Source organism: uncultured Oscillibacter sp. (genome assembly GCF_910587525.1).
Lineage (GTDB): Bacteria > Bacillota > Clostridia > Oscillospirales > Oscillospiraceae > Oscillibacter.
Genome location: NZ_CAJULS010000004.1, coordinates 1 through 52,869 on the forward strand (window position 1 = coordinate 1; position 52,869 = coordinate 52,869).

The window sequence follows — 52,869 nt, forward strand, 5'->3', positions numbered from 1 at the left end:
ACCGGCTATATCTACTGCTCCGATACCCCGGAGAACGGCGGCTACGGCGAGGACCATGTCACCGCCTTTGACACCGGCGCCCTGGCCGTCATGGCCTTGGTCAACGGCCAGGTGGACGCCGTGGTCATCGACAACGAACCCGCCAAGAGCTTTGTGGCCGAGAACGAGGGATTGAAGATTCTGGACACTGAGTTCGCTGTGGAAGACTACGCCATCGGCCTTGCCAAGGGCAACACCGCCCTGCTGGAGGCTGTCAACGCCGCCATGGCGGAGCTGAAGGCCGATGGTACCTTCCAGGGCATTGTGGATAAGTATATCACCGCCGAGTAAAGAGACTGAAAAGGGCGGCCGGAGGGCCGCCCTTTTTCATCATGGAGAAAGAGAAAGGAGGCCCCCATGTTCCAATCGCTGACCGACTGGCTGATCCGCATCGGTCCCCGCCTGCAAAGGGCTTTCATTGAGGGCGACCGCTGGAAGCTCTACCTCCAGGGCCTGGGTACGACCTTGGAGCTGACCGTCATCGCCCTGATCTTCGGCGTACTGCTGGGGCTGGTGGTGGCCGTTATCCGCTCCGCCCACGACCAGCAGCGCCTGGGCCGGAAGAGGAATCCTCCGCTGGAGATTTTGAACGTGCTCTGCCAGATCTACACCACCGTCATTCGGGGCACCCCTATGCTGGTGCAGCTGTTCATCTGGACCTTTGTCATCTTCCCCGCCCAGCGCAACAAGGTGCTGGTGGCCTTTATCGGCCTGGGTGTCAACTCCGGGGCCTATGTGGCGGAGATCATCCGGGGCGGATTGATGAGCGTGGACGCGGGCCAGTCCGAGGCGGGACGTTCCCTGGGCTTGGGGTATTTTGACACCATGCGTTTCATTGTCATCCCCCAGGCGTTTAAGAACATCCTGCCGTCCCTTGGCAACGAGTTCATTACGCTGTTCAAGGACACCTCGCTGGCGCAGGCCATCGGCGGCGCGGAGATGCTGTACTATGCCAGCACCATCGGCGGCAGAACCTTCGACTATATGCCGCCGCTGATCGGCATCGCCGTGATGTACTTAAGCGTCGTCATTATTTTCACTTGGCTCCAGGGGAAGCTGGAAAGGAGGCTGCGGGAAAGTGATCGACGTTAAAAATCTATCCAAATCCTTTGGGGATCATCTGGTGCTCAACGACATCTCCCAGCACATCGATCCGGGGGAGAAGGTGGTCATTATCGGGCCCTCCGGCTCCGGTAAGTCCACGTTCCTCCGGTGCCTGAACCTGCTGGAGATCCCCACCCAGGGGACCATTACCTTTCAGGGTACGGTGATTACCGATCCCAAGGTGAAGATCGATCAGGTGCGCCAGCAGATGGGCATGGTGTTCCAGCACTTCAACCTGTTTCCCAACATGACCATCCGGAAAAACATCACTCTGGCTCCGGTGCGCACAGGCCTGATGAAGCAGGAGGAGGCCGACGCGCAGGCGGACACCCTGCTCCAGCGGGTGGGCCTGACGGACAAGGCGGACGCCTACCCCAGCCAGCTCTCCGGCGGACAGAAGCAGAGGGTGGCCATTGTCCGGGCTTTGGCCATGAAGCCCCAGCTGATGCTGTTTGATGAGCCCACCTCCGCCCTGGACCCAGAGATGGTGGGCGAAGTGCTGGACGTGATGAAGGAGCTGGCCCGGGACGGTATGACCATGGTGGTGGTGACCCACGAGATGGGCTTCGCCCGGGAGGTGGGCAGCCGTGTGCTGTTCATGGCCGACGGACTGGTGCTGGAGGAGGGGGCCCCGGAGGCGGTCTTCGGCAGTCCCAAGCATCCGAGATTGCAGGATTTCCTCAGCAAGGTTTTGTAAGAAGCAAAGCGGAGACCGCCTGCGCGGCGGTCTCCGCTTTTTCAGTGCAGGGGCTGAAAGGGCGTTCCCGTCAGCAGGTCGTGCCAGGTAAAAACGCCGTTCGCCAGTGTCATATAGCTGTGGGGCGTACCCTCCTTGGGCAGAGAAAGGGAGCCGGGATTCAGATAGGTGAAGCCATCGAGGTCCCGGCGCACAGGCAGGTGGGTGTGGCCGCAGAGGAGGAAATCCCCTGTTCTCAGAGGCGGCGGGTTGTCCGGACCATAGTTGTGGCCGTGGGTGGCGAAGATATTGAGGCCGTCCGCCGCCAGAAAGGCGTACTCCGCCAGCATGGGGAACTCCAGCACCATCTGGTCCACCTCGCTGTCGCAGTTGCCCCGGACGCACAGCAGCCGGTTTTTCACGCTGTTGAGCAGGGCGGTGACGGCCCGGGTGTCGTACTCCTCCGGAAAGTCGTTCCGGGGGCCGTGGTACAGCAGGTCTCCCAGCAGCACCAGCCGGTCCGCTCCCTCACGGTCAAGGGCCTCCAGCAGGGCGCGGCAGCACCGGGCGGAGCCGTGGAGGTCAGACGCGATCATCCATTTCATCAGATTCACTCCTTCGTGTATTTTGTGCCCGCATCCGGGAAGGAGGCCCTCACAGGCGGCGGACCATGATCCACTCCTCCTCCGTGCCGCGGAAAATCTCAAATCCCATCCGCCGGTACAGATTGGCGGCAGGGTTCGCCTTTTGGACGGAGAGGGAGACCTGTTTGTATCCGCCCTGCCGGAGCCGTGTGAGCATATGCTCCAGCAGGTTCGTCCCGATCCCCCTTCCCCGGTACGCCGGATACAGGGATATGGCGAGAGAGGGGGTCTCATCGTCCACATGGCCGTAATCATCCATGATCCGCGCCCAGACGGCGCCAACGGCCTGACCGCCGGCCTCCGCCATCAGGCACACATCACCGGGCCGGCTGCCGAACTCCCGGATATAGACCCGCAGCGCCTCCTCGTTGAGAATAGACCTGGGCGGAGGCGCCGTTCCCTCCGGAAGAAAGATGGCCTCGTATAAAAAATCCTCCAGAAGGGGCGATTCCGCCGGCCGCATATCCCGTATGGTATAACGCATCGCTGTCTTCCTCCCATGAGAATCCCCGGCGGAGTGTGCCCCGCCGGGGATTACTGCGCGTTACCGCCGCCTGCGTCCGCCCCGCTTGCCGTCCATGCTGCGGTTCAGGTCCGCCATCTTCCCCTCGGAGGAGGAGAGAAAGCGCTTGAGCTTGTCCTCAAAGGCCTGGTCGCCGGAGGGGGGCAGGGGCTTTTGTGCCGCCTGAACAGGATGGGGATGGTCCGGCTGCTGCGGAGCCGCCGGGCGGGGCGCCTGAAAGGGCCGGGGGCCCCGGGGCGCAGGACGCTCCTGAGGCGGCAGGGCCTTTTTGATAGAGAGGTTGATGCGCCCCTTCTCTGCGGAGAGGACCAGGACTTTTACCTCCTGTCCCTCCTGCAAAAAGTCGTGTACGTCGTTGACGAAGGTGTTGGCGATCTCCGAGATATGTACCAATCCGGATTTTCCGCCCCCCAGGGCGACAAACGCGCCGAATTTCGTGATGCTGGCTACCTTGCCTTCCAAAATACTCCCAACCTGAGGATCCATACTGCTGCTTCTTTCTCCTTCCAAAGATTTTTTCACACACATATTATGAAAAGAACAGGCCGGCTCCCGGCGTGGGGAAATCAAGAATTCCCGTCCGCCCGGTGCCGGTCAGTCTATTCCATCGCAAAGCACATACTCGCCGGGAAAGACCATGCCCAACTCGTTCCGGGCAATCTCCTCCATCTTTTCCTGATTGCCTCCGGCCGCAATATCGGAGGCCAGGGTACTATTTTCCTGGCGCATTACCTCTACCTGAGCGGCGAGAAGATCTTTTTCTGCCTGGGCGGCTTCCACCTGGCCCTGGAGACGGTACAGCTGCCAGCTGATGCCCAGCAGCAGAATCAGCAGCAGCGCCTTGGTCAGAGGACCGGCGCGGAGAATGCGGCGTTTTCTTTTTGCCGCCCGCTCTTTTTTGGACATTTCTGCTGCCTCCTCCCCGGGATGGACGCCTCCATCCGTTTTTTCTTATTGTATAGCATTTCCTCGTAAAATAAAAGAGCTTTTTTCCGTGAAGGGCAATTTTTTTGCAAAAATTTTTTGTCCACAGCACAGGCAGGGACAAAAGCCAAGCCAAATACGCCAGTGTATCGGCCCAAAAGGTCCAAACAGGACGCAGCAGCTCCGAGAATACGCCGAAAAACAACACCGTCCCGCCCAGTGCCCCCAGCACCACGAAACCCCGTAGCTGCCCGTCCGCCCCCCGCAGGAGGAAGAGGAATACGGCGATTCCGGCCAGGAGACAGTACAGGCTGTCCAGCAGCCCCGTCAGGCGGGGAAGACGGAGGCGGAAGGGCCGCAGCAGATCGTACAGCAGTCCGGTGCACAGGCCCAGGAGAATGGACTGCCCAAACACCAGCAGCTGGTGGGAGACCTGGTTTCCCATAGCCTATCCGAACAGGCGGCTGAAAAAGCCGCCCCGGCCGGCTCCGTCGTCCTCATAGGTCACGGAGTCCACCCGTCCCTCCACATGGAGTTCTCCGCCATCCAAAGACAGCTTCCCGATATGCAGATCCTCCCCGGTGACCACCAACGTTCCGGCAGAGGTGGACATGACGATGCCCGTCTCATCAAAGCGCTCCACATCCTCCACGCCGGAGACCGTCAGCCGCTCCCGGCCCACTAGCTCCAGCCGGTGGGCGGTTTGGGGCATAGAATTGTAATCATTCATACGGCGTCCCTCCCTGTCCCCACTATATGGGACGAGGCAGGGAACTATGACAAGATTTCAGCGCCCGATCTCCCGGTACAGCGTACTGGCGTCCGCCTGCCGCACGGTCTCCTGAACGGAGAGCACCTCCACTGTAATTGTCCGCACGCCGAACCGCAAAGAGATCTGATCCCCGGTCTTGACATCGTAGGAGGCCCGTGCGGGCTTGCCGTTGACGGTGACCAGCCCGTTGTCGCAGGCTTCATTGGCCAGGGTCCGCCGTTTGATGAGCCGTGAGACTTTCAGATATTTATCCAATCGCATAAGCGAAATTCCTCCCTAAAAAAACTGACAGTACTTCTCCCGCATCGTCAGCGCTCCCTCATCCCGCGTCCCGCGGACGACAGGGAAAGAGGCCCGGGGTTCCCCCGGTTCTTTTACCGGGGGCAAAAGAAGAATATGAAAATATTTTCAGCAGGATATGCCGAAAATACTTTGACCCTTTGCCCCTAGGGCAAACACACCAGTGACCGAAGTCACTGGTGTTAGAATCCGCCCCGATAGACGGAGCTGTCTTCTGGCCGCCCCCAGTCTCTCAACAGGGCAGGGGGAATAGCGGAGCCGGGCTTTGCCTGGCGGAGCGTAAAAGGGGGACGCAGTCCCCTCTTTATTTTGCAACGGTATCCTTCAGCAGTTTGCCGGCCTTGAACACAGGCAGTACGGTAGCGGGGATCTCAATTTCCTCCTTGGTCCGGGGATTCCGGCCGATGCGGGCGGCGCGCTTCTTGACCTCAAAAGAGCCGAAGCCGACCAGCTGGACTTTGTCGCCCTCTTTCAGAGCCTCGGTGATGGTGTCCAGCATAGCGGAGATAACCGCCTCGGTGTCCTTCTTGGAGACGTCGGCGGAAGCGGCAACGGCATTGATGAGTTCAGCTTTGTTCATTTGGTTGATCCTCCTAAAAAATCTTTTGTATTTCCATACATATTTATTTCTTAACGCGAATGCGTTTAAGACGGTTCCTTAACGCTGTTCCACAGCGCCACCAGCTCCGCCTCGGTGTGCTCCGGCAGGGGCTTGTCCGCCGCCGTTTCCACCCGGCGGAAGCGCCGGTCAAATTTGTCGCAGGCCAGATGCAGGGCCTCCTCCGGGTCCACGCCGGACATCTGGCCGATCTTGGCGGCGATGAAGAGCAGGTCTCCCAGCTCCTCCTGTACGCCGTGAGGCGCGTCTAATCCGCCGTCAGCCTCCAGGGCCTGGCGCAGTTCCCGGACCTCCTCCTCCAGCTTGCCAAGGGCGCTGAGGGCGCTGGCCCAGTCAAAGCCGGCTTTGGCGGTCTTGGAGGAGATCTTCTCCGCCCGCCACAATGCGGGCAGGGTGTGGGGCACGGATTCAATGGCGTCGGCTGTGGACCGCTGGCCCTTCTCTGTCCGCTTCAGCGACTCCCAATTGACCAGGACCTCTTCGGTGGTGTCTGCCTGGACGGCGCCGAAGACGTGGGGATGGCGGTACACCAGCTTCTTCGCTACGCCGTCTACCACATCGTCCATGGTGAAGCGGCCCTGTTCCACCTCTATCTGGGTGTGGAGGGCCACCTGCATCAGGATGTCTCCCAGCTCCTCGCACATGTCGTGGGGGTCGTCCCGGTCCAGGGCGTCCAAGACCTCATAAGTCTCCTCCAGAAAGTTCCGGCGGATGGACGCGTGGGTCTGCTCCCTGTCCCAGGGACAGCCGCCTGGAGCGCGGAGGAGCCTGGTGATTTCCAGCAGGTCCTCCCAGCCATAGCGGGCTTTACATTGAAAATCTACCATAGATTGCCTGCCTTTGCAAGTTTTTTTCCGTAAAGCATCAAATATTTCGGTTCTAAAGTGAAAAAAATTTCGGGAAAACGATTACATCTCATTTCAGCCGCAGCAGCCGCACCAGCTTTTCCCCGTAGGGGATGGACCGCACGTCCTCCGCCCGGAGGATGCGCAGGGCGACGACCAGCACGCCGTACACCGCCACGCCGGCCAGAATACCCGCCATAACGGCGATGGCGTTGGCGCCGTAAGCGGAGTGGCCGCCGGAGAGAGCCCGGTTGGCAAAGCCATATACCGCCCAGGCCGCGCCGCCCATCAGTATGGAGGCCGCCGCGGGCTTTGCAAACAGCTGGAGGTAGCGGGGCTTCTTGGCGGAGTATTTCCAGACAAAGAACAGATTCAGTCCCACGATGACCAGATAGCAGCACAGGGTGGAGATGGGGGCGCCGTGGATGTTGATGTCAGGATTCCCCACCAGGACATAATTCATTACGATCTTGGTGAGGCCGCCGGCGATGACGGTGAGGATGGGCAGCTTTTCTTTGCCATAGGTCTGCAAGATGGCGTTGGTCAAAATCATCAGGCAGATAAAAATGGTGGCAAGTCCCAGGATCTGCAGGTGAGGGCCGGCCGCCGTGGCGGCCTCCTGCCGCTTGGGCAGAATCAGGCGCATGATGGGCGTGGACAGCACTGAGAGACCCACGCCCGCCGGAATGGCCAGCACCGCGATGATTCGGAAGGCGGAGGAGATGATGCGGTCTGCCCTGGCGGTGTCCCGCTGGGTAATGGCCGCTGCGGCGAAGGGGATCAGGCTCATGGTGACAGGATAGACAAAGGAGGCCACCATGTTGGGCATATCCATGGCCATGCGGTATTGCCCGTTCAGCGCCGCCGCCTCCACCTCTGTCAGGAAGAGGGCGTTTTGAAGCCGGCCCATGACAATTTTAGTGTCAATGAGGTTGATGATGCCAAGGGCGGAGTTGCCCAGAGTAATGGGGACGCCGATGACCAGGACCTGGCGCAGGATGGCTCCGCTGGAGGAGGGGGCATCCAGGGACTGGGTCCTGCTGCGGTGGGTCAGCAGGTAGAGGACCAGGAAGCATACGGAGAGGATGGTGCCCGCGGTGACGCCGAAGATGGCTCCGGCGGCTACGCCGGCCATGTTGTCCTCCGCCGCGCTCTGGGCCAGGTGCAGGATATACCAAGCCAGGGGCAGGCCGATGCCTACCTTGCACAGCGCCTCCAGCACCTGGCTGATGGCGGTGGGAGTCATGTTTCCCTGGCCCTGGGTGTAGCCCCGCATACAGGCCAGCAGACATACGCAGAACACCGCCGGGGCCAGAGCCCGGATGGCCTGGGCCGCCATGGGATTTGCCTCAAAGGCGGCCAGCTGGTCCGCTCCGAAGAACATCAGGAGAGACCCCGCTACGCCCAGACCGAAGAACAGCCAGATGGCGGTGCGGAAGATCTTCCGCTTCTCGTTTTCCCGCCCCTGGGTGTGGGCCTGGCTGGTGAGCTTGGAGATGGCCAGGGGCAGGCCCGCCGTAGCGACGATGTTCAAAAAGTTGTAGATAAGATAAGCGGTGTCAAAATAGGTCTTGCCCACCTCGCCCAGGATGTTGTTCAGCGGCACTTTGTAGACCGCGCCGATGAGCTTGACGATGACTACGGCGGAGGCCAGAATGGCGGCGCCGCCCATAAAGGACTGTTTTTTTTCTTTGGACATGAAAATAGTACCTCGGATTTCTGAAAAAATGCGGGACCGGACAGAACTATCCTATTGCAGGCCAAAACGGTTTAGAAGCGGCGTCCAATGGCTGTGAATACTGTTATATCCGCTCCAGGCAGGCTTTTACCAGGGCGGAGAATCTGGGCGCGGCAGCCTCCGCCGCCTCCAGCACCTCCAGGCCGGAGAGGGGCTGTTGCAGTACGCCCGCCGCCATATTGGTGCACAGGGTGAAACCCAGGACCTGCATGCCGCAGTGGGCCGCCGCGATGGCCTCCGGCACGGTGGACATGCCCACGGCGTCCGCACCCAGGAGGCGGGCCGTCCGCACCTCGGCGGGGGTTTCAAACTGGGGGCCGGGGAAGTACATGTATACGCCTTGGCGCAGTGTGAGTCCCAGCTCCCCGGCGCTCTGCCGGGCGAGGTCCTGGAGGGCCGGGGTATAGACATGGCTCATATCCGGAAACCGGGGGCCGAACGCCTCAATGTTGGGTCCCGTCAGGGGACTGCCGGCGAAGAGCTTGATGTGGTCCGTGATGAGCATGATGTCCCCGGGGGTGAAAGCGGTGTTTACGGCCCCGGCGGCGTTGGTGACGACCAGCGTCTCCGCCCCCAGCAGCCGCGCGAGACGGACGGGATAGGCGGCCTCCTCCATGGACCAGCCCTCGTAGGTGTGGAGGCGGCCCTGCATCACGGCTGCGTTCTGGCCGCTGAGGCGGCCGAAGACAAACTGCCCCTTGTGATCCGGCGCGGTGGAGCGGCGCATATGGGGGACGTCCGCATAGGGGACCACAACGGGGCTTTCCACCGCATCCCCCAGAAAGCCCAGGCCGGACCCCAGGATCAGCAGCACCCGGGGACGGAAACCTCCCAGGCGAGCCTCCAGGACCCGGGCGCTCTCCTGATACTGGGCATAGCCCAGGGGGGCGCTCACAGCTTCCCTCCGCACTCCCGGCAGAAGACGTCGCTCTCCCGGACAGCCGCACCGCAGGTGGGGCAGACAGGGAACTGGGGCTGGCGGCCCAAGGCGTCGTTGATATCTGCCAGGCGGGCTTTCAGCGCGTCGATCTCCTGGAGCTTGGACAGCAGCTCCTGAGACTCCGTGGGGCTGCCGGTGTGGGTGGCGTAGACCATCTCGCCGATCTCCATCAGCTTGCGGTTGATGTCGCCCTCCACGGTGGCGGCCTGGACCCGCAGCTTGGCCGAGGACAGCAGGTCCTCCGCCATCTGCCCCGCGCCGTAGGCGGCGTCGGCGGCCAGGTCGCCCGCCTGCCAGGCGGTGCGCCGGACCAGTTCCAGCAGGTTTTGCAGCTTTTCGTTCATGGGGGATGTCTCCTTTCGTTTCTCAGTTGGCAGCGGCGGGGTTTGCGAAATAGGCGCTTCCGCCGATGAATTCCCGGGCCAGGGAGTCGGCGGCGATATACTTCTCATCCAGGGGTTCAATTTTCTCCAGGCCCCGGAGAATATCGCCCGCCACCGGGTACTTTCCGGCGGGCAGGTTCTCCAGCAGGGGCACCACGAAGGGTTTCAGGACGGAGACGCTGGTGGCCAGGGAGGAGTCAAACTTGATGTCCGCGCTCTCCTTGTAAGGGGAGATATACAGCCGCTCTCCCCGGCAGACATTGTCCCACAGCCTCATGGTGAACTCCGCGTCGGCACCCCGGAATTTGAAGTCCCGGACGATACGGCGGCAGAGCCGGAACCAGGCGTGCTGAAAGACCACGCTGCCGTCCTCGTCCACAATGTTGCTGCGGGCAGCGATGTAGAGCTTGAAGGCCCTGGGATTTTTGCCCACGATGATGTCGTTCAGGGCGTGGATGCCCTCGAACACGGCGATCTCATCGTCCCCCAGCTGCAGGGGCTGGGAGAGGATGTCGGAGCGCATCTGGCGGGCGAATTCAAACTTGGGCACGTGGATGGTCCGGCCCTGGTCCAGCATGGCGAAGTGGCGGTTCAGAAGATCGATGTCCAGACAGAAGGGAGACTCGTAGTCGATGGCCCCCTCCCGGGTCCGGGGGGCGGTCTCCGGGTCCACGGTGTTGAAGTAATTGTCCATGGAGATGGTGTGAGTCTGGATGCCCAGCTTTTTCAGCTGCTCCTCGATCTTCATGGCGGTGGTGGTCTTGCCGGAGCCGGAGGGGCCGGAGAGCAGCACGATGTGGGACTCTCTCCGGCGGGCGGCGATCTTCAGGGCGGCTTTTCTCACCTTCTCGGTGTAAACGGCGTCGCTCCGCTGGGCAAAGCCCTGGGGGTCGGTACGAATCTGCTGATTGATCTCCCTCAGGGAGTAGGACATGGGGGAGGGCCTCCTTTCGATCTGCTGGAAAATTCCTGAATCAGATGGGGAAGATTTTCTCATAGAAGGCGGCGAAGAACTGCTGGTTGGCAAGGCACTTCTCCGGACGCTCCGTGTATTCCTTGGGATATTTGAGGTTAAAGACCCGCTCGATGTGGTTGGTGCCCGGCTCCACCATCTTAGTGGAGCCGCCGGCGCCGAAGGACAAAATGGAACACAGCTCCGACATGATATAGATGTTATAGAGGCACTCCGCCTTGGGGCGGCACCAGCCGATGTTCTCAAAGCTGCCGGACATATATTTCTGGCGGTAGAGATAGTAGGGGCGGTGTCCCGCGCCGCGCAGCGCGGGAGCGGCGTAGTCCAGCATCTCCGCCACCGCCTCCGGCGCGGGAATGGAGAGCCCCTCCAGCAGGATGCGGCTGCCCTTTTTCAGCGCCAGGGTGTGGACGGTGACATTGTCCGTGCCGAAGGACAGACAGGCGTCCAGAGAGCGGCGGAAGCCCTCCGGGGAGTCCTCCGGGAGACCCGCAATCAGGTCCATGTTCACATGGGGGAAATTATATTTTGCCGTCAGCTCCATGGCCCGGGCAATATCTCCGGCAGTGTGGTTCCGGCCGATGGCCCGGAGGACGTGGTCCTCCATGGTCTGGGGATTGACGGACACCCGGGTGACGCCGTGGGCCTTTAAGACCGCCAGCCGTTCCGCTGTGATAGTGTCCGGCCGGCCGGCCTCCACGGTGATCTCGCCGCAGGGGGTGGTGTCGAAGGATTCCTCAAAGGCCGTGAGTACCTGGTCCAGCTGGCCGGCCGTCAGGGTGGTGGGAGTACCGCCGCCCATGTAGAGGACCCGGACCCGCAGACCCTGCCGCCGGACCATTTCGCCTCCGGCCCGAATTTCCCGGACCAGGGCGTCCACATAGGGGGCCATCAGGGGAAAGCTCTTTTCCACCGACTGGCTCACAAAGGAGCAGTAGGCGCAGCGGGTGGGGCAGAATGGGATGCCGATATAGACGGCGATGTCCCGGGGCTCCAGCCCCCGGGCGGCGTAAGCCGCCATGGCGCCGGTCTCAGACGCCAGCGCTGCCCGGGAGGGGGAGACGAAGTAGGTCTCCTCCAGCAGGGCCTGGGCCTCCTGGGGGGTCTTTCCCGCCTGGATGGCCCAGGCGGCGGGCTTGTCGGGCCGCACCCCTGTCAGCATTCCCCAGGGGGGCGGGGCGTCCAGAAGCTCCAGGGCCGCCAGGTAGAAGCAGGCGCCGATGGCGTGCCGCCGCTGGCCCTCCCGGTCAAAGTCCGGGCCGGAGAGGGATACGGTGAGAAAGGCGCTGTTTTTCCGGCCGCCGCAGGCGAGGTCCGTGGTGACCGTCAGGCGGCCGCCCGCCTCTTCCCGGCAGGCGATGACGGCCCAGCTCTCATCCCCGGGCCCAATGGGCTCATAGACCGGCAGTTCCCCCGGGAACAGATTCATCAGGCTCTGCTCCACAGTATACCGCTCGTCGTGGCCTGTTAGTACCAGCTTCATGGCTTAAATTCCGCTGCCCATGGCCTGGCGGAGGTAGGGATTCACCTGCCGCTCCCGGCTGAGGGTACTGTCCTCCATGTGGCCGGGCAGGACCCGGAGGTCTCCCTCCAGCTCTCCCAGCCGCCGCAGGGAGGCCAGGATCTTTGCTGTGTCCCCGCCGGGAAAATCCGTCCGTCCGCAGGAGCCGGCGAAAAGAGTGTCCCCGCAGAAGAGGAGGTCTCCGCAGCGCAGGGTCACGCTGCCCTCGGAGTGGCCGGGGGTGTGGAGGACCTGGAGCTCCAGGCCGCCCAGGGGCAGCCGGTTTCCCTCGCCGTAGAACTTCACGCCGGAGAGCTCCGTGCGCAGGGGAAACAGGGACGGGTCCGCATCGTGGTAGTCCCGCTCGTGGATATAGACCGTTGCCTGGGGAAAAGCCGCGGCCAGCTCCGCCGCAGCGCCGGTGTGGTCATAGTGGCCGTGGGTCAGCAGGATGTAGCGCACATCCAGCCCCTTCAGCGCCGCCAGAAGGCGGGGGGCGTCCCCGCCGGGGTCGATGACGGCGGCCTGATGAGCGGACTCATCCTCCAAAATGTAGCAGTTGGTGCCGATGGGGCCTACCTGCATCATACTGACTTTCATAATACCCCTCCTGTTCAGCCCAGCATGCCGGACATGTCCTCAAAGCCGGACAGATCCACAGCTTTGCGGTCGTAAGCGGCGCGGAAGAAGGGGATGACCTCCTCCACCGTCCGTATATCCCGGTCCCGGAGTCCCATTCCCTGTTCAGAGCCCCAGCCCACCTCCACCGTGTACCAGCCGGGATGCGGCCCTGCCCGGTTGACGGCGCTTTGGATGAACCAGTAATTTTGAGGGTCCTGAGGGTCCTTTTGCTCCAGGATGAGGAAGCTGTCCGGGTCCTCCAGGTTCAGCTCCCGCAGTTCGGAGACGATCATCTCCCAGGTGTCAAAGCCGGGCCAGAGCTCTCCGCCTGTGTTCAGGGTCCAGGGCCAGTTTTTATGGGGCTGCATGCCCTGCGCCTTTGGCTTGCTCCGGAAAAATAGTCCCATAGCGCATGCTCCTTTCTGCCGTGACGGCCGGTTCAGGGGGCCTCCGTGTCGAAGAGGATGGTCACCGGGCCGTCGTTGCGGGAGTCCACCTGCATGTCGGCGCCGAATTCGCCGTGCTCCACCTGGAAGCCCCGCTCCCGGCAATGGGCCATGAATTTCTCATACAGAGGAATGGCCAGGTCCGGTTTGGCGGCCTTGGAGAAGCCCGGGCGGCGGGAGGAGGTGTCGGCGTACAGGGTGAACTGGGAGACCACCAGGAGGCTCCCGCCCACCTGCTCCAGATTCAGGTTCATTCGTTCGTTCTCATCCTCGAAAATCCGGAGATTGCAGATCTTGTCCGCCAGCTTGACGGCGGTGTCCTCCGTGTCGTTGGGACCCACGCCCAGAAGGACCAGGTATCCCTGGCCGATCTGGCCGCAGGTCTGACGTTCAATGGTGACGGACGCGTGTTTCACGCGGGTGACGACAGCGCGCATAGAAACTCCTCCTAATCGTTAACCAGAGGGCCGGGTGACCTGGAGGACACCGGAGATCTGGTTGAGCTTGTTGATGATGGTATGCATCTGTTCGCCGTCCCGGACGCGGATCTCCATGCGGGCGATGGCGAAGCCGTCGTCCGTGCTGCGGCACTGGATGCCGGAGACGAAAGTCTTGGTGGTGGACAGCGCCGCGGACACATCCAGCAGCAGGTTCAGCCGGTCCTTGGCCACCACCTCCAGAGTGGTGGGGTAGCTCTCGTTGGTGTCGCTGCCCCAGGAGACCTTGATCCACCGGCCGGAGAGAGCCGGGTCCGCCCGGCGCTCCGGTGAGGCGTTGGGGCAGTCGCTGCGGTGGACGGACACGCCGTATCCCCGGGTGATGAACCCCACGATCTCGTCCCCCGGCACAGGGGTGCAGCATTTGGAGAACTTCACCAGACAGTTGTCCAGCCCCTCCACGATAATGCCCTGCTCACTTTTGACCTGTTTGGGTGAGGAGGACCGGGATTCCTCGGCCTTGGGGGCGTTTTCCAGGGTCTCGAGAGCCTGCTTTTCCGCCTGCTGCTTGGCGATGCGCTGGAGCTCTCCCTGCATCCGGCTCACCGCCTTCTGGGCGGTGAAGCCGCCGTAGCCGATGGCGGCGTACATGTCGTCCAAGGTGGGATAGGTGACCTTTTTCAAAAGGCCCGGCAGCCGGTCGGGGCCCAGCAGATCTTTCATGGTGAGGCCGCAGTGCTTGAGCTCCGCCTCGAAGGCGGCCCGGCCGTTGACGATGTTTTCGTCCCGCCGCTCTTTTTTGAACCACTGGCGGATCTTGCTGCGGGCCTCGTTGCTCTTGGCGATTTTTATCCAGTCCCGGCTGGGGCCCTTGGCGCCCTTGGAGGTCAGAATCTCCACGATGTCGCCGCTTTTCAGGGGGTGGTCAAAGGTAACAATGCGTCCGTTGACCTTGGCCCCCACCATGCGGTTGCCCACGGCGGAGTGGATGGCATAGGCAAAGTCGATGGGAGTGGCTCCGGCGGGCAGGTTCTGCACGTCGCCGTTGGGGGTGAAGACGAACACCTCGTCGGCGAACATGTCGATCTTCAGGGAGTGGATAAATTCCTCGGCGTCGGCCCCCTCCTGGTTTTCCAGCAGACGGCGGACCCATTCGTACTTTCCCTCGGCCCCGGCGCCCTGGCCGTTCTGCTTGTACTTCCAGTGGGCGGCCACGCCGTATTCGGAGACCTCGTGCATGTCCCGGGTGCGGATCTGCACCTCAAAGGGGATGCCGTCCGTGCCCATGACGGTGGTGTGAAGGGACTGGTAGCCGTTGGGCTTGGGGGTGCCGATATAGTCCTTGAACCGGCCCAGGAGGGGGGTGAAAATGTCGTGGACCACACCCAGGACGTTGTAGCAGTCCCCCACGTTGTCCACGATCACCCGGAAGGCGAAGAGGTCGAAAATCTCGTCCAGGTTTTTGTTCTGGCTGAACATCTTGCGGTAGATGCTGTAAGGGTGCTTCACCCGGCCGTAGACCAGGTGGGGGATGTCAAGTTCGTCCAGACGGGTTTCCACTTGGGCCCTGGTCTTCTGCATGAATATGTCGTATTCCGTCTTCTTGGCTTCCAGACGGGAGACAATCTCCTGGTATCCCACCGGGTCCAGGTATTTCAGCGACAGGTCCTCCAGCTCCCACTTCATCCGCTGCATGCCCAGCCGGTGGGAGATGGGGGCGTAGATCTCCATGGTCTCCAGGGACTTTTGCTTCTGCTTTTCCGGAGACTGGTACTCCATGGTCCGCATGTTGTGGAGCCGGTCGGAGATCTTGATGAGGATCACCCGGATGTCCTTGCTCATAGCGATGAGCATCTTCCGCAGGTTTTCCATCTGCTCGTCTTCCTTGGTGGCGTACTGAATGCGGGTCAGTTTGCTGACGCCTTCCACCAGGTCGGCGATGGTGGGAGAGAAGAGGCGGGACACGTCCGCGTGCTCAGCAGGGGTGTCCTCGATGACGTCGTGGAGGAGGGCGGCCTCGATGGACTCGCTGTCCAGCTTCAGTTCCTCCGCCACGATCTGGGCAACGGCCAGGGGGTGGATGATATAGGGTTCGCCGCTCTTGCGTTTTTGTCCGTCGTGGCACTTGTCGGCATATTCAAAGGCGGTGCGGATATGGGAGAAGTCCGCCGAGGGGTTGTACCCCCGGATGGTCTTTTCCAGGTGGTTGTACTGCTCCTGGATGGTCACGGCAGATCACCTCGATTCCGGTTGGCCCCGCCTGGGGCCAGGCGGGCGAGATAGGGACAGGCGGTGAGATCCACCTTCCCCTGGGTTGGGTTCAGGCTGGCCAGCAGGGTGTCCTCCTGGCGGGTGAGGGACAGCAGCCCCCGCTCGCGAAACACCGCCAGGGCCAGGGCGGTGCGGAGAAAGCTCTCGCTCCCGCCGGCCTCCGACGCCAGAAGGCGCAGATAGGGCAGCCAGGGCGCCTCGATCTTTCCGCGGCGCAGGCGGCGCTCCAGCACCACCCAGCAGGCGGCAAACTGCTCCCGGGAGGCCCGCAGGCGGCACTTTTCCTGGGCCGTCAGAGCCTTGTCCTCCAGCAGGCGGCCCAGAAGGTCCAGCGCCTCCGTTTCGTGGCGGCTGGGGGTCAGAGAGGGGCGGATGTCGATGAGCTGCAGCTGTAGGGAGGTGGCTCCACGGAAGGTGTTGGCCTGGAGGTAGAAGGCGGCGTCCACCCGGCTGCCCGCCGTCACGCCGCACTCCTCCGCCGTCACGGAGAAGAAAATGGCGTCAAGCCGGCAGGAACCCTTGGAGAGCCGGAATTTCAGATGCTTGCCCTGACCGACGCTCTGCACAGCGTCCACCGTGGCCCCCAGCAGGGCGAAGACGGGCCGAGGGTTGCCGGCGCCATAGGGTTCCAGCAGGCCCAGATGCTCCACCTCCTGGAGCGTTACGGCGGCGGGGCTGGTGATAGGGGCGTCCACCTCCAGAGAGGAGATGGGCAGCTCCCCGCCGGAGGCGGAGCGCACATAACGGTTCATCCGGGTACGGAAGGCGGCGATGTTCTCCTCGGGGATGGTAAACCCAGCGGCCAGCTCGTGGCCGCCGAAGCCGTCCAACAGGTCCGAGCAGGACTCCAGAGCCGCAAAGAGGTTGAATCCGCCGTAAGAGCGGCAGGAGCCCTTGCCCGTGCCCTCCCGCAGGTGGATCATAAAGCTGGGGCAGGAGTACTTTTCGCTCAGGCGGGAGGCCACAATGCCTACCACCCCCTGGTGCCAGCGGTCACTGGCCAGCACCAGGGCGCTGCGCTCCTCGTCCCGGAGGCGATCGATCTGCTCCACGGCATCGGCGCAGATGGCCTGCTCCACTGCCTGGCGCTCCCGGTTCAGCTCACACAGGGCCCGGGCCATCTCCTCTGCCCGGGCAGGGTCGGCGCACTCCAGCAGGTCGGCGGCCAGGTCCGCCGCGCCCATGCGCCCGGCGGCGTTGATCCGGGGGGAGAGGACGAAGCCGATCTGGATGGAGGTGATGGGCCTGCCCAGCAGGCCCGCCTCTTTCAGCAGGGCGTGGACGCCCACAAAGTCCGTGTGGGGCAGGGCCTCCAGCCCGCAGGAGACGATGGTCCGGTTCTCCCCCTCCATCCGCATGACATCGGCGATGGTGCCGATGGCGGCCAGGGTGCAGTACCGGGCGAACAGGGCGTCCTCCCGGCTCTCGCCGCCCAGGGCCAGCACCAGTTTCAGCGCCACCCCCACACCCGCCAGGTGCTTGAAGGGATAGGGGCAGTCGGGCCGGTGGGGGTCCACCACCGCTACGGCCCAGGGCAGGGTCTCCTTGCACTCGTGGTGATCGGTCACCACCACGTCCAGACCGATGGAGTTTGCAAAGTCCACCTCGTCGTTGCCGGTAATACCGCAGTCCACGGTGACCATCAGCGTGGCCCCCTGGTCCCGCAGGCCCTGGATGGCGTCTTTGGACAGCCCGTATCCGTCCTCGATCCGCCGGGGGATATACCGCAGGCACCTGACACCGCAGTTTTTCAGATAATCCATCAGCAGCACTGTGGAGGTAATGCCGTCCACGTCATAGTCGCCGAAGACGGCGACGGTCTCCCCCTCCGCTATGGCCTGCTGAATGCGCCCGACGGCCTTGTCCATGTCCTGCATGAGCATAGGGGAGAGAGTCAGCTTCCGCTCCCGATCCAGAAATTCCGCCGCGGACTCGGCGCCATCAACGCCCCGGGCGGCCAGCACGGTGGAGAGCAGGTAGGGATACCCCGCCTCCCGCAGGCGCTCTGCTGCCTGCGGATCGGGGGTCCCGATGTTCCATTTTTTAAATTTCACGTGTGTTGCGGGTCTCCTTTCCAAACTGGCGGCGGCGCACCAAACCTATTATAACTTTCTTATTATAACAGGAAAGGCGGGCCAGGTAAAGAAAAAATATCACAGAATCCAAGGTTTCCGCCGCTGGAAATCTTCCGCAAATTATAAAAGAAGTGCTTGCGTTTTCTCATGGAGTGTGGTATATTGCATATGTTAGTAATGTGGTAGTGTGGAGAGTGGACCTCAGGTCCGCTCTTTTTATTGGACTTTTTCGCATTCCTAAAAATTTGAAAATCAGCGAGATAATGGAGGCTATCTTCCATGAAAAAGATCACGGAACTCACCGCCGAGCTGGCCGCCCCCGCCATTGCGGAGAGCGGCTGCACCCTCTGGGATGTGGAGTACGTCAAAGAGGCCGGCACCTGGTATCTGCGGGTGCTGCTGGATAAGGAGGGCGGCGTGGACATTCTGGACTGCGAGTCTGTGTCCCGGAAGCTCTCGGACCTTTTGGACGAGGCGGACCCCATCGAGGGCAGCTACACCCTGGAGGTGGGCTCCGCCGGGGCGGAGCGGGCGCTGAAGCGCCCCGCCGACTTTGCCCGTTTTCTGGGCAGCCCCGTGCTGGTAAAGCTGTACCGCGCCCGGGAAGGGCGCAAAGAGTTTGCCGGGGTGCTGGCGGGGTACGACGAGGCCTCCGGGGACGTTGCCGTCACCGTGGGACAGGAGACGCTGTCTTTTTCCAAAAAGGAGACCGCCCTGGTCCGCCTGCGGGTGGAGTTCTGAGTACTGGAACCTCGAATTTTTAATGTTGAGTATATAGAACGAGAAAAAGGAGAGTCACGCCATGAGAGGCAAGAAGCAGAAAGAACCCGCAGGGATGAATCCTGCGGAGATCTTTGCCGCGTTAGAGCTGCTGGAAAAGGAGCGGGGTATTCCCCAGACCTTTATGATGGAGAAGATTATCCAGGCCATCACCACCGCCTACAAGCGGGACCACGAGGGGGTGGAGAACGTCATCGTGGATGTGGACGAGGAGCACCAGGACCTGAAGATGTTCGTCCAGAAGAACGTGGTGGACGAGGAGGACTATGTGGATCCCCCCAACGAGATGACGCTGGAGGAGGCCAAGGCCATCTCCGCCAGGTATGAGATCGGCGACGTGGTGAACATCCCCGTGGACAAGATGGAGTTTGGACGCATTGCCGCCGGAAACGGCAAGCAGGTCATCATCCAGGGCCTGCGGGAGGCCGAGCGGGGCATGGTGTACGACGAGTTCAACTCCAAGCAGCATGAGATCCTCACCGGCGTGGTCACCCGTGTGGACCCCCGGAATGGAAACGTCTCCCTGCGCATCGGCACCGGCACCGAGTCTACGGAGGCCCTGCTGATGAGCGGCGAGCAGGTCCCTGGCGAGGAGATGGCCGAGGGGATGCACGTCAAGGTGTATGTGGTGGATGTCCGCCGTTCCACCCGCGGGCCCCAGGTGCTGATCTCCCGCACCCATCCGGGCCTTGTGAAGCGCCTCTTTGAGCTGGAGGTCCCCGAGATCTTCGACGGCACCGTGGAGGTGAAGTCCATTGCCCGGGAGGCCGGCAGCCGCACCAAGATGGCGGTGTGGTCCAACGAGGAGAACGTGGACCCCATCGGCGCCTGCGTGGGCCCCAGGGGCCAGCGGGTGGCCGCCATTGTCGACGAGCTCCGGGGAGAGAAAATCGACATCATCAAGTACAGCGAGGACCCCGCCGCGTTCATCGCCGCCGCCCTGGCCCCCGCCGACGTGGTGGAGGTGCGCATGGCGGAAGAGGGGGTCAAGGCCTGCCGCTGCGTGGTGCCCGACGACCAGCTGTCCCTGGCCATCGGCAAGGAGGGCCAGAACGCCCGCCTGGCCGCCCGCCTGACGGGGTATAAGATCGACATCAAGCCGGAGAGCTATCAGGAGCCCGAGGAGGAAGAGGAGCCCGCAGAGGCTGAGGAGGCCCCGGAGAGCGTGGAAAATGCGGACTCAGCTGAAGAATAAATTCTCCGCTGGCCGCTGAGGCCATGGGGGGCCCGCACCCCGTGCGGGCCATTCCCCCGGACCTGCAGACCAGCCGGGACCTTACCATTGATTGGAGGCAGCCCTATGTCAAAAGTGAAAAAAATTCCCCAGCGGCAGTGCGTGGGCTGCCGGGAGATGAAGGATAAAAAGTCCCTGCTCCGGGTGGTGAGGTCTCCGGAGGGCCAGGTGAGCCTGGACTTCGGCGGAAAGAAGCCGGGGCGGGGTGCCTATGTGTGCCCGTGTCTCGCCTGCCTCCGGCGGGCCCGGAAATCCCGGGCGCTGGAGCGGGCCTTTGAGACAGCCATTCCACCGGAGGTCTACGACTCCATGGAGGCGGAACTGCGAGGTGCGGATGGACAATAAGAGGATACTCTCCCTGCTGGGACTGGCCCTCCGGGGCGGCAACCTGGCAGTGGGAGAGGAGCCGGTGGAGGCCGCCGCCCGGGCCAGGGACGCCCGGGTCCTGCTGCTGGCCGCCAACGCAGCGGCGGGCACCCGCCGCAGGGCGGAACACTTTGCCCAGGCGGGCCAGTGCCTATGGCTCTGTGTACCATTTACAAAAGAGGAGCTGGGCACGGCTCTTGGCCGCGCCTCCGTGGCTCTGACCGCAGTGACGGACACCGGCCTTGCCAATGCCGTCGTCCACCGTCTGGCGGAGGGCGACCCCGCCCGGTACAGTGAGGCTGCCGCCCGGCTGGAGGTCAAGGCCCGGCGGGCGGAGGAGAGAAGGGCGGAGCGTGTGACCCATGAGAAGAATGCCCGCCAGGGGAAGCGAAAGCCCGGAAAGATACCAGAGAGCCCCCCAAAAAGGACCGTCTCCGCGGAAAGGCGGGCGGCTCCGTCCCAGGGAACCGGCTCCCGTCCTGCCGCCAGGCGCGGCCGTCCCAGACCGGGGGCAAGGGCAAAGCCCTATGCCCACAGCCACCCTGTAAAAAAGGGCAAGGGCTCCTTCCGCAAGCGGGAGGATTGAGAAGCTGTATTCACAGGCGTTGAACGCCGTCCGGACGGGTTTTTGGCATTGTTCTTCATCAAATTTTCTTGAAAGATATTCAGTATTCCCGCAAAAATTTGTTTCGACCGGCGCGGAAACCCCTCACACATCCAGCATTCCTTACCTATGAGTACAGTTTCTGAGTTTCATTAAAATTTCCCAGCCCCCGGGTTGGAGCATAACGAGGTGTTTTGATTGGGTATTGAAAAATACAGGGTCCATGAGGTGGCGAAAGACTTTGGCCTTCCCACCAAGACCATTACCGAAATCCTGACAAAGTATGTGGCCGCGCCAAAAAACCACATGCAGGTCCTGACGGATCACGAACTGTCCGTGATCTTTGACTACCTGACCCAAAAAAATCCGGTCTCCAGCATCCAGGATATCTTTGCCGATGTTCAGAAAAAAAGGGAGGAGAAATCTGCTGAGAAACCGGCCCAGCAGCCAGCTTCTGGCCAGCAGCCAGCTGACCGTCAGCAGGGCAAGGGACAGGCGGCCTCCGGCAGGCCCGGCCAGCCGGGACAGCGGCCCCAGGGCGGCGGTCAAAAGCCGGCTTCCGGCCAGCAGCCGAAGGCCGGGGGACAAAAGCCCGGTCAGCAGTCCGCCGCATCCGGTCAGAAACCGGCCGGCGGCCAGCAGCCCGCTTCGGGTCAGCAGGCCGCTTCAGGGCAGCAGCCAGCTTCCGGTCAGCGGCCCGCCAGCCGCGTGCCCCAGAAGAAGATCGTGGATACCCGCAAGGGCGGCGACGTGAACCTGGCCAAGTACGACGAGCGCCTGGAGACCCTGGGCGGCCAGCGGGGCGAGCGGATGCAGCAGCAGCGGGGCGGCAAGGAGAAATTCCGCAACAACGGCCAGCGCCGGGGCGGTATGACCTTCTCCAACAAGCGCCGCCAGGACGAGGCGGAGAAGATGCGCCGTCTCCAGCTGGAGATTGCCAAAAAGGCCCCCCTAAAGGTCCAGATTCCCGATGAGATCAGCGTGGGCGAACTGGCCTCCCGCATGAAGAAGACCGGCGCGGAGGTGGTCAAGGTGCTGATGAAAAACGGCATCATGGCCTCTCTGCCCCAGATGATCGATTTCGACACCGCCTCCTTCGTGGCGGAGGAGATGGGCTGCAAGGTGGAAAAAGAGGTGGTCGTCACTATTGAGGAAAAGCTCATTGACGCCACTGAGGACCGTCCCGAGGACCTGGTGCCCCGGGCCCCCGTGGTGGTGGTCATGGGCCACGTGGACCACGGCAAGACCTCCCTGCTGGACACCATCCGCAATACCTCCGTTGCCGCCGGAGAGGCCGGCGGCATCACCCAGCACATCGGTGCCTATCAGGTGCAGGTGAACGGCAAGCCCGTCACCTTCCTGGACACGCCGGGCCATGAGGCGTTTACCTCCATGCGCGCCCGGGGCGCCATGATTACGGATATTGCCATTTTGATGGTGGCGGCGGACGACGGCATCATGCCCCAGACCATCGAGTCCATCAACCACGCCAAGGCCGCCGATATCCCTATTATCGTGGCAGTGAACAAGATTGATAAAGAAAATGCCAATCCCGACCGCGTTATGCAGCAGCTGACCGAGCACGGCCTGGTGCCCGAGGACTGGGGCGGCGAGACCATCTGCTGCAAGGTCTCCGCCAAGAAGAATATCGGCATTGAGAACCTGCTGGAGAATCTGGTGCTTCTGGCGGAGATCCAGGAGCTGAAGGCCAACCCCAACCGGGCGGGCCAGGGCACGGTCATCGAGGCCCGCCTGGACAAGGGCCGTGGTCCTGTAGCCACCCTCCTGGTGCAGAACGGCACTTTGAAGCAGGGCGATATCATTATTGCCGGCACCGCTGTGGGCCGTGTCCGCACCATGCTGGACTATAAGGGCAACCGCCTGACAGAGGCCGGTCCCTCCGTCCCCGTGGAGATTGCGGGCCTCAGCGAGGCCCCCACCGCAGGCAGTCCCTTCTTTGCCGTGGCCGATGAGCGCATGGCCCGGACGCTGGTGGAGCAGCGCAAGGCCGAGGAGAAGGCCAAGGCGCTGGCCCCGGTTCAGAAAGTCTCCCTGGAGAACCTCTTTGACCAGATCCAGGCGGGCGAGCGCAAGGAACTGGCCCTCATCGTCAAGGCCGACGTTCAGGGCAGTGTGGAGGCCGTGAAGGCCTCCTTGGAGAAGCTCTCCAACGACGAGGTCAACGTCCGGGTAATCCACGGCGGCGTGGGCGCGGTCAGCGAGTCTGACGTAATGCTGGCCTCCTCCTCCAACGCCATCATCGTGGGCTTCAATGTCCGCCCCGACGCGGCTGCCCGGGACAGCGCCGCCCGGGCCAACGTGGATATGCGGATGTACCGGGTTATTTACGACTGCATTGACGAGATCACCGCCGCCATGAAAGGTATGCTGGCGCCCAAGTTCCGGGAGGTGGTCCTGGGCCACGCGGAGATCCGGCAGACCTACAAGGTCTCCAGCGTGGGCACCGTGGCGGGCTGCTATGTGCAGGACGGCAAGATCGTCCGGTCCTGCTCCGTCCGCGTGGTGCGGGACGGCATTGTCATCCACGAGGGCCAGCTGGCCTCCCTCCAGCGGTTTAAAGATGCCGCCAAGGAGGTTGCCAGCGGGTATGAGTGCGGTATGACCATTGAGAAGTTCAATGACATCAAAGAAGGGGATATTATCGAAGGGTATACCATGGAGGAGATTCCCCAATAAGTGCGCATAATAGGGGCGGCGGCTGTGCCGCCGTCCCTTTTTACACGGTCTGTACGGGGGGAAGAGGGTCCCCTGCCAAGGGGGACCAAAAGGAGGTATTTTTATGTCAAGCAACCGAATTGGCCGCATCAACGAGGAGATCCAGCGGGAACTCAGTGAGCAGTTCCGCCGCCTGAAAGACCCCCGCGTCTCCCAGGTGGGCATGGTCTCCGTCACCCGTGTGGATACCACCGGCGACTTGCGCTATGCCCGCGTCTATGTCAGCGTTTTGGACAAGTCCCAGGAGAAGGATGTTCTCAAGGGCCTGAAGTCCGCCTCCGGCTTCCTCCGCCGGGAGCTGGGCCGCGCCCTCCAGCTGCGCTATACGCCGGAGCTCCAGTTTATCGGCGACGACTCCATCGCCCACGGCGCCCATATCCTGGAGGTCCTGCGCCAGGTGGAGCGGACAGACGAGGCCCGGGGCGGGCCGGAGGCGGAGGAGTGAACCATGCTGACTGTCTCTGAGGCCGCCGCCCTGCTGCGGAGCTTTGATAACGTATTGATCCTCACCCACGTCCGTCCGGACGGGGATACCGTGGGCTGTGCCGCCGCGCTGTGCGCGGGGCTTCGGGGACTGGGCAGGACGGCTTATCTCCTGCCCAATCCCGGCCTGACGGATACCACAGCGCCCTATTTCGCGCCCTATGCCGCCCCGGCTGACTTCCTTCCGGAAAAGGTGGTCTCCACGGACATTGCCGCGCTGTCCCTTCTGCCGGCGAATGCGGAGATGTACCGGGACCGGGTGGATCTGGCCATAGACCACCACCCCTCCTTTGAGGGCTTTGGCCGGGCCAATATTGTCCGGGCGGAGGCCGCCGCCTGCGGGGAGCTGCTGTATGATATTCTGAAGGAGCTGGGGCCCATCACGCCGGAGATCGCCCTGCCGCTGTATGTGGCCGTCTCCACGGATACCGGCTGTTTTGCCTACGCCAACACCACTGCGGAGACCCACCGGGTGGCGGCGGCGCTGATGGAGACGGGCATCGACTGCCGGACCGTGAACAAGGTGTTCTTCCGCACCAAGACCCGGAAGCGGATGCAGCTGGAGGGGGCTATGCTGAGTGCCTGTGAGTTCTACGACCGGGGTCGGGTAGCGGTCCTCTCCGTGCCGCTGGCCCTGATGGAGCAGTTCCAGGCCGCGGAGGGCGACGCCGAGGATCTGTCCGCCCTGGGGGGCCAGATCCAGGGGGTGGACTGCGCCGTCACCATGCGGGAGCTGCGGCCGGACGTGTGGAAGCTGTCCCTGCGTACCGGAGACCGGGTCAACGCAACCCGTGCCTGCGGTCTCCTGGGCGGCGGAGGCCACGCGGCGGCGGCAGGCTGCACTGTGGAGGCCCCCTGGGCGGAGGCCAAGCGGCAGATTCTGGACGCAGTGGCCCAGGTGGCGCCGGACTTTTTGAGATAGGAGTGAGGAGACAGGAGATATCGGGAATTGCAGACAACGCTCTATCTCATATCGCCCATCTCCCATCTGAGTAAAATGCCGAGTGGAATTTTAGTGATTGACAAGCCCGCCGGGTGGACCTCCATGGACGTGTGCGCCAAGATTCGGGGGATTCTCCATGAGAAGCGGGTGGGCCACGGCGGAACCCTGGACCCCATGGCCACCGGCGTATTGCCGGTGTTTGTGGGACAGGCCACCAAGGCTGTGGAGTTCGCGGAGAACAGCCGCAAGGAGTATATTGCCGGGCTGCGGCTGGGCCTCGTCACCGACACCCAGGACACCACCGGCGAGACGCTGGAGAGCCGCCCGGTCGCAGTCTCCCGGCAGGAGCTGGAGGCCGCGCTAGACCGCTTTCGGGGGGAGCTTCAGCAGATACCCCCCATGTACTCCGCCGTAAAGGTACAGGGGAAGAAGCTCTATGAGCTGGCCCGGAAGGGCCGGGAGGTGGAGCGGAAGCCCCGGCCGGTGAATATTTACGCCCTGGAGCTGCTGGAACAGGCGGGGGAGACGGATTACCGCCTCCGCTGTGTCTGCTCCAAGGGCACGTACATCCGCACCCTCTGCCACGACATCGGGCAGGTCCTGGGCTGCGGCGGCGCCATGTATGCGCTCCGCCGCGCCATGGCGGCGGAGTTCACGCTGGAGGAGACCGTGACCATTGAGGATGTCCAGGAGCGGGGCGAGGCGCTGCTGAGGCCTGTGGACAGCCTGTTTGCCCGGTATCCGGCCCTGACCGTCCGCTCCGCGGGGGTGGAGCGGCGGGTCCGCAGCGGCGGCGGCTTCACCGAAAGGGAGCTGGCCGACGGCACCTACCGGGTCTATGGGCGGGAGGGGGAGTTTCTCTGCCTGTCCCGGGCCTGCGGCGGCGAAGTGACCGCCATCAAAAACTTTTTTGGAGCGTAACCATGTCCATGAAGGAACGAGTGATAGCCCTGGGTTTTTTCGACGGAGTCCATCTGGGTCACGGGGCTCTGCTGCGCCGGGCCGCGGAGGCCGCCGCAGAGCGGGGCGCGGTCCCCGCCGTGTTCACCTTTGACCGTCCGCCCAAGGAGGTGGTCACCGGGGTGCCCTGTCCCCTGATCAACTCCCCGGAGGACCGCAGGGAGCTGGTGAGCCGGCTGTACGGCATTCGGGAGGTCATTATGGCCCCCTTTGACCACGAGATGATGACCACCGGCTGGGAGGACTTCATCACGGAGATCCTGGTGGGGCGTTACCACGCCGTCCATCTGGTGGCGGGCCACGACCACCGCTTTGGCCACAAGAATCAGGGGACGCCGGAGCTTTTGAAAGAGAAGTGCGCCCAGCTGGGACTGGGCTGCGACATCATTCCAAAGGTGGAGATTGGGGATATCACCGTCAGCTCCACCTACATTCGCCGCCTTCTGGAGCTGGGGCAGACGGAGCGGGCCGCCCGGTTCCTGGGCCACCCCCACACCCTGGCGGGAACCGTCCGCCACGGGCGGGGCGTTGGCTCGACCCGGCTGTTTCCCACCGCCAATCTGGTGATTCCGTCCCATGTGCTGGTGCCCAGCCACGGGGTGTACGTCACCCGGGTCTATCTGCCGGATGGGAACCATTACGCCGCTGTCACCAACGTGGGTACCCGTCCCACCTTGGACAACGGCACAGATATCACCGTGGAGGCCTGCATTCTGGACTTCCAGGGGGATTTGTACGGGCAGACTTTGCGGGTGGAGTTTTACCGCCACCTGCGGGACGAGATGCGCTTCGACTCTCTGGACGCCCTGCGGACCCGGATCGCCGCCGACGCGGAGACCACGAGACGGTATTTTGAAGAGAATCCCGTGTGAGATAAAAGCAGTGTTTCCGAAAACGGCCCCGCCAGGAAGTGTTTCTTTTTCCGCGGGGACGGTATGACAATGGGTTTGATGGATTTGCCGGAGCATGGGTGATTTGAGCAGGGGAGACGGAGGAATATGATGCAGATTTCAAGCAGGTTTACGGTTGCGGTCCATGTGCTGATCTGTATTGAGATGTTTAAAAACGACCATAAAGTGACCAGTGATTTTCTGGCATCCAGTGTAAACGCAAATCCGGTTGTGATCCGAAGACTGCTGCAGCAGCTGAAAGCGGCCGGGATTGTCCGCGTTGTGCGGGGAACCGGAGGCGCAGACACGGCAAGACCCATAGATCAAATTACGCTGCTTGACATCTATAACGCTGTGGAGTGCGTGGATGATGGTGAGCTGTTCCATTTTCATGAAAATCCAAATCAGCGCTGCCCGGTGGGGAGAAACATTCATGCGGTTTTGGACGTGAGGCTTGAGAAAATTCAGGGAGCAATGGAAAATGAGATGAAGTCAGTAACCATACAGGACATTCTGACGGACACGCAGAAACGGATTCTGTGACCGGACCGCCGTTTGGACACAGGGGGGAATTTTTTTCAAAACTTGATGTAACTATTGACATTACAATATGTCGGTGATATAAATATTGATGTACTGATAATGGTTACAACAAGAGCTGGAGGTAATATTATGACAAATTTTAAGAAGGCAAGCATTGCGCCGGACGCGAGGACAGAACTGCACGATATCCTCTCTCTGACCGGAGCGGAGATCAGCGTCAACAATCTTCCGGCAGGAGCCTGCGTTCCGTTCATTCACTCTCATAAGAGCAATGAGGAGATATATGCGGTTCTCACAGGAAGAGGCAGGGCGGTTATCGACGGAGAGACAGTGGAACTTTCGGCTGGCGATTGGGTCCGCGTCGCTCCGGCGGCAAAGCGCCAGTTCTCTGCGGCAGAGGACTCTGCAATCAGCTTTATCTGTATTCAGGTCAAGGCCGATTCCCTGGAGAGCTATACGGGGGATGACGCAGTTATAGAAAATCCCTGAAAGCGGTTCTCCTGCGTTATCTGCCGGTAATATCAACGTTTGGGAATTACATTGCAGAAAGCGGCCCCACAGACCGAGATGGCCTGTGGGGCCGCTGTTTTTCTGTAGGATCCGGCGTATTTCAGATCAACGCCGCCACCAGCCACACAAGGCCGATGCCCGCCGCCCCCATCAGAGTATACAGCGCCGGGCTCAGATCCCGCCAGGCCCGGCTCAGCCGTCCATGGCCGCTGCCGGTGTAGCTGCGGGCCACCCGCTTGGCCTCCTCCACCAGCTCCCGGGAGGTGACCCCCTCCCCGGCGGCGTCGTTGCGCACGATGAAGATTGCCTGCTCAAAAAACCGCTGGTCCGGGGAATCCACCACCACGACCCGCCTGGAAATACCTTTTACCATGTTCCTCCATGCCTCCAACTAACCATTTGAGATACTTCCATTTTTCCGCAGAGCGGGAAATTTTATACTGCCTCGCGCCGGATTACACCTTTTTTGCCGCCCCCTCCCTGGGCCGGTACAGCACCTGAATGCCGCAGTCGTCCTGGAGGCGCTCACGGCGGATGCTCTCCGAAAGAATCAGTCCCGCCAGGATCTGGGGGTCCTCCCCCTCCCAACCGGCCAGCAGGTCCTGGAGCCACTCGTCCCGGCCCGGGTCCGCCACACCGTCGCTGATCATCACCGTGAAGCCGCCGGGGTCAAGATTCACCTTGGTCACGTCCGGCGCCGCCGGGGCGCCCCGGAGGCCCGCCGGCAGGGTTCTGCCGGTGATCCGCCGGACCACGCCCCCCTTTTTCAGGTAGCTGGGGGCCGCGCCGAATTTGTAAAAGGCCGTTTCCCCGGTGGCAGGGTCGCAGGTACAGAGGTCGATGGTGGTGAAACTGCCGGTCTCCGCCCCCCGGAGGGCCATGGCGGAGTTCAGCGTCTTCAGGGCCGCCTCCGGTTCCACCCCCGCCTCCAGGAACTGGCGCAGCAGCCGGCAGATCAGGGAGGACTCCTTCCGGGCGGCCTCGCCGCTGCCCATGCCGTCCGCCAGCAGGAGGCACCAGACGCCGTCCTCCCGCCGGAAGGACACCACCGTGTCTCCGCAGACGGTTTCCCCCTCCCGGGGGCGTAGGGCCGCCCCCACCCGGCAGGGAGGGGCGGCCCCCGCCGCCGTCACCGGCTCTCCCAACCCTGCGGCGGTGGCGGTCAGCAGTTCGGAGAGCTGGGCGTACTGCCCCTTGGCGCTGCGGCGGGTTTCCTCCAGCTGGCGGCGGTACTGCCGCCGCAGAAGAAAGGCGGACAGCTCCCCGTTAATGGCGGTCAAAAAGTCCGGCAAATGGATGCACCGCCCGGTGAAGTAGGTGGGGAAGTCCTTGGGCAGGGCCCGGCCCCGTTCGAGAAGGTAGGGCGTGGCGTCGTTAAAGGCGTTGAAGGTGCCGGTATACTCCTTCTGCCAGCACAGGTCGCACAGGGCGCAGCCCTGGCAGACCCGTTCAGCCGCCCGGTCAAAGACGATGGCGGGATTCTCGTCGGTGGTGGGAGGCGTGCGGCCCATGCTGTCATACAGGTCCCGCAGGGCCGCCGCCGCCCGGTTCAGCTGCTCTTTCAGCCGCCCGCCGGCAGCGGCGGCAGTTACCGGGCTTTCCGCCTGCTGTACCCGCCTTCCGCCAAATAGGCGGCCCGGCAGAAGCAGAAAGAGGGCTGAGCCGACGGAGGATTCCAGCAGCAGCGGCCCTGCCAGGGGGGTCTGGGCCGGCAGCAGGACTGCCAGGGAGGAGACGAAGAAGGCAAGCCCCGCCGCGGCCCGTCCGCCGGGGAGGCGGCTTCCGGCCAGCAGTCCTCCCAGACCGTAGGCGGCGGCAAACAGGGGGCCCCCGGTGTTTGCGCACAGGTCCGCTGTCAGTCCGGCCCCCAGGCCTGCGGCGGCCCCAGCCGAAGCCCCCTTTTCATAGGCGGTATAGGCCAGCAGCAGGCACAGCAGGGCCCGTCCCACGGAGACGCCGGAGATTGTGAGGTCGCTGACGGCGGCCAGCAATGCTGCCGCCAGAAACAACAGGCTCTCCGGGGCTGGCCGGTCCTCCGCCGGCCGCAGCAGGGGGCGGAAGAACCAGGAGGACACCCCTGTCAGCGTTGCAGCGGCTATGTAGGGCGCCAGATGCTCCGCTGGAGCCAGGGACTGGATGACGTAGATGCCGCCCACGGCGGCAAAGAGTGCGGCGGATACCAGAGGCATGAACAGCGGCCGCCTCCACAGGGCGGTCCCCTGAAAGGTAGCAGAGGCGGTGAGGACCAGGACGCCCGCCGCCAGGAAGGGCAGGGCATCGCCAAAGTCTAGAAACAGCAGCGCACCTGCCCCGGCGCCGGCCAGGGCGGCAATCCCATCGCCCCCGGGGCCCGCCGCCGCGATACAGCCCAGGGCAAAGGGGGCGTGGCCGTCCGGCAGCTGGCTGGCGGTCAGAGCCGCCGCCAGAAAAAAGCGGATTCCCCAGGACAGCAGGTGCGCCGGCGGCTGCCGCCGGAGAATGATTTGACCGTATCTCACAGCTTGTCCCTCCAAAAATCATGGTTTTCCACCAGTTTATCCTGTGGAGGGAGAGAATCCCGTCGGGAAAAGTGAGAGAGCGGATTTCCCGCCGGGGAAATAGGGGGATTTTGTGGGAATCAAATTCCCCGGTTTGGCGCCGGGAGGTCACATCTATTGACGGTTTCCAATATTTCCGGTAAAATAGACCAGAATATAAGAAGCAGATACCAATTTTGAAAGAGAACAGGAGAGGTGCCCTCTATGGCGACTTCATTCATCGATAAAGCCCGCATCACGGTTCAGGCCGGCAATGGCGGCAACGGCGTGGTGGCCTTCCACCGGGAGAAGTACGTGGCGGCCGGCGGCCCCGACGGCGGCGACGGCGGCCGGGGCGGCTCTATCATCCTGGTGGTGGACGACAATATGTCCACGCTGATGGACTTCCGTTACAAGCGCAAATATGTGGCCGGCAGCGGCGGCGACGGCCAGGGCAAGCGGAAATCCGGCAAAGATGGGGAGGATCTGGTGATCCGCGTTCCCCGGGGCACCTTGGTACGGGACGCGGAGACCAATGAGATCATTAAGGACATGTCCGGCAAAGAGCCCTTTACCCTCTGCAAAGGCGGCCGGGGCGGCTGGGGGAACATGCACTTCGCCACACCTACCCGGCAGGTGCCCCGCTTTGCCAAGGCGGGCCTCCCCGGCGAGAGCCACGATGTCATCCTGGAGCTGAAGCTCCTGGCGGACGTGGGCCTTATCGGCTTCCCCAACGTGGGCAAGTCCACGCTGCTGTCCGTGGTCTCCAAGGCCCAGCCCAAGATCGCAAATTACCACTTTACCACCCTGTACCCCAACCTGGGCGTGGTGTGGGTGGACGAGGGCGTCAGCTTCGTCATGGCGGACATCCCCGGCATCATCGAGGGGGCCAGCGGCGGCGCGGGACTGGGCCACGACTTTCTGCGCCACATCGACCGCTGCCGCCTGCTGATCCACGTGGTGGATGTCTCCGGCAGCGAGGGCAGGGACCCGGTGGCGGACTTCGACGCCATCAACGAGGAGCTGCGGCAGTACAGCCCGGAGCTGGCGGAGCGTCCCCAGATCGTGGCCGCCAACAAGGTGGACATCATGGAGGAGCCGGAGAACCTGGAGCGGCTTCGGAACCATGTGAAGCAGAAAGGGTTTACACTGCTTGAGATCTCGGCGGCGGCCCACCAGGGCACAAGGCAGCTGGTGGGCAGGGCGGCGGAGATGCTGTCCGCCCTGCCTCCGGTGACGGTGTACGAGCCGGAATATGTGCCCAAGCCCCCAGTGGTGGACAGCTCAGCCCCCCTGGATATCCGCCGCAGCGAAGACGGCACCTGGCTGGTGGACGGCCCCTGGCTCCAGCGGCTCATGGGCAACGTGAATTTTGCCGACTACGAGAGCCGCATGTGGTTCGACAAGACCCTGCGGGAGTCCGGTCTTTTCCGGCGGCTGGAGGAGATGGGCATCCAGGACGGGGATACGGTTTCCATGTACGACTGGGAGTTTGAGTATCAGCGGTGAGGAGAAATAGATATGCCTGTTTATAAACCGGAGGATTATGGGGAAGTTATTGCCCGTATTCGGAAAAAGTAGTGGAAAACCACGTTCAAATGGAGGCGTGCCTGACGGAAGAGACAATTGCCGCATTTGAGAAAGCCTGCGGCATTCACCTGCCGCAGGCTTACCATATGTTCTTAATGCAGGTCGGAGACGGATGTGAGAGCATGGTTGACGGATTTCAGTTGAACCGGTTGGAGGATCTGGAGCAAAAAGACTTATCCAGGCCGTTCATGCTGGAAAAAGAGTGGATTTGGGAATGTGAGGATGATCGGTATGGAGAGCGGTATGACACCGTTGAACAGGCGATACAGGAAAATGCCGCGGAGAGGTTTGGGATTTTACCGATGTAGGCGTTCAGCCCTGCTGTGAGCGCCAGGACTTTTTGGGATGGTTCGAACTATGGCTGGATCATCCGGACAGCACGGATTATCTGAAAGACTATGTGTATGAGTGAAACATTCTCCGGCTTGGCATTTCTTTGCCCCCCATTTGGCAGACAGACCGTCTGCCAAATGGGGGGCAATTAACATCAGTTCAGCGTATCCGCCGCCTGGGCGAAGAGCTCCGCAATCCGCTCCGCCACGGCGGGGCAGGTTTTGAGCTCCGGGTCGGCGGCCAGCAGCTCCTCCGCCGCGGTCTGGGCCTCTTTCAAAAGACCGGCGTCACAGCCGATGTCGGCGATCCGCAGGCCCGGCAGGCCGTGCTGCCGCTGGCCGAAGAAGTCTCCAGGGCCCCGGAGCCGCAGGTCCTCCTCGGCGATCCTGAATCCGTCGGAGGTTTTTGTCATGACCTTCAGCCGCTGCCGGGTCTCCTCATTTCGGTTGTCGGAGACCAGCACGCAGTAGGACTGGTGCTGCCCCCGGCCCACCCGGCCCCGCAGCTGGTGAAGCTGGCTCAGGCCGAACCGCTCCGCGTTCTCAATAATCATCAGCGAGGCGTTGGGTACGTCCACGCCCACCTCGATGACGGTGGTGGACACCAGCACATCCGATTCATGGGCCGCGAAGGCGGACATCACCGCCTCCTTTTCCTTGGGCTTCATCTTTCCGTGGACGAAAGCAATCCGCAGGTCCGGCAGGGCCTGGGTCTGCAGCATTTGGGCGTACTCCGTCACGGCCTTGCGCTCGTCGGGGACCTCCTCGCTCTCCGACACTATAGGGCAGACCACGTAGGCCTGCCGCCCCTCCGATACCTGCCTGCGGATGAAGCCGTACAGCCGGGGGTGGTAGCTGCCGGGGACGGCGTAGGTCTCCACTGCCCGCCGCCCGGGGGGCAGCTGGTCGATGACCGACACGTCCAGATCCCCGTACAGGATCAGCGCCAGCGTCCGGGGAATGGGCGTGGCGGACATGACCAGAGTATGGGGGTGCCGGCCCTTGGCGATCAGCGCCGCCCGCTGGCCCACGCCGAAGCGGTGCTGCTCGTCCGTCACCACCAGGCCCAGGTCCGCGTACTCCACAGTGCCGGTGATGAGGGCGTGGGTGCCGATGGCAAAGTCGATCTCTCCTGCCGCCAGCTGGGCGGAAATGGATTTTTTCGCCCTGGCCGGGGTGGAGCCGGTGAGCAGGGCGCACCGGATGCCCAGGGAATCCAGCAGGGGGGACAGCCCCTTGTAGTGCTGCTGGGCCAGGATCTCCGTGGGGGCCATCAGGGCCGCCTGACGGCGGTTTTTTACGGCGTAATACACGCAGGCGGCGGCCACCATGGTCTTGCCGGAGCCCACGTCCCCCTGGCACAGGCGGTTCATGGGCGCGCCGGAGGCCATATCCGCCAGGGCTTCATCTATGCACCGGCGCTGGGCGGCAGTCAGTGTAAAGGGAAGAGCCTTGTAAAAAACCTCCATGTCCACGGCGGCGCAGGGGGGGACGGATACCGTCACCCGGCGCTCTCGCAGGCGCTGGAGGCCGATGGCGAAGAGGAACAGCTCCTCAAAGGCCAGCCGCCGCCGGGCGAGGTCCAGGGTTTCCGGAGAGGTTGGAAAGTGGATGTTTTCAAAGGCGAAGCCCGCGTGGCACAGCTGGTGGTTCCGGCGGACGCTGTCCGGCAGGACGTCCGGCAGAATGGCGGCGCAGGCGTCCAGTCCCTGGCGGATGGACCGCCGCAGTACCAGCTGGCTGACCCCGGCGGTGAGGGGGTACACGGGCACGATGCGCCCCGTGACCTCCCGCCGCCCTTCCGGCTCCACCACTGGGGAGATCATCTTCCGCCGGGAGCCCCGGCCCTCGGCCCGGCCGTAAAAAACGTAGGTCTCTCCGGGATGGAGATTGTTTTTGAGCCACGTCTGGTTGAAGAAGGTGACGTCCAGAACTCCGGTCTCGTCCACCGCCCGGAGCTTCACCAGCTCCATGCCCTTCCGGACCCGGGTGACGGTGGGCGCGGCGGCCGCCATGGCCGCGCAGCAGGCGGGCCCGTCCTCCGGCAGCTCCGCGATGGAGCGGAGGACCGTGCGGTCCTCGTACCGCCGGGGGAACCAGGAGATCAGATCCCGCAGGGTGCGGATGTCCAGCTTTGCCAGGGCCTTGGCCCGCTGTTCGCCGATGCCCTTGATGTACCGCACGTCTGTTGCGAGGTCCGCCATCACAATCCCGCCTTCCTGAAAAATTCTGGTTCCATTATAATCAAATTTTGAAAACTTGCAAAGAACTTTGTAACGAATTCCCAAATTCCCCGTCCTATGCACGAAGGAGGTGAGGAGATGCCCGATTTTGAGGAGATCTACCGGCTGTATTTTGCCGACGTATACAAATATATCCTGGCCTTGAGCCGGAACGAGGCCGTGGCGGAGGAGGTGACCCAGGAGACCTTCTTCCGGGCCCTCTCCACCATCGGCACTTTCCGGGGGGACTGCCAGCTGCGGGTCTAGCTGTGCCAGATCGCCCGAAACCGGTACATGGACCTCTGCCGGGAGCGGCGGCGGTTCCGGGATCGTGAGGAGGAGCCGGTGGCCGCTGGCATTGAGGAGGGTTTCGCCGACCGGGACACCGCCAAACGGCTCCACGCGCTTCTCCACGTCCTGCCGGAGCCCTACAAGGAGGTCTTCTCCCTGCGGACCTTCGGGGAGCTGTCCTTTGCCCACATCGGGGAATTGTTCCAGAAGAGCGAGAGCTGGGCCCGGGTGACCTACTTCCGGGCCCGGCAGAAATTGAAGGAGGGATTGGATGAACTGTAGAATCGTACAGGACCTGCTGCCGCTGTACCACGACGGCGTGTGCTCGGACGAAAGCCGGGCGGCGGTGGAGGCGCACCTGGCGGGCTGTGAGGACTGCCGCCGGATGCTGGCGGACATGGACGCGCCCCTGCCGGCGGCGGAGGGAAAAAAGACGGAAAATGCCGCCGCGGCAGTAAAAAAAATCGCCGGAGAGTGGAGACGGAGAAAATGGAGGGCATGGCTGAGGGGGGCCGCCGCCGCCGCGCTGGCCTGCGCCCTGGCGGCAGGACTGTGGGTCCTGGCGACGCAGTGGACGGTCTTCCCGGTGGACCCGGCGAAGATTCAGGTGACAGACCTCCGTCAGCTCTCCGACGGGCGGATTTTGTATCACTTCCGTATTGATGACGACCGGACTCTCCATACAGTCCGCTGGGAGTTTGGCGAGGACGGCGATGTCTGGCTCCTGCCTAAGCGGGCTCTGTATACGGAAAAGCGGGACGAATACTTGTCTATGGCGGACTTTGACCAGGTACTGAGTATTCCGGAGCTGAACGCCTGGGCTCAGGGCAACGGCGTGGATATGGAAACTGTCCGGATCTGGTACGGCCAGGGAGAAGACCGCGTTCTCCTTTGGGAGGAGGGCATGGAGCTGCCCGCCGCCAACCAACGCGACGAGGAGACATACGGCTTCAACGCAGAGAGCGCCGCATACTGGTCCACCCGCCGCAGCTGACAGAAAAAAGACTGAGCCCCAAAAAGCCTCGTCCCGGCAACCGCCCCCCGCAACCTCCAGGAGTGGAGGGGGGTGTGTGCGGGGGGAACGAAGGTTCCCCCTGCGCCATTTCAATCATGGATACATAAAAGAAGCCCCGGGCTTTGGCCCGGGGCTTCTTTTATGTATCCTCGATTATTCCTCGGGGACGATGGCGCCGTTGGGGCAGGTGTCGCAGCAGGAACCGCAGTCCAGGCAAGCGGCAGCGTCGATGACGTAAGCGTCATCGCCCTGGCTTATGGCGCCGGCGGGGCAGGCGTCCGCGCAGGAACCGCAGCTGACACAGGCAGAAGTAATCTTGTAGGCCATGGGAAGCACCTCCATTAGAATTTACGTTCATTGTAGCACAGAATTTCAAAAATGCAAGAGGAATGTTAAAAAGGTAACGTGAAATTTTTGAAAAATTCCCGAAAACAATCCAAAACAGAGTTTGCTAAAGCTAACCGTTCACAATTTGTTTTCAAATTAGTCAAAGAAAGTCAAAAATAACCTCTTGACATTTGCGCGGTCTGTGCTATACTGGCATCAGAACAAAGGTTAAAGAAAGTCAAAGTCAAAATGAACTTACGGAAAGAGATGGTGTCCCATGGGAATTACCGATCTGATCGCCGGCTTCCTCCAGGACAGCCTGGACGAGGCGGAAAACGGTGTGCTGGAAATCCAGCGCAGTGACCTGGCCCAGCGGTTCAACTGCGTGCCCAGCCAGATCAACTACGTGATGAGTACCCGCTTTTCCCCGGAACGGGGCTACATCGTGGAGAGCCGCCGGGGCGGCAACGGGTACATCCGCATCACCCGGGTGCGGGTGGACCGGCAGACGCTTTTGATGCACGTCATCAACACGCTTGGAGAGGCGGTGGACCTGCCTTCCGCCCGGGCGATTCTGGGCAATCTGGCCCAGTCCGGAGCGGTGGAGGAGGACATCTGCCGGGCCCTGGCGGCGGCGGTGAACGACAAAGCACTTTCCGCCGTGCCCCGGGAGCTGCGGGACCAGGTCCGCGCCGCTATTATGAAACAGGTGCTGATTCTCCAGGTATAGCGCCCGTTCTTTGGAATCGTTTGAAAGGTATCAAAAATATATTGTATATAGCAGGAGGTATTTGATTATGAAATGCGAGAATTGCGGTAAGAATGAAGTTACCTTTGTTTACCAGAGCAATATCAACGGCCATGTGGAGGAGAAGCACCTGTGCGCGGAGTGCGCCGAGAAATTGGGCTACACCCAGCGGGTGGCGGCCCAGCATCAGCGGATGATGCAGGGCTTTAACAGCCTCTTTAACGGCGGCATACTGGAGGACTTCTTCTCCCCCATGCCCGGCCTGCTGAACCGGCGGGGCTGGTTGCTGGAGGACCCCTTTGACGACTTCTTTGCCGATATGCCCGCCCTGGGCCCGGCGAAGCAGGAGACGCCGGAGAAGCGGGATGGCCTGGTAGACCGGGAAGAGCAGGGCCGCTTTGCCCGGATGCGGCAGATGAACGCCCTGCGGATGGAGATGAAGAAGGCCGTCCGCCAGGAGGACTTTGAGCGGGCCGCCCAGCTGCGGGACGAGATCCACGCCCTGGAGGCGGAGCACAAGGAGGACGGGGCGGCCCAGTGAGCCGCTCCGAGACGGAGGAAAGGAAGACAAAAGATTATGAATGAGAATAAATTTACCCCCAGGGCAGAGGCGGCCCTGCGGCTGAGCCAGGAGGCGGCGGGAGACCTGGGCCACGGATACGTGGGCACGGAGCACCTGCTGCTGGGTCTCCTCCGGGAGGAGGGCGGCGTGGCTCACGAAGTCCTGACCGAGGCGGGCCTCACCGCCGGTATGGTGGCGGAGATCATCAAAAAGAGCGTGGGCGCGGGCCTGCCCGGCGGCAACCCCGCCCAGGGTCTGACCCCCCGGGCCAAGCGGGTGGTGGAGATCGCCATGGAGGACTCCGTCCGGGGCGGCTGCAATTATATCGGCACGGAGCACCTGCTGGCGGGTATCCTGCGGGAGGGCAACAACATGGCCGTCCGCATTCTGCGCACCGCCGGTGTGGACGCCCGGGGCCTGTACAGCGCCCTCATGCGCAAGCTCAGTGAGCAGCCCCGGGGCAAGGCCGGGGAGGCCAGAGGTTCCGGCGCCTCCCGGGACGAGGGAGGCAAGGGGAAAAACCTCCGGGAGTTCACCCGGGACCTGACCGCCGATGCCCGGGCGGGGAGGCTGGACCCGGTGATCGGCCGGGACGAGGAGATCCAGCGAATGATCCAGATTCTCTCCCGCCGCACCAAGAACAACCCCTGCCTGATTGGAGAGCCCGGCGTGGGCAAAACCGCCCTGGCGGAAGGGCTGGCCCGGAAAATTGTTTTGGGGGACGTGCCCGAGGACCTGCTGGACAAGCGCATCCTCTCCCTGGACCTTTCCGGCATGGTGGCGGGCACCAAGTACCGGGGCGAATTTGAAGAGCGCATTAAAAAGACGCTGGAGGAGGTCCGGCGCTCCGGCGATGTGATTCTCTTCATTGACGAGCTTCACACCATTGTGGGCGCTGGCAGCGCCGAGGGGGCGGTGGATGCCGCCAACATCATCAAACCCGCCCTGGGCCGGGGGGAGATTCGGGTCATTGGCGCCACTACACTGAACGAGTACCGGAAGTATATCGAGAAGGACGCCGCTCTGGAGCGCCGGTTCCAGCCGGTGCAGGTGGGTGAGCCCAGCCGGGAGGCGTCTCTGGAGATTTTGAAGGGTCTGCGGGAGAAGTACGAGCAGCACCACAAGCTCCAGATCACCGACGAGGCTCTGGAGGCCGCCGTGAGCCTCTCTGCCCGGTATATCAACGACCGCTTCCTGCCGGACAAGGCCATCGACCTGATGGACGAGGCGGCCAGCCGGGTGCGGATGGAGACGGAGGAGCCCTCCGAGGAGCTCAAGAGCCTGGAGGAGAAGATTGCCGCCCTGACAAAGGACAAGGAGGCCGCCATCGCACGGCAGGACTATGAGACCGCCGCTCAGCTGCGGGACATTGAGCGGAACTATCAGGAGCAGGTGGACATGGAGCGGGACAAGCGCAAAAAGAGCAGCGCGGAGCACCGCCCTGTCACCGGCGAGGATATCGCCGCGGTGGTCTCCGGCTGGACCGGCATCCCCATCACCCGGATGACCGAGGACGAGGGAGCACGCCTGCTGCGGATGGAGGAGACGCTCCACCAGCGTGTGGTGGGCCAGGATGAGGCTGTCCAGGCCGTGGCCCGGGCCATCCGCCGGGGACGGGTGGGGCTGAAGGACCCCAAGCGCCCCACCGGTTCCTTCCTCTTCCTGGGGCCCACCGGCGTAGGCAAGACGGAGCTGTGCAAGTCCCTGGCGGAAGCCATGTTCGGCGACGAGACCGCCATGATCCGCATCGACATGTCCGAGTATATGGAGCGGCACACGGTCTCCCGCCTCATCGGCTCCCCCCCGGGCTACGTGGGCCACGAGGAGGGCGGCCAGCTCACCGAGAAGGTCCGCCGCAAGCCCTACTCCGTAATTCTCTTTGACGAGATCGAAAAGGCCCATGAGGACGTGTGGAACGTACTGCTCCAGATTCTGGACGACGGCCGCATCACCGACTCCCAGGGCCGCACCGTGGACTTCAAGAACGCGGTGATTGTCATGACCAGCAACATCGGCGCAAAACGCCTCACCGCCGCCGGCGGAAAGCTGGGCTTCTCTGCCGGTAAGGAGGACGAGACCCAGGATGCGGAGCGCCAGTTCCAGCAGGCCCGGGAGGCGGTGCTGGGGGAGCTGCGGCAGACATTCCGCCCGGAGTTTTTGAACCGGATCGACGATATCATCGTCTTCCGCTCTCTCACGGAGGAGGACATTCGGGAGGTGGCCCGCAGAATGCTGCGCACCGTCTCCGCCCGGATGGAGGCCATGGGCGTTCACCTGGACGCCAGCGAGGAGGCCGTGGCGGAGCTGGCCCGGGAGGGCTTCGATCCCAAGTACGGCGCACGCCCCCTGCGGCGGGCCATCCAGAGCCGGGTGGAGGATGCCGTGGCCGAAAAGCTCCTGGACGGCACGTTGAAGGCCGGGGATACGGCAAAGCTCACCGTGGAGGACGAGAAGCTTCTGGTGACGAAATAAGTGAAAGGGCCGGAGGCGTAAGCCTCCGGCCCTCTGTCAATCCTGATACCGGACGAATACCCGGTAGTCCGGCCCCTTCAGCCCGCTCCAGTAGTTGCGCAGCAGCAGGATGTCCGGCTCCGCCGGATTGGCCAGCACCTGTTGTCCTGGGAGGCCGCTGCTGCCAAGCTCCGATGTGGGAACGGCGTCATGGCCGTCGAACACCGTTTTCCCCACCGGCTCAAAGCCCTCCGGCAGTTCCTTGAGAACACTGCTGTAGGGGACGGCGTCGTACCGGGCCTGGTCCTCCGGGGATACCTCCGTCTGATAGGGAAGGTAGTAAGTGTCATTCAGAAAAACGTAAATTGTCTCCTGATATCGAATCAGAGTCAGCCCCCGGAGAACCTCCTCCACATAGCGGACATAGGCCATGTAAAATTCCTGTGTCTGCTGGTTGTAGCACTCCTGATAGATATAAACCCATTCCGGGTGTTCCGGGCTGGTGTAGTAAGGGAGCGGTTCGTCATGATAGCTGACGGCGGTCTCCCCGGCATAGGAGAATCCCTCCGGGCACTCCGCGGAGTGCTCAAACCAGCCGGAGATCACGTAGGTTACACCATCCACTGTCAGACTGGGCGCGCCCATGCCGGAGCCAGCGGGATCGGCGGCTGTTCCGCTGTCCGCTGTGATACCGCCCTCAGCAGGTATCTCGCTGTCCGCCGGAGAACTGTCCCCAAGGGGCTGGGTGTAAGCGGGAGGCGGCAGCAGTCTGAAAGCCAGCAGCGCAAGGCCCAGGCACGCCGCAAGACCTGCCGCCCGCCGCCAGCTCCGCCGCAAAGCGGCAGGCCTGGGCGCGGCCTCCCGGACAAACTCCTCCCGAATCTCTCCCATAGCATATAAAAGCTGTTCCGCGCTCATACGGCGAATCCCTCCTTTTTGAGATGTTCCCGCAGCTGCTTACGCAGGCGGAAGAGGGTGGAGGCTGCGGTGTTCTTCCGCATCCCGTGCATTGCCGCCAGCTCCTCCACAGAGCGGAGATACCAGTACCGCTGGACGAAGAGCACCCGCTTCTCCCGGGGCAGCGCCTCCAGGAAGCGGTTCAGGCTCTCCGCCAGGTCCTGGGCCTCCAGGGCATGTTCCGGCGTAGAGACAGCGGGGAGGCATTCCTCCAGCTCACTGAGAGCCAGCTCTGTTTGACCGCCTCCTCGTTTCTGGGCCCGAAGAGCCCGCCAGCGGTCCAGGGAGAGATTGCGGGTCAGCTTTCCCAGGAAGGCGTCCAGCCGGGCCGGGCGGCGGGGCGGCATGGCCTTCCAGGCCCTGAGCCAGGTGTCGTTGACACACTCCGCCGCGTCTTCCCGGTTCTCCAGAATCCCCAGGGCGATGGCGCGGCAGTAGCCGCCGTATTTCCGCTCGCTCTCCGCCAGCGCCGCCTCGTCCCTGGCCCAGTACAGCGCCACGATCTGCGAGTCCTCCATGTTCCACACCTCCGTTGCCCTTCTTCACGGGAAAAAATTTTACATATTGCATGGATTATAACATATTTTCCGGCGCTGGCAAATTTTCTGTATCATAGGGAAAACTTGATTTGTTCATACTTTTCCTGTATCATAATATTCAATCGTGTGAACAGAGAGAAAAAGGAGCGATGATATGCCATTTTCATTCAACTTTGACCCCAGCGCCTTCGGCGGCGGATTCAACCCCAGCGCTGCCCAGAGCGGCGGTTTCACCCCGCCTCAGCCCAGGTCCCGCAAGCCCCGCAAGGCTATCGGCAACGCCTTTACCCGGACGCTTTTGAACATTGCGGTGACGCTGGTGTTCGGCGCGGTGTACTTCTATCTGGAGCTGCCCGCCCTGAACCCCCACGCCGAGGAGTTCTACGTCTTCATCTTTCTGCTGTGCGCGGTGTACTGCGTGTGCGCCGTGTTCACCTCCGGCTTCCAGGGGGAGGGGGTCAAGGGATACTTCGGCTTTGTGAAAAAGCAGTGCGCCCTGCCCTTCCTGGTGTTTCTGGCTCTGATTGCCGCCATTGCCGTTGGCTCCCTCACCAGCTGGGTGGTGCTGCGGGCGGGGGCGTACAGCAGGCTTTTGCCCCTGGAGACCGGCGACTTCACCGCAGAGGTGGAGGAGATCAGCTACGACCAGATCCCCATGCTGGACGCAGACTCCGCTTCCCGCCTGGGCACGCGGAAGCTGGGTGAGCTGGCGGATATGGTGTCCCAGTTTGAGATTCTGCCCACCTATACCCAGATCAACTACCAGGGACGTCCTGTCCGGGTCACGTCCCTGCGGTACGGCGACCTGGTCAAGTGGTTCACCAACCGCTCCGAGGGACTGCCGGCCTATATCATCGTGGATATGGTGACCCAGGAGGCGGAGGTGGTCCGCCTGGAGGAGGGCATGAAGTACACCGTGGCCGAGCACTTCGGCCGCAACCTCTACCGCCATTTGCGGTTCCACTACCCCACCATGATGTTCGATGAGCCCATGTTCGAGATCGACGAGACGGGCACGCCCTACTGGGTCTGCTCCCGGATCGTGAAGACCATCGGCCTCTTCGGCGGTACGGACGTGAAAGGGGCCGTGCTGGTGAACGCCATTACCGGCGAGTGCCAGTACCACGAGCAGGTGCCCAACTGGGTGGACCGGGTGTACTCCGCGGATATTATCATCCAGCAGTACGACTATTACGGCATGTACCACAACGGCTTCATCAACTCCATGTTCGGCCAGAGAGATGTGACGGTGACCACCGACGGCTATAACTATATCGCCATTGGCGACGACGTGTATATGTACACCGGCGTCACCTCCGTCACCTCCGACGAGTCTAACATCGGCTTCATCCTCTCCAACCAGCGGACCAAGGAGAGCCGTTTTTACTCCATCGCCGGCGCGGAGGAGTACTCCGCCATGGCCTCCGCCCAGAGCCAGGTTCAGCAGATGCGCTATGAGGCCACCTTCCCCCTGCTGCTAAACATTGCCGACCAGCCCACCTACTTCATGACCTTGAAGGGGCAGGACGGCCTGGTGAAGATGTACGCCATGGTCAACGTTCAGCAGTACGACATCGTGTCCACCGGCGGAACAGTGGCGGAGTGCGAGATCAACTACCGCCAGACCCTGGCCAACCGGGGGCTGATTGATGCGGGGGCGGCGGATATCGATGTGCCTAATGCGGAGGATGTCCTTACAGATACGGTCACCGGCGTGATTGCGGATATCCGCTCCGCTGTGATGAACGGCACTACCCAGTATTTCATCCTGCTGGAGGGCGGGGGAGACTACTTCTTGGTCAGCGCCAGCGATGTGCCCCTGGCGGTGCTGCTGAACGTGGGCGACCGAGTGGAGATTTCCTACTATCCGGCAGCCGGAGGCGTGGCCCTGCCTGCCTTTGATGTGAAGATACTGGCGGCATCCAGTGCGCCGCCCGTCATTGTACAGCCGGTAGAGCCGGGCGATGGAGCCAGATTTCTGGATGGCGAAGGCAATCCGTAAAAGGGAAGCGGCTTTGAATGGATACGCGTAAAAAGCAGGGCCCCGGCGGAAGCCGGGGCCCTGCTTTGCTCAAAGAGGAGACGCTTTTATGGGGTTATTTCCAGTCGGTCAGGATGTAGCAGCCCGGCTCCTGATAAGGGGTGCTGCCTTGCATTGAGCAAGCCGACATTTACTTCAAGTACAAGGGGAAAAAGCCGCTGACCGGGGCCGAGCAAATCCTGTTTACGGCGGCGCACGATTATCTCAAAGGCGTGATGAACGGCAAGACCGCCCTGCCGGTAAAGGCATGGAAAGCGGAGTATGCCAAGCTGACCGCCGAGAGGGAAACGCTCAACCGGCGGTATCTTGCGCTGAAAGAGGAAGTGAAAGAAGCCGAGCAAATCCGAAAGAGCGTTTACAGTATCTTGCGGCAGGAACAGCGGGAGCAGCAGCCCCGCAGGGCGCAGGACATGGAGCGGTAACAGACAGGGCGGCGGGGATAATGCCTGCCCCGCTGCCGTTTGTTTCAATTTGAATTTTGCTTTAGGTAGAAAGGTTAATCAACCGTCTATGTTGAAACACTCAAATCCCGCAAAATCACCGGCATATTCAATCTCAATGATATGTGTATCGTCCAGCGTCTGCTCCATATACATGATTTGATATGCGGTCAGATTTATTGTGGGTTTTCCCAACAACTGGGGCAGTTTAGCCTTATTTATGTCCCCATAAACCTGCTGTAATTCGGGCAACATAAATTCGAGCATTTTGGGAGCTTTTCAAAATAGAGCTTTGAAAGTTTTTGCGCCTCCTCCACAAAGCCATCTTCCGGCTCATCGCAGACAAATTCAACTCCGTTTAGTCCTGCCACATATTCGTCCCGTTCCTCCTTTTTGTTTTCCCGATGGCCCGGTGCGCCTGCGGGCATTCCCCGTCCCAGCAGGCGCACCGGACCGTCGAGAGAAACAAAAGCGGCGCAGGATATTATAATCCCACACCGCATATACAGATACAAGCCCCAAAACCGGCCTTGTAAAATGGTACAAAGTCCGGTATAATGAGGCTGGCACAGTGATACTGTTGTGTGGGAGGGTAGTGCTCCCGTATAGGGGCGGGGGTGCTGGTAACACCCTTCGCCCTGCCTTTGTTCATCTCGTGGCCCCATTATAAACCCGCAGAGTATGAATACAAGGTTAATCGGCATATTTTCAAGTCCTGTCCAGGCACAGCGGCGGACTTTTTCGCCCCAATTTCCAATTCCGCATGGGTGCCTTGCGTAAAGAAGGAGTGTGGACTTTATGGAACTGACACTGAACGCCGCCCTCTCCGGCGTGGAGACCTCCGGCATCCGCCGCTTTACCGCCCTGGCCCGGGCCACTCCCGGGGCCTGCACCCTCACCATCGGCGAGCCGGACCTGGACACCCCGGCCCCCATCCGGGAGGCCGCCAGAGCCTCCCTGGCGGAGGGAGACACCCACTACCCGCCCAACAACGGCCAGCCATATCTGCTGGAGGCCCTGTCCCGATATGAGGAGCGGGCCCACGGCCTCCGCTACGCTCCCGATGAGATCATTGTCACTGCCGGGGCCACCGGGGCCATCTTCATTGCCCTGGCCGCCATCCTGAACCCGGGGGACGAGGTTATCATCCCCACCCCGGCTTTCAGCCTGTACGCCTCCACTGCCGCCCTGTGCCGGGGTGTGCCCGTGGCCCTGCCCGCGGAGAACAGCGGGTTTCAAATCGACCCCGCGGCGCTGGCGGCGGCCATCACCCCAAGGACCAAGGCGCTGGTCCTCACCTCCCCCAATAACCCCACTGGCTGCGTCTACACCCGGGAGACCCTGGACGCCGTCCATGACATCCTGCGGGATAATCCCATTTTCGTCCTCTGCGACGACGTGTACCGGGAGCTGGCCTACACAGAAGATTACCACAGCTTTGCCGAGTTCCCGGATATGCGGGACCGGGTCATCGTGGTCAACAGCTTTTCCAAGCCTTGGGCCATGACCGGCTGGCGGGTGGGCTGGTGCATGGCGGACCGGCCTGTCAAGGAGAAAATGCAGGTCTTTCACCAGTACGCCGTGGTGTCCGTTTCGTCCTTTGTCCAGCGGGCCTGCGTCACGGCGCTGGAGACGGATACCGCTCCCATGCGGGCCCTGTTCCAAAAGCGCCGGAACTACGTATGCGTCCGCCTTGCCGCCATGGGTCTGGAGGTCACAGAGCCGGAGGGGGCCTTTTACGTCTTCCCCAGCGTCCAAAAGTATGGCATGGATTCCGAGACCTTCTGCAAGAGGATGCTCAGCGAGGGACTGGTGGGAGTTCTCCCTGGGACGTATTTTGGCGCGGAGGGGTACGTCCGCATCTCCTATTGCTACGGGGACGAGGCGCTGCAAGAGGGCCTGGACCGGATGGAGAGATTTCTGAAAACGCTGTAAAAAAACCCGGGAGGCATGGCCTCCCGGGTTCGTTTATTCCATCATGAGGAGTTTTTTCAAAAAATCCAGCCCTGCGGGGAGCACCGCCTCATCATTAAAGGAGAACTCCGGCGCGTGGAGCTCCGGGGTATCCCCCACACCCAGGAAGAAAAACACTCCCGGGACACGCTTTTGATAGAAGGAAAAGTCCTCCGCCGCTAAAACCGGGACATCCAGCGGTACAGGGGCCTCCGGCCCCAGACAGCGGCGGAGGGTCTCATACAGCCCCTCGTGGTTCCACACCGCCGGATACCCCTGGCTGAGACGAACCTCCAGGGCGCAGCCGGTCTCACGTTCAAGCTCCCGGCCCAGGGACTCCAGGCGTTCCCGGCAGAGGATGTGGGTCTCCTCCCGGTAGGTCCGCAGGCTCCCCTCCAGCACGGTTTTCCCGCTGACGGCGTTGCGCACTGTCCCGGAGACCATCCTGCCGAACCGCAGTACCCGGGGCTCCTCCGGCGGCAAAGCGTCTGCCGCGGCATAGGCCCGGCGGAGGTACTCCGCCCCGGCGGCCAGGGCGTCCAGCCCCTCTGCCGCCCGGCTCAGGTGGACGCTCCTTCCGGTGACGGTGACGGTCACCTCACTGGAGCGGGCCATCAGGGGCCCGGGGCGGGAGAAGACCTGCCCCTGGGCCAGTCCTGGCCAGAGGTGTAATCCAAAAATCCTTGTCACATGGAGCTCGTCAAGAATTCCAGTCGCGCAGAGCCGCTCCGCTCCGCCGGTGGTTTCTTCGGCGGGCTGGAAGAGAAAAAGGACGTTTCTGGGCAGCTGGGAGAGACGGGCGGCGGCGTACTCCGCCAGTCCCAGGGCCAGGGCAGTGTGGCCGTCGTGGCCGCAGGCGTGCATCCGTCCCGGGTGGACGGATGCATAGGGCACTCCGGTGGCCTCCGTCACTGGCAGGGCGTCCATGTCCGCCCGGAAGGCGGTGGTCTCCGGCTTTTCCGCGTCGAAAAAGGCGCAGAGGCTTCCGGGGATGGGAGTAGTGATCCGGCAGCCCAGGGGCTCCAAAACGGCGCGGACATAGGCGCAGGTCTCCGGCAGCCGGTCATCCAGCTCCGGGATCTGGTGCAGCGCACGGCGGTGTGCGGCAACAGGCAGCATAAAGAGTCCCTCCTTGTCCGCTACAGCGTCCAGTCCTGGGCGTGGATGCCCAGGAATTTTTGATCCCGAAAGCCGATGCAGATGCCGTGCTCCGGCTCGCACTTGCACTCGCCCATGAAGGAGATCTCGGGATAGACCAGGGACCCGTCCCCGCTCTGCGTGATCTCGCTGATGTTCACGGCAATGCCGGTGATCTGGATTTCCTGCTCCAGATCCGATTCCATGATGACGGTATCCCCAATCGCTTCATACATTTTGTTGCAGTAGGCGGTGATTTCCCTCCGGTAGTCGGAGAGGTCCACATGCTTCAAAAACCAGTTCAGGCAGTCCAGCTCCTCCCGGTTCAGAGGGAAGCCCTCTTCTTTGTAATCTCCGTTTTCGTCAAAGCAGTTATCCCCCACGGAAAAGATGGAGACCTCCGTCTCTTGTCCGAAGGCCTGTACCGTCAGAGTATCCCCGCTGTTCCACGCCTCCAGCATTGCTTTTCCCTCCGTTCCACAGTCGGTTTCAGGTACCTTGATGATACCATGCCGCTGTCCCTGTGAACAAGCTGCGGGATGGATTTTGTCACTTTCTACAAAATTGGCCTGATGAAAATGCGCATTTTTGCGAAAAGGCCTCTTGTATCCGCCGGGCGGAATCTGGTATCATAGCGAAAAATGAGATAGAGGCGCGGAGACGATGAAGTTGCGGGAGCCGGCAGGCGGGGAACGTGATGGGGGCAACTCCGCCGAACTCTCTGCCCGGGCGCGGGCGGAGGGTGGTCCCGTGGGGAATACCCCCGGGACTGTCCGCGGGCCTTCCCGCGGGAGCGCTATCCGCTTACAGAGGGATCCGCACCTGGATGGGTGGGGAGAGTCTGTTTCAACCCCGGCTGATCAGTGTGCCGGCGCATAATTTTCCGCCAGACGGCGTAGTTTGCATGGAGAGGACGGTTTCTGACCGCCCTTGGGCAAGCAGCTGCCGTTTGGCGAGAGATGATTGTGCCCTCTGTGCGCCTCCGGGATAGGAACGGATGCTGAACTGTCGGCAGAGGCGCACCTCTACCGGCATTTTATTATGCCCATATGAGAGAGCGGAGGAAGGAAACCATGAAATTTGAGAATATTACGGGCTCCATCGTCGCCATGATTACCCCATATCATGCCGGCGGCAGCGTCAACTTTGAGGTGCTGACCCAGCTGCTGGAGCGCCAGATCCAGGCGGGTACCGACGCCATTTTGACCCTGGGGACTACCGGTGAGTACGCCACCATGACCCATGAGGAGGACGCCACCGTTGTGGCCCACACATTGAAGGTGGTGAACGGCCGGGTACCTGTCATCGTGGGCAGCGGCTCCAACAGCACCGCCACCCAGCTGGAAAAGAGCGTGGAGTACCAGGACATGGGCGCGGACGCCCTGCTGCTGATCGCCCCCTATTACAACAAGGCCAACCCGGAGGGGATGTACCGCCACTTTGCCTCCGCGGCGGACGCGGTGCATATTCCGTGCCTGCTCTACAACGTGCCGGGACGCACCGGCTGTTCTATCCCCCTGTCCGTGGTGGAGCGGCTGGCGAAGCATCCCAACATCTGCGGCATCAAGGAGGCCAGCGGCGACATGTCCTACGCCATGAAGATCGCCCGCCTGACGGGGCCGGACTTCGCCCTCTGGTCCGGCAACGACGACATCACCGTTCCCCTGCTGAGCGTGGGGGCCAGCGGTGTCATCTCCGTCTACGCCAACGTGATGCCCGCTATGTGCCATCAGATCGTGGCGGATTACCTGGGCGGGGAGCGGGCCCGGGCGGCGGAGAATCAGCTGAAATATCTGGAGCTGATCAACGATCTCTTCTTGGAGGTGAACCCCATCCCGGTGAAGACCGCCATGAACATGATGGGCCTGAACGTGGGGCCCCTGCGGCTGCCCCTGTGCGAGATGAGCGCCGAGCACGCGGCGAAGCTGAGAAGATCCCTGGAGGAGGCGGGACTGCTGTGAAAATTCTGCTGATCGGCCGGGGCAAAATGGGCCGCCTGATTCAGGAGACCGCCGCGGCCGCCGGGGACGAGGTGGCGGCCGCCCTGGGCCGGAATGATTTGGACCGCCTGGGGCGCATGGGCCGGGTGGCGGACGTGGTGATGGATTTCTCCCGTCCGGAGGCCCTGCCGGAGCTGTGTGCCTACGTCCGCCGCACCGGTACGCCTCTGCTCTCCGGCACCACGGGCTATGCTCCGGCGGACCGGGCACAGCTGGAGGCCCTGGGGGAGGCGGCCCCGGTGCTGTGGGCAGCCAACTTCTCCCTGGGTGTGGCGGTGCTGGTCCGGGCGCTGCGGGAGGTCTCCGGCGTGCTGCGGCCGGACTTTGACATTGAAATCACCGAGGCTCACCACAACCAGAAAGAGGACGCTCCCAGCGGAACGGCGAAACTGTTGTTGGAGGCCATTGATCCTGCCAGGGCGATGACCGTGGTCTGCGGCCGGGAGGGGAACACCGGAAAGCGGGAAAAGGGCGAGATCGGCGTACACGCCCTCCGGGGCGGCACCGTGGCGGGGACCCACACGGTGTACTTCCTGGGACCCGGTGAGGAGCTGGAGTTCACCCACCGGGCCGCCAGCCGGCAGATTTTTGTCAACGGCGCACTGCACATGGCCCGGCTTCTGCCGGGAAAGCCCAAGGGGGCTTACGACCTGCAAAAAATCTTGTTTGGGGAGTGACGGCTATGAACGCCCAGGAGATCATCAATTATATCGCGAACTCTGAGAAAAAGACCCCGGTAAAGCTGTATATCAACACCCTGGGCCCCGTGGACTTCGGTTCTGCCAAGGTCTTCGGACAGGGAAACAGCTTCACCGTCTTCGGCGACTGGCCGGAGCTCTCCGCCGTGCTGGAGGCCAACGCCGGAAACATCGGGGACTATGTGGTGGAGTATGACCGCCGCAACTCCGGCGTGCCCCTGCTGGACCTGCGGGGGGTGAAGGCCCGTATTGAACCCGGCGCCATCATCCGGGAGAAGGTGGAGATCGGCGAGGGGGCCGTCATCATGATGGGGGCCGTCGTCAATATCGGCGCCGTCATCGGCCCGGGCACCATGATTGATATGGGCGCAGTCCTGGGTGGACGGGCCACCGTGGGGGCGAAGTGCCATGTGGGCGCTGGCGCGGTGCTGGCAGGCGTGGTGGAGCCCGCCTCCGCCACACCGGTGGTCGTAGAGGACGGCGTTCTCATCGGGGCCAACGCCGTGGTCATCGAGGGGGTGCACGTGGGCAAAAACGCCGTGGTGGCCGCAGGGGCCGTGGTGGTGGAGGACGTGCCGGAAAACGCCGTCGTCGCCGGCTGTCCTGCCCGGGTTATCAAGATGAAGGATGAAAAGACGGAGGGCAAAACCGCCCTGGTGGATGCCCTGCGGCAGCTGTAAAGCAGACAGAAGGACACTGCCCTCTGCTTTGCCGCTCTGGTGTCCTGCCCGTCCGGCGAATATTCGTCTGGTCCTCCAAAACACAGCATAAAAATTTGGCAGCCCTGTCCCGTTTTTTCGGTTGCCGGAGACAACCATCTGTGCTATCCTGTTAGCAATAAAAATCAGAGGGGGACGGGATATGCTGGTTTTGGACTTTATCAATGTGGGCAACGGCGACTCCACCCTGGTGCGGGAGATGGAGAACGGTGAGCAGAAGTTCGCCATGCTGGTGGACTGCGGGCACGACAGCCTTGTGCGGGATGACCATCCCCAGGAGCTGGACCCCCGCTCCCGGCGGATCTACGCCGGGGATTTTCTGAAAAAGCAGGGCGTCGCCCGCCTGGACAAGGTGCTGCTGACCCACTTCCACCGGGACCACATCGGCGGCCTGGGCCGGGTGCTGGAGAGCGTGGCGGCAGAGGAGCTGCTGGCCACCTACGTCCCGCCCGCCGGCGCAGGGCTGCTGGAGCCGGACGGGGACAACGGTCTTCCCAAGGCGGCCCGGAATGCCGTCCGGTGCCTGGAGCTGTATGCCGGGGCTCTGCGGGAGAACCCCGGGCGTGTGGAGCGGATGACGGAGCTCCCCGGGACCCGGATGGAGCGCTTTCAGCTGACAGACAGCCTGACGATGGATGTCCTCTTTGGCGAGGCGGCCCTGTACCGCCGCCAGCGGGAGGTCTATGACGCCCTTTTCCGGGGAGAGCGGAACAGCTACGACCTGCTGCACTGGGCCAAGTGCATGAATATCTCCAGTCTCCGCCAGCGGCTGTACTACCACGGAAAGGAGATCGTCCTGGGGGGCGATTTCTACGCCCATATGTGGGAGACGGCCTCCGCCACCCCCTGCGATATTCTCAAGGCCCCTCATCACGCCTCGCTGTCCTCTACCACCCGGAAGCTGCTGAAAATGCTCCAGCCCGAGACCGTTGTGGTCAGCGTGGCGGCGGGACGGCCGGATGAGCGGCCCCATCCCTATATTATTTCTCTGATGCGGGAGTTTGCGGAGGATGTCCACTTCACCGACGCAGTGGCTATCCCGGGGCTGGTGAATCCGGTGTTCCATGAGTCGGTACATATTGAGATTGAATAGGAGAAGTTTTCATTCGGCTTCACGTTCCGGCTGGAATCGAATGAGGGAACCTGTTAAGAACCTGTATTCACAACCGGTGAATACAGGTTCTTAACCTTATGCTGATTCATACGGTTTTGAAACGGTTGATTCACGGGAGAAGCGGGATTCCCCGCGGTGCCGCCGGAATCAGTCTTCTGTAAATTCAAACAGTTCCTCTACCGTTACATGAAAAGCCTTTGCAATATCCATTGCCAGCTTCAGCGACGGATTATATTTTCCACTCTCCAGATGTACAATCGTTTCACGTCTTACATGTGCCAATTCTGCCAATTCACTCTGTTTTAATCCCGCTTTTTCCCGATATTCTTTGACCTTCGTATTAAGGGCCATATCAAACTCCCTTACTGTCCGGCACGCAGAATATTGTAAATCGAATGACAGCCTGAGAATTAGACCCCCTTGCTGTCCATCACACAAAATATGATGAATCGTATCACAGCCAATACCAGTATCATCCCAACCAGCGCGTAGCCCGCCAACGGCCCGTCTATGGCCTTGACGGCGCAGGCAAAGGCGATGACAGCAGCGGCAGCTATCATAATTTTCAATCCGATTGCGTCTGTTCTGCGCAGATTTTGAATTGCCAGCTCATCTTTTTCTTCTTTGCTGTACTTATAAATGCGGATTGCCCGTAAAGCGAAAAATATAATGGTGAATACAGCAACCGCATTCTGGATCATCTCATAATAATGATGCCAATCTCTTCGTGCCCACATCCAGTAGTAACAGACAAGAAGTACCGCATAGATAATTTTGGTTCCTACGATTTCCTTTAGGGTGACTTTTGACTTCATGCTCCATTCCTCCGTGTGATATATTTCTAACTCGCAGGGTGTTGTAAATATATCACTTCCCATGTGTCCTGTCAATTATAAAATATTTATAACTTATTGCCCCGCTGTTTTTATACAGATCATAAGGGAGACAAACAATCATATAACAGAAATCCTGGGCTTGGGCATTCAGAACAGGAATTGAGAACACAAAGGCAAATTGGAAGAGGGAAAAGGACCGGCGCAAGCCGGCCCTTTTGTTTTGGCAGAATTACTTGTACAGCTCCGGCTTCTCCATGGTCTCCACCTTCAGGAACTGGGAGGTCCCGCGGGAGGCGTTCAGGGCGTCGCCGGCCACACAGGCCACATACCCGTCCCAGGAGGAGGGGCCGGTGAGCTTGCCGGCGTGGACGGACTCCACCCACTTGCAGAACTCAATGTCATAGGCCTCGATGAAGCGCTCCTTCCAGTCGGTCATGATAGGCATAGACTCGGCGGGATTCAGGCTGTCCCAGCCGGCGGGGCGGGAGCGGCGGACCACGG

57 protein-coding genes, 2 pseudogenes and 1 riboswitch are annotated in these 52,869 nt (G+C 62.0%); of the genes and pseudogenes, 29 read left to right on the forward strand and 30 right to left on the reverse strand.

Features of this window, described 5'->3' with window-relative positions; translation table 11 throughout:
- The 3 genes from QZ326_RS00840 to QZ326_RS00850 form a co-directional block, all read left to right on the forward strand.
- Positions 1-330, forward strand: a 330-nt coding sequence (locus QZ326_RS00840) for a transporter substrate-binding domain-containing protein (RefSeq protein ID WP_295740247.1), incomplete at its 5' end; no start/stop codon positions are given.
- Positions 331-396: 66 nt separating this feature from the next.
- Complete coding sequence (locus tag QZ326_RS00845) at positions 397-1,131, forward strand: amino acid ABC transporter permease (RefSeq protein WP_295740250.1); 735 nt, start codon at positions 397-399, stop codon at positions 1,129-1,131.
- Positions 1,118-1,840 (forward strand): amino acid ABC transporter ATP-binding protein, encoded by a 723-nt coding sequence (locus QZ326_RS00850; RefSeq protein ID WP_295740253.1) that lies wholly within the window; start codon positions 1,118-1,120, stop codon positions 1,838-1,840. The genes QZ326_RS00845 and QZ326_RS00850 overlap by 14 nt, the downstream gene beginning before the upstream one ends.
- 41 nt (positions 1,841-1,881) lie before the next feature.
- Here the strand turns inward: QZ326_RS00850 and yfcE are convergent, their stop codons facing one another.
- From yfcE to recJ, 19 genes and pseudogenes are all read right to left on the reverse strand, one after another.
- Positions 1,882-2,424: a phosphodiesterase gene (yfcE, locus tag QZ326_RS00855; RefSeq protein ID WP_295740255.1), complete on the reverse strand. Its 543-nt coding sequence runs from the start codon at positions 2,422-2,424 to the stop codon at positions 1,882-1,884.
- Positions 2,425-2,473: 49 nt separating this feature from the next.
- Complete coding sequence (locus QZ326_RS00860) at positions 2,474-2,947, reverse strand: GNAT family N-acetyltransferase (RefSeq protein WP_295740257.1); 474 nt, start codon at positions 2,945-2,947, stop codon at positions 2,474-2,476.
- Positions 2,948-3,007: 60 nt separating this feature from the next.
- Positions 3,008-3,472, reverse strand: coding sequence for a S1 RNA-binding domain-containing protein (locus QZ326_RS00865; protein ID WP_295740260.1), 465 nt, complete (start codon positions 3,470-3,472; stop codon positions 3,008-3,010).
- A gap of 108 nt (positions 3,473-3,580) precedes the next feature.
- Positions 3,581-3,892, reverse strand: a complete 312-nt coding sequence (locus tag QZ326_RS00870; protein ID WP_295740263.1) for a septum formation initiator family protein — start codon at positions 3,890-3,892, stop codon at positions 3,581-3,583.
- 211 nt (positions 3,893-4,103) lie between these two features.
- A pseudogene (gene yabQ / locus QZ326_RS13335) lies at positions 4,104-4,355 on the reverse strand (spore cortex biosynthesis protein YabQ); the annotation flags it as partial.
- A 3-nt stretch (positions 4,356-4,358) separates the two neighbouring features.
- Positions 4,359-4,640, reverse strand: a complete 282-nt coding sequence (locus QZ326_RS00875) for a YabP/YqfC family sporulation protein (RefSeq protein WP_295740266.1) — start codon at positions 4,638-4,640, stop codon at positions 4,359-4,361.
- A 57-nt stretch (positions 4,641-4,697) separates the two neighbouring features.
- A complete protein-coding gene (locus tag QZ326_RS00880) occupies positions 4,698-4,943 on the reverse strand; it encodes an RNA-binding S4 domain-containing protein (RefSeq protein ID WP_295740268.1) in 246 nt (81 codons plus the stop codon).
- A 343-nt stretch (positions 4,944-5,286) separates the two neighbouring features.
- Positions 5,287-5,562: an HU family DNA-binding protein gene (locus tag QZ326_RS00885; RefSeq protein WP_295740271.1), complete on the reverse strand. Its 276-nt coding sequence runs from the start codon at positions 5,560-5,562 to the stop codon at positions 5,287-5,289.
- Between the two features lie 65 nt (positions 5,563-5,627).
- Positions 5,628-6,428: a nucleoside triphosphate pyrophosphohydrolase gene (gene mazG / locus QZ326_RS00890; protein WP_295740274.1), complete on the reverse strand. Its 801-nt coding sequence runs from the start codon at positions 6,426-6,428 to the stop codon at positions 5,628-5,630.
- Positions 6,429-6,516: 88 nt separating this feature from the next.
- Positions 6,517-8,145 (reverse strand): polysaccharide biosynthesis protein, encoded by a 1,629-nt coding sequence (locus tag QZ326_RS00895; RefSeq protein WP_295740278.1) that lies wholly within the window; start codon positions 8,143-8,145, stop codon positions 6,517-6,519.
- Between the two features lie 103 nt (positions 8,146-8,248).
- A complete protein-coding gene (locus QZ326_RS00900; RefSeq protein ID WP_295740281.1) occupies positions 8,249-9,079 on the reverse strand; it encodes a purine-nucleoside phosphorylase in 831 nt (276 codons plus the stop codon).
- Positions 9,076-9,468, reverse strand: coding sequence for a zinc ribbon domain-containing protein (locus tag QZ326_RS00905; protein ID WP_295740283.1), 393 nt, complete (start codon positions 9,466-9,468; stop codon positions 9,076-9,078). The genes QZ326_RS00900 and QZ326_RS00905 overlap by 4 nt, the downstream gene beginning before the upstream one ends.
- 22 nt (positions 9,469-9,490) lie before the next feature.
- Positions 9,491-10,441 (reverse strand): uridine kinase, encoded by a 951-nt coding sequence (locus tag QZ326_RS00910; protein ID WP_295740285.1) that lies wholly within the window; start codon positions 10,439-10,441, stop codon positions 9,491-9,493.
- 40 nt (positions 10,442-10,481) lie between these two features.
- On the reverse strand, positions 10,482-11,963 hold the full coding sequence (gene hemZ, locus QZ326_RS00915; RefSeq protein WP_295740288.1) for a coproporphyrinogen dehydrogenase HemZ: 1,482 nt from the start codon (positions 11,961-11,963) through the stop codon (positions 10,482-10,484).
- A gap of 3 nt (positions 11,964-11,966) precedes the next feature.
- Positions 11,967-12,581: an MBL fold metallo-hydrolase gene (locus tag QZ326_RS00920; protein WP_295740291.1), complete on the reverse strand. Its 615-nt coding sequence runs from the start codon at positions 12,579-12,581 to the stop codon at positions 11,967-11,969.
- A 14-nt stretch (positions 12,582-12,595) separates the two neighbouring features.
- Positions 12,596-13,009, reverse strand: a complete 414-nt coding sequence (locus QZ326_RS00925; RefSeq protein WP_295740293.1) for a hypothetical protein — start codon at positions 13,007-13,009, stop codon at positions 12,596-12,598.
- Positions 13,010-13,041: 32 nt separating this feature from the next.
- Positions 13,042-13,485, reverse strand: a complete 444-nt coding sequence (gene dtd / locus QZ326_RS00930) for a D-aminoacyl-tRNA deacylase (protein ID WP_295740295.1) — start codon at positions 13,483-13,485, stop codon at positions 13,042-13,044.
- Positions 13,486-13,503: 18 nt separating this feature from the next.
- Positions 13,504-15,714, reverse strand: coding sequence for a bifunctional (p)ppGpp synthetase/guanosine-3',5'-bis(diphosphate) 3'-pyrophosphohydrolase (locus QZ326_RS00935; RefSeq protein WP_295740298.1), 2,211 nt, complete (start codon positions 15,712-15,714; stop codon positions 13,504-13,506).
- The gene (recJ, locus tag QZ326_RS00940) at positions 15,711-17,810 is read right to left on the reverse strand and encodes a single-stranded-DNA-specific exonuclease RecJ (protein ID WP_295740302.1); all 2,100 of its coding nucleotides are present in this window, start codon (positions 17,808-17,810) and stop codon (positions 15,711-15,713) included. The genes QZ326_RS00935 and recJ overlap by 4 nt, the downstream gene beginning before the upstream one ends.
- 300 nt (positions 17,811-18,110) lie before the next feature.
- Here recJ and rimP point away from each other — a divergent pair, with 300 nt between their 5' ends.
- The 11 genes from rimP to QZ326_RS00995 all read left to right on the forward strand — a co-directional run bounded on the left by rimP (position 18,111) and on the right by QZ326_RS00995 (position 27,859).
- Positions 18,111-18,572, forward strand: coding sequence for a ribosome maturation factor RimP (gene rimP / locus QZ326_RS00945; protein WP_295740305.1), 462 nt, complete (start codon positions 18,111-18,113; stop codon positions 18,570-18,572).
- Between the two features lie 61 nt (positions 18,573-18,633).
- A complete protein-coding gene (gene nusA, locus QZ326_RS00950) occupies positions 18,634-19,806 on the forward strand; it encodes a transcription termination factor NusA (RefSeq protein ID WP_295740308.1) in 1,173 nt (390 codons plus the stop codon).
- A 105-nt stretch (positions 19,807-19,911) separates the two neighbouring features.
- Positions 19,912-20,190, forward strand: coding sequence for an RNase P modulator RnpM (locus QZ326_RS00955; RefSeq protein ID WP_295740311.1), 279 nt, complete (start codon positions 19,912-19,914; stop codon positions 20,188-20,190).
- Positions 20,174-20,797, forward strand: coding sequence for a 50S ribosomal protein L7 (locus tag QZ326_RS00960; protein ID WP_295740314.1), 624 nt, complete (start codon positions 20,174-20,176; stop codon positions 20,795-20,797). The genes QZ326_RS00955 and QZ326_RS00960 overlap by 17 nt, the downstream gene beginning before the upstream one ends.
- A 216-nt stretch (positions 20,798-21,013) precedes the next feature.
- A complete protein-coding gene (gene infB / locus QZ326_RS00965; RefSeq protein WP_295740317.1) occupies positions 21,014-23,512 on the forward strand; it encodes a translation initiation factor IF-2 in 2,499 nt (832 codons plus the stop codon).
- Positions 23,513-23,615: 103 nt separating this feature from the next.
- Positions 23,616-23,996 carry a 30S ribosome-binding factor RbfA gene (gene rbfA / locus QZ326_RS00970; RefSeq protein WP_295740320.1) on the forward strand — a complete coding sequence of 127 codons (381 nt, stop codon included), beginning with the start codon at positions 23,616-23,618 and terminating at the stop codon, positions 23,994-23,996.
- 3 nt (positions 23,997-23,999) lie between these two features.
- On the forward strand, positions 24,000-24,956 hold the full coding sequence (locus QZ326_RS00975; RefSeq protein ID WP_295740322.1) for a bifunctional oligoribonuclease/PAP phosphatase NrnA: 957 nt from the start codon (positions 24,000-24,002) through the stop codon (positions 24,954-24,956).
- 75 nt (positions 24,957-25,031) lie between these two features.
- A complete protein-coding gene (truB, locus tag QZ326_RS00980) occupies positions 25,032-25,898 on the forward strand; it encodes a tRNA pseudouridine(55) synthase TruB (protein ID WP_295740370.1) in 867 nt (288 codons plus the stop codon).
- Positions 25,899-25,906: 8 nt separating this feature from the next.
- Positions 25,907-26,809 carry a riboflavin biosynthesis protein RibF gene (gene ribF, locus QZ326_RS00985; protein WP_295740324.1) on the forward strand — a complete coding sequence of 301 codons (903 nt, stop codon included), beginning with the start codon at positions 25,907-25,909 and terminating at the stop codon, positions 26,807-26,809.
- Between the two features lie 129 nt (positions 26,810-26,938).
- On the forward strand, positions 26,939-27,370 hold the full coding sequence (locus QZ326_RS00990) for an Rrf2 family transcriptional regulator (RefSeq protein WP_295740372.1): 432 nt from the start codon (positions 26,939-26,941) through the stop codon (positions 27,368-27,370).
- 129 nt (positions 27,371-27,499) lie between these two features.
- Positions 27,500-27,859 carry a cupin domain-containing protein gene (locus QZ326_RS00995; RefSeq protein ID WP_295740325.1) on the forward strand — a complete coding sequence of 120 codons (360 nt, stop codon included), beginning with the start codon at positions 27,500-27,502 and terminating at the stop codon, positions 27,857-27,859.
- Positions 27,860-27,980: 121 nt separating this feature from the next.
- Here QZ326_RS00995 and QZ326_RS01000 read toward each other — a convergent pair whose 3' ends face one another.
- Entirely contained in the window at positions 27,981-28,253 is a 273-nt protein-coding gene (locus tag QZ326_RS01000; RefSeq protein ID WP_295740327.1) for a hypothetical protein, read from the reverse strand.
- An 82-nt stretch (positions 28,254-28,335) separates the two neighbouring features.
- Positions 28,336-30,378, reverse strand: coding sequence for a SpoIIE family protein phosphatase (locus QZ326_RS01005; protein WP_295740329.1), 2,043 nt, complete (start codon positions 30,376-30,378; stop codon positions 28,336-28,338).
- Positions 30,379-30,621: 243 nt separating this feature from the next.
- On the opposite strand from QZ326_RS01005, the gene obgE reads away from it, so the two are divergent.
- Positions 30,622-31,905 (forward strand): GTPase ObgE, encoded by a 1,284-nt coding sequence (gene obgE / locus QZ326_RS01010; RefSeq protein WP_295740331.1) that lies wholly within the window; start codon positions 30,622-30,624, stop codon positions 31,903-31,905.
- A gap of 71 nt (positions 31,906-31,976) precedes the next feature.
- Complete coding sequence (locus QZ326_RS01015) at positions 31,977-32,294, forward strand: SMI1/KNR4 family protein (protein WP_295740333.1); 318 nt, start codon at positions 31,977-31,979, stop codon at positions 32,292-32,294.
- Between the two features lie 179 nt (positions 32,295-32,473).
- Here QZ326_RS01015 and recG read toward each other — a convergent pair whose 3' ends face one another.
- The gene (gene recG, locus QZ326_RS01020) at positions 32,474-34,522 is read right to left on the reverse strand and encodes an ATP-dependent DNA helicase RecG (RefSeq protein WP_295740335.1); all 2,049 of its coding nucleotides are present in this window, start codon (positions 34,520-34,522) and stop codon (positions 32,474-32,476) included.
- Between the two features lie 117 nt (positions 34,523-34,639).
- Between recG and QZ326_RS13340 the strand changes: the two genes are divergently transcribed.
- From QZ326_RS13340 to QZ326_RS01030, 3 genes are read left to right on the forward strand one after another with little or no spacing between them, the layout of a single operon-like run.
- Positions 34,640-34,807, forward strand: coding sequence for a sigma factor (locus tag QZ326_RS13340; RefSeq protein ID WP_326171116.1), 168 nt, complete (start codon positions 34,640-34,642; stop codon positions 34,805-34,807).
- A 27-nt stretch (positions 34,808-34,834) separates the two neighbouring features.
- Positions 34,835-35,113 carry a sigma-70 family RNA polymerase sigma factor gene (locus QZ326_RS13345; RefSeq protein ID WP_326171117.1) on the forward strand — a complete coding sequence of 93 codons (279 nt, stop codon included), beginning with the start codon at positions 34,835-34,837 and terminating at the stop codon, positions 35,111-35,113.
- Positions 35,103-35,825: a zf-HC2 domain-containing protein gene (locus QZ326_RS01030; RefSeq protein ID WP_295740337.1), complete on the forward strand. Its 723-nt coding sequence runs from the start codon at positions 35,103-35,105 to the stop codon at positions 35,823-35,825. The genes QZ326_RS13345 and QZ326_RS01030 overlap by 11 nt, the downstream gene beginning before the upstream one ends.
- Before the next feature lie 174 nt (positions 35,826-35,999).
- Here QZ326_RS01030 and QZ326_RS01035 read toward each other — a convergent pair whose 3' ends face one another.
- Positions 36,000-36,173: a DUF362 domain-containing protein gene (locus tag QZ326_RS01035; RefSeq protein WP_016320478.1), complete on the reverse strand. Its 174-nt coding sequence runs from the start codon at positions 36,171-36,173 to the stop codon at positions 36,000-36,002.
- A gap of 277 nt (positions 36,174-36,450) precedes the next feature.
- On the opposite strand from QZ326_RS01035, the gene QZ326_RS01040 reads away from it, so the two are divergent.
- From QZ326_RS01040 to QZ326_RS01050, 3 genes are all read left to right on the forward strand, one after another.
- The gene (locus tag QZ326_RS01040) at positions 36,451-36,903 is read left to right on the forward strand and encodes a CtsR family transcriptional regulator (RefSeq protein ID WP_295740340.1); all 453 of its coding nucleotides are present in this window, start codon (positions 36,451-36,453) and stop codon (positions 36,901-36,903) included.
- Between the two features lie 67 nt (positions 36,904-36,970).
- Positions 36,971-37,462 carry a UvrB/UvrC motif-containing protein gene (locus QZ326_RS01045; RefSeq protein ID WP_295740342.1) on the forward strand — a complete coding sequence of 164 codons (492 nt, stop codon included), beginning with the start codon at positions 36,971-36,973 and terminating at the stop codon, positions 37,460-37,462.
- A gap of 36 nt (positions 37,463-37,498) precedes the next feature.
- Positions 37,499-39,955 carry an ATP-dependent Clp protease ATP-binding subunit gene (locus QZ326_RS01050; RefSeq protein ID WP_295740344.1) on the forward strand — a complete coding sequence of 819 codons (2,457 nt, stop codon included), beginning with the start codon at positions 37,499-37,501 and terminating at the stop codon, positions 39,953-39,955.
- A gap of 36 nt (positions 39,956-39,991) precedes the next feature.
- Here QZ326_RS01050 and QZ326_RS01055 read toward each other — a convergent pair whose 3' ends face one another.
- Positions 39,992-40,852 carry a hypothetical protein gene (locus QZ326_RS01055; protein ID WP_295740346.1) on the reverse strand — a complete coding sequence of 287 codons (861 nt, stop codon included), beginning with the start codon at positions 40,850-40,852 and terminating at the stop codon, positions 39,992-39,994.
- On the reverse strand, positions 40,849-41,409 hold the full coding sequence (locus QZ326_RS01060; protein WP_295740348.1) for an RNA polymerase sigma factor: 561 nt from the start codon (positions 41,407-41,409) through the stop codon (positions 40,849-40,851). The genes QZ326_RS01055 and QZ326_RS01060 overlap by 4 nt, the downstream gene beginning before the upstream one ends.
- Positions 41,410-41,584: 175 nt before the next feature.
- Between QZ326_RS01060 and QZ326_RS01065 the strand changes: the two genes are divergently transcribed.
- The 3 genes from QZ326_RS01065 (at position 41,585) to QZ326_RS01075 (ending at position 45,846) form a co-directional block, all read left to right on the forward strand.
- Positions 41,585-43,432: a CvpA family protein gene (locus tag QZ326_RS01065; RefSeq protein ID WP_295740350.1), complete on the forward strand. Its 1,848-nt coding sequence runs from the start codon at positions 41,585-41,587 to the stop codon at positions 43,430-43,432.
- Positions 43,433-43,572: 140 nt separating this feature from the next.
- Entirely contained in the window at positions 43,573-43,893 is a 321-nt protein-coding gene (locus tag QZ326_RS01070) for a hypothetical protein (protein WP_295740352.1), read from the forward strand.
- A gap of 816 nt (positions 43,894-44,709) precedes the next feature.
- Complete coding sequence (locus QZ326_RS01075; protein WP_295740354.1) at positions 44,710-45,846, forward strand: pyridoxal phosphate-dependent aminotransferase; 1,137 nt, start codon at positions 44,710-44,712, stop codon at positions 45,844-45,846.
- 33 nt (positions 45,847-45,879) lie between these two features.
- On the opposite strand, the gene QZ326_RS01080 is transcribed toward QZ326_RS01075, so the two are convergent.
- Complete coding sequence (locus QZ326_RS01080; protein WP_295740356.1) at positions 45,880-46,983, reverse strand: M20 family metallopeptidase; 1,104 nt, start codon at positions 46,981-46,983, stop codon at positions 45,880-45,882.
- 20 nt (positions 46,984-47,003) lie between these two features.
- A complete protein-coding gene (locus QZ326_RS01085; protein ID WP_295740358.1) occupies positions 47,004-47,462 on the reverse strand; it encodes a DUF6985 domain-containing protein in 459 nt (152 codons plus the stop codon).
- Positions 47,463-47,640: 178 nt separating this feature from the next.
- Positions 47,641-47,808, forward strand: a riboswitch (Lysine riboswitch).
- Positions 47,809-48,074: 266 nt separating this feature from the next.
- On the opposite strand from QZ326_RS01085, the gene dapA reads away from it, so the two are divergent.
- The 4 genes from dapA (at position 48,075) to QZ326_RS01105 (ending at position 51,511) form a co-directional block, all read left to right on the forward strand.
- On the forward strand, positions 48,075-48,962 hold the full coding sequence (gene dapA, locus QZ326_RS01090; protein ID WP_295740359.1) for a 4-hydroxy-tetrahydrodipicolinate synthase: 888 nt from the start codon (positions 48,075-48,077) through the stop codon (positions 48,960-48,962).
- On the forward strand, positions 48,959-49,678 hold the full coding sequence (gene dapB / locus QZ326_RS01095; protein WP_295740361.1) for a 4-hydroxy-tetrahydrodipicolinate reductase: 720 nt from the start codon (positions 48,959-48,961) through the stop codon (positions 49,676-49,678). The genes dapA and dapB overlap by 4 nt, the downstream gene beginning before the upstream one ends.
- Positions 49,675-50,379, forward strand: coding sequence for a 2,3,4,5-tetrahydropyridine-2,6-dicarboxylate N-acetyltransferase (gene dapD, locus QZ326_RS01100; RefSeq protein WP_295740363.1), 705 nt, complete (start codon positions 49,675-49,677; stop codon positions 50,377-50,379). Before dapB ends, dapD begins: the two co-directional genes overlap by 4 nt.
- Before the next feature lie 181 nt (positions 50,380-50,560).
- A complete protein-coding gene (locus QZ326_RS01105; protein WP_295740365.1) occupies positions 50,561-51,511 on the forward strand; it encodes a ComEC/Rec2 family competence protein in 951 nt (316 codons plus the stop codon).
- A gap of 168 nt (positions 51,512-51,679) precedes the next feature.
- On the opposite strand, the gene QZ326_RS01110 is transcribed toward QZ326_RS01105, so the two are convergent.
- From QZ326_RS01110 to QZ326_RS01120, 3 genes and pseudogenes are all read right to left on the reverse strand, one after another.
- Complete coding sequence (locus QZ326_RS01110; RefSeq protein WP_295740367.1) at positions 51,680-51,883, reverse strand: helix-turn-helix transcriptional regulator; 204 nt, start codon at positions 51,881-51,883, stop codon at positions 51,680-51,682.
- A gap of 59 nt (positions 51,884-51,942) precedes the next feature.
- Complete coding sequence (locus tag QZ326_RS01115) at positions 51,943-52,347, reverse strand: hypothetical protein (RefSeq protein ID WP_295740369.1); 405 nt, start codon at positions 52,345-52,347, stop codon at positions 51,943-51,945.
- Between the two features lie 250 nt (positions 52,348-52,597).
- Positions 52,598-52,869, reverse strand: a pseudogene (locus QZ326_RS01120) (inositol 2-dehydrogenase); the annotation flags it as partial.

Excerpts from the sequence above, each read along its gene's own strand:
- QZ326_RS00845 (WP_295740250.1), top strand. The coding sequence starts at position 397 with ATGTTCCAATCGCTGACCGACTGGCTGATCCGCATCGGTCCCCGCCTG.
- yfcE (WP_295740255.1), bottom strand. The coding sequence starts at position 2,424 with ATGAAATGGATGATCGCGTCTGACCTCCACGGCTCCGCCCGGTGCTGC.
- QZ326_RS00860 (WP_295740257.1), bottom strand. The coding sequence starts at position 2,947 with ATGCGTTATACCATACGGGATATGCGGCCGGCGGAATCGCCCCTTCTG.
- QZ326_RS00865 (WP_295740260.1), bottom strand. The coding sequence starts at position 3,472 with ATGGATCCTCAGGTTGGGAGTATTTTGGAAGGCAAGGTAGCCAGCATC.
- QZ326_RS00870 (WP_295740263.1), bottom strand. The coding sequence starts at position 3,892 with ATGTCCAAAAAAGAGCGGGCGGCAAAAAGAAAACGCCGCATTCTCCGC.
- QZ326_RS00875 (WP_295740266.1), bottom strand. The coding sequence starts at position 4,640 with ATGAATGATTACAATTCTATGCCCCAAACCGCCCACCGGCTGGAGCTA.
- QZ326_RS00880 (WP_295740268.1), bottom strand. The coding sequence starts at position 4,943 with ATGCGATTGGATAAATATCTGAAAGTCTCACGGCTCATCAAACGGCGG.
- QZ326_RS00885 (WP_295740271.1), bottom strand. The coding sequence starts at position 5,562 with ATGAACAAAGCTGAACTCATCAATGCCGTTGCCGCTTCCGCCGACGTC.
- mazG (WP_295740274.1), bottom strand. The coding sequence starts at position 6,428 with ATGGTAGATTTTCAATGTAAAGCCCGCTATGGCTGGGAGGACCTGCTG.
- QZ326_RS00895 (WP_295740278.1), bottom strand. The coding sequence starts at position 8,145 with ATGTCCAAAGAAAAAAAACAGTCCTTTATGGGCGGCGCCGCCATTCTG.
- QZ326_RS00905 (WP_295740283.1), bottom strand. The coding sequence starts at position 9,468 with ATGAACGAAAAGCTGCAAAACCTGCTGGAACTGGTCCGGCGCACCGCC.
- QZ326_RS00910 (WP_295740285.1), bottom strand. The coding sequence starts at position 10,441 with ATGTCCTACTCCCTGAGGGAGATCAATCAGCAGATTCGTACCGACCCC.
- hemZ (WP_295740288.1), bottom strand. The coding sequence starts at position 11,963 with ATGAAGCTGGTACTAACAGGCCACGACGAGCGGTATACTGTGGAGCAG.
- QZ326_RS00920 (WP_295740291.1), bottom strand. The coding sequence starts at position 12,581 with ATGAAAGTCAGTATGATGCAGGTAGGCCCCATCGGCACCAACTGCTAC.
- QZ326_RS00925 (WP_295740293.1), bottom strand. The coding sequence starts at position 13,009 with ATGGGACTATTTTTCCGGAGCAAGCCAAAGGCGCAGGGCATGCAGCCC.
- dtd (WP_295740295.1), bottom strand. The coding sequence starts at position 13,485 with ATGCGCGCTGTCGTCACCCGCGTGAAACACGCGTCCGTCACCATTGAA.
- rimP (WP_295740305.1), top strand. The coding sequence starts at position 18,111 with ATGAAAAAGATCACGGAACTCACCGCCGAGCTGGCCGCCCCCGCCATT.
- nusA (WP_295740308.1), top strand. The coding sequence starts at position 18,634 with ATGAGAGGCAAGAAGCAGAAAGAACCCGCAGGGATGAATCCTGCGGAG.
- QZ326_RS00955 (WP_295740311.1), top strand. The coding sequence starts at position 19,912 with ATGTCAAAAGTGAAAAAAATTCCCCAGCGGCAGTGCGTGGGCTGCCGG.
- rbfA (WP_295740320.1), top strand. The coding sequence starts at position 23,616 with ATGTCAAGCAACCGAATTGGCCGCATCAACGAGGAGATCCAGCGGGAA.
- QZ326_RS00975 (WP_295740322.1), top strand. The coding sequence starts at position 24,000 with ATGCTGACTGTCTCTGAGGCCGCCGCCCTGCTGCGGAGCTTTGATAAC.
- truB (WP_295740370.1), top strand. The coding sequence starts at position 25,032 with ATGCCGAGTGGAATTTTAGTGATTGACAAGCCCGCCGGGTGGACCTCC.
- ribF (WP_295740324.1), top strand. The coding sequence starts at position 25,907 with ATGAAGGAACGAGTGATAGCCCTGGGTTTTTTCGACGGAGTCCATCTG.
- QZ326_RS00990 (WP_295740372.1), top strand. The coding sequence starts at position 26,939 with ATGCAGATTTCAAGCAGGTTTACGGTTGCGGTCCATGTGCTGATCTGT.
- QZ326_RS00995 (WP_295740325.1), top strand. The coding sequence starts at position 27,500 with ATGACAAATTTTAAGAAGGCAAGCATTGCGCCGGACGCGAGGACAGAA.
- QZ326_RS01000 (WP_295740327.1), bottom strand. The coding sequence starts at position 28,253 with ATGGTAAAAGGTATTTCCAGGCGGGTCGTGGTGGTGGATTCCCCGGAC.
- obgE (WP_295740331.1), top strand. The coding sequence starts at position 30,622 with ATGGCGACTTCATTCATCGATAAAGCCCGCATCACGGTTCAGGCCGGC.
- recG (WP_295740335.1), bottom strand. The coding sequence starts at position 34,522 with ATGGCGGACCTCGCAACAGACGTGCGGTACATCAAGGGCATCGGCGAA.
- QZ326_RS13340 (WP_326171116.1), top strand. The coding sequence starts at position 34,640 with ATGCCCGATTTTGAGGAGATCTACCGGCTGTATTTTGCCGACGTATAC.
- QZ326_RS13345 (WP_326171117.1), top strand. The coding sequence starts at position 34,835 with ATGGACCTCTGCCGGGAGCGGCGGCGGTTCCGGGATCGTGAGGAGGAG.
- QZ326_RS01030 (WP_295740337.1), top strand. The coding sequence starts at position 35,103 with ATGAACTGTAGAATCGTACAGGACCTGCTGCCGCTGTACCACGACGGC.
- QZ326_RS01035 (WP_016320478.1), bottom strand. The coding sequence starts at position 36,173 with ATGGCCTACAAGATTACTTCTGCCTGTGTCAGCTGCGGTTCCTGCGCG.
- QZ326_RS01040 (WP_295740340.1), top strand. The coding sequence starts at position 36,451 with ATGGGAATTACCGATCTGATCGCCGGCTTCCTCCAGGACAGCCTGGAC.
- QZ326_RS01045 (WP_295740342.1), top strand. The coding sequence starts at position 36,971 with ATGAAATGCGAGAATTGCGGTAAGAATGAAGTTACCTTTGTTTACCAG.
- QZ326_RS01050 (WP_295740344.1), top strand. The coding sequence starts at position 37,499 with ATGAATGAGAATAAATTTACCCCCAGGGCAGAGGCGGCCCTGCGGCTG.
- QZ326_RS01055 (WP_295740346.1), bottom strand. The coding sequence starts at position 40,852 with ATGAGCGCGGAACAGCTTTTATATGCTATGGGAGAGATTCGGGAGGAG.
- QZ326_RS01060 (WP_295740348.1), bottom strand. The coding sequence starts at position 41,409 with ATGGAGGACTCGCAGATCGTGGCGCTGTACTGGGCCAGGGACGAGGCG.
- QZ326_RS01065 (WP_295740350.1), top strand. The coding sequence starts at position 41,585 with ATGCCATTTTCATTCAACTTTGACCCCAGCGCCTTCGGCGGCGGATTC.
- QZ326_RS01075 (WP_295740354.1), top strand. The coding sequence starts at position 44,710 with ATGGAACTGACACTGAACGCCGCCCTCTCCGGCGTGGAGACCTCCGGC.
- QZ326_RS01080 (WP_295740356.1), bottom strand. The coding sequence starts at position 46,983 with ATGCTGCCTGTTGCCGCACACCGCCGTGCGCTGCACCAGATCCCGGAG.
- QZ326_RS01085 (WP_295740358.1), bottom strand. The coding sequence starts at position 47,462 with ATGCTGGAGGCGTGGAACAGCGGGGATACTCTGACGGTACAGGCCTTC.
- dapA (WP_295740359.1), top strand. The coding sequence starts at position 48,075 with ATGAAATTTGAGAATATTACGGGCTCCATCGTCGCCATGATTACCCCA.
- QZ326_RS01105 (WP_295740365.1), top strand. The coding sequence starts at position 50,561 with ATGCTGGTTTTGGACTTTATCAATGTGGGCAACGGCGACTCCACCCTG.
- QZ326_RS01110 (WP_295740367.1), bottom strand. The coding sequence starts at position 51,883 with ATGGCCCTTAATACGAAGGTCAAAGAATATCGGGAAAAAGCGGGATTA.
- QZ326_RS01115 (WP_295740369.1), bottom strand. The coding sequence starts at position 52,347 with ATGAAGTCAAAAGTCACCCTAAAGGAAATCGTAGGAACCAAAATTATC.